The sequence below is a fragment of the Actinotignum urinale DSM 15805 genome, from assembly GCF_000420445.1.
GTDB classification, from domain to species: Bacteria; Actinomycetota; Actinomycetes; order Actinomycetales; family Actinomycetaceae; genus Actinotignum; species Actinotignum urinale.
Genome location: NZ_ATUY01000011.1, coordinates 1 through 51,362, shown reverse-complemented (window position 1 = coordinate 51,362; position 51,362 = coordinate 1). Strand labels below are relative to the sequence as shown.

At 52.1% G+C, this 51,362-nt stretch carries 57 protein-coding genes, 1 tRNA gene and 1 pseudogene; 3 read left to right on the top strand and 56 right to left on the bottom strand.

The window, feature by feature from the left end; all coding sequences use genetic code 11:
• From G445_RS0107800 to truA, 5 genes and pseudogenes are all read right to left on the bottom strand, one after another.
• A pseudogene (locus G445_RS0107800) lies at window positions 1-2,108 on the bottom strand (hypothetical protein); the annotation flags it as partial.
• A gap of 601 nt (window positions 2,109-2,709) precedes the next feature.
• Window positions 2,710-3,198: a 30S ribosomal protein S9 gene (gene rpsI, locus G445_RS0107795; protein WP_022866980.1), complete on the bottom strand. Its 489-nt coding sequence runs from the start codon at window positions 3,196-3,198 to the stop codon at window positions 2,710-2,712.
• A gap of 45 nt (window positions 3,199-3,243) precedes the next feature.
• Window positions 3,244-3,687 (bottom strand): 50S ribosomal protein L13, encoded by a 444-nt coding sequence (gene rplM / locus G445_RS0107790; protein ID WP_026421048.1) that lies wholly within the window; start codon window positions 3,685-3,687, stop codon window positions 3,244-3,246.
• Between the two features lie 383 nt (window positions 3,688-4,070).
• A complete protein-coding gene (locus tag G445_RS10350; RefSeq protein ID WP_022866978.1) occupies window positions 4,071-5,468 on the bottom strand; it encodes an LssY C-terminal domain-containing protein in 1,398 nt (465 codons plus the stop codon).
• 117 nt (window positions 5,469-5,585) lie between these two features.
• Window positions 5,586-6,461, bottom strand: coding sequence for a tRNA pseudouridine(38-40) synthase TruA (gene truA / locus G445_RS0107780; RefSeq protein ID WP_022866977.1), 876 nt, complete (start codon window positions 6,459-6,461; stop codon window positions 5,586-5,588).
• On the opposite strand from truA, the gene G445_RS0107775 reads away from it, so the two are divergent.
• Window positions 6,460-7,242, top strand: a complete 783-nt coding sequence (locus G445_RS0107775; protein WP_022866976.1) for an ROK family protein — start codon at window positions 6,460-6,462, stop codon at window positions 7,240-7,242. The two genes, truA and G445_RS0107775, sit on opposite strands and share 2 nt — an antisense overlap.
• 145 nt (window positions 7,243-7,387) lie before the next feature.
• Here the strand turns inward: G445_RS0107775 and rplQ are convergent, their stop codons facing one another.
• The 44 genes from rplQ to G445_RS0107555 all read right to left on the bottom strand — a co-directional run bounded on the left by rplQ (window position 7,388) and on the right by G445_RS0107555 (window position 42,026).
• Window positions 7,388-7,900 carry a 50S ribosomal protein L17 gene (gene rplQ / locus G445_RS0107770; RefSeq protein ID WP_022866975.1) on the bottom strand — a complete coding sequence of 171 codons (513 nt, stop codon included), beginning with the start codon at window positions 7,898-7,900 and terminating at the stop codon, window positions 7,388-7,390.
• Window positions 7,901-7,931: 31 nt separating this feature from the next.
• Entirely contained in the window at window positions 7,932-8,921 is a 990-nt protein-coding gene (locus G445_RS0107765; RefSeq protein ID WP_022866974.1) for a DNA-directed RNA polymerase subunit alpha, read from the bottom strand.
• A 190-nt stretch (window positions 8,922-9,111) separates the two neighbouring features.
• On the bottom strand, window positions 9,112-9,513 hold the full coding sequence (gene rpsK, locus G445_RS0107760) for a 30S ribosomal protein S11 (RefSeq protein WP_022866973.1): 402 nt from the start codon (window positions 9,511-9,513) through the stop codon (window positions 9,112-9,114).
• A 29-nt stretch (window positions 9,514-9,542) separates the two neighbouring features.
• Window positions 9,543-9,911, bottom strand: a complete 369-nt coding sequence (gene rpsM, locus G445_RS0107755; protein WP_022866972.1) for a 30S ribosomal protein S13 — start codon at window positions 9,909-9,911, stop codon at window positions 9,543-9,545.
• 137 nt (window positions 9,912-10,048) lie between these two features.
• On the bottom strand, window positions 10,049-10,162 hold the full coding sequence (gene rpmJ, locus G445_RS11260) for a 50S ribosomal protein L36 (protein ID WP_084676530.1): 114 nt from the start codon (window positions 10,160-10,162) through the stop codon (window positions 10,049-10,051).
• Between the two features lie 80 nt (window positions 10,163-10,242).
• The gene (infA, locus tag G445_RS0107750) at window positions 10,243-10,464 is read right to left on the bottom strand and encodes a translation initiation factor IF-1 (RefSeq protein WP_016443080.1); all 222 of its coding nucleotides are present in this window, start codon (window positions 10,462-10,464) and stop codon (window positions 10,243-10,245) included.
• A 284-nt stretch (window positions 10,465-10,748) separates the two neighbouring features.
• Window positions 10,749-11,576, bottom strand: coding sequence for a type I methionyl aminopeptidase (map, locus tag G445_RS0107745; protein WP_022866971.1), 828 nt, complete (start codon window positions 11,574-11,576; stop codon window positions 10,749-10,751).
• 147 nt (window positions 11,577-11,723) lie between these two features.
• The gene (locus G445_RS0107740) at window positions 11,724-12,299 is read right to left on the bottom strand and encodes an adenylate kinase (RefSeq protein ID WP_022866970.1); all 576 of its coding nucleotides are present in this window, start codon (window positions 12,297-12,299) and stop codon (window positions 11,724-11,726) included.
• Between the two features lie 390 nt (window positions 12,300-12,689).
• On the bottom strand, window positions 12,690-13,985 hold the full coding sequence (secY, locus tag G445_RS0107735; RefSeq protein WP_022866969.1) for a preprotein translocase subunit SecY: 1,296 nt from the start codon (window positions 13,983-13,985) through the stop codon (window positions 12,690-12,692).
• Between the two features lie 214 nt (window positions 13,986-14,199).
• The gene (gene rplO, locus G445_RS0107730) at window positions 14,200-14,664 is read right to left on the bottom strand and encodes a 50S ribosomal protein L15 (RefSeq protein ID WP_022866968.1); all 465 of its coding nucleotides are present in this window, start codon (window positions 14,662-14,664) and stop codon (window positions 14,200-14,202) included.
• On the bottom strand, window positions 14,664-14,846 hold the full coding sequence (rpmD, locus tag G445_RS0107725; RefSeq protein WP_022866967.1) for a 50S ribosomal protein L30: 183 nt from the start codon (window positions 14,844-14,846) through the stop codon (window positions 14,664-14,666). Before rpmD ends, rplO begins: the two co-directional genes overlap by 1 nt.
• A complete protein-coding gene (gene rpsE / locus G445_RS0107720) occupies window positions 14,846-15,526 on the bottom strand; it encodes a 30S ribosomal protein S5 (RefSeq protein ID WP_022866966.1) in 681 nt (226 codons plus the stop codon). The genes rpmD and rpsE overlap by 1 nt, the downstream gene beginning before the upstream one ends.
• Window positions 15,527-15,550: 24 nt before the next feature.
• Entirely contained in the window at window positions 15,551-15,922 is a 372-nt protein-coding gene (gene rplR / locus G445_RS0107715) for a 50S ribosomal protein L18 (protein WP_022866965.1), read from the bottom strand.
• Window positions 15,922-16,458, bottom strand: a complete 537-nt coding sequence (rplF, locus tag G445_RS0107710) for a 50S ribosomal protein L6 (RefSeq protein WP_022866964.1) — start codon at window positions 16,456-16,458, stop codon at window positions 15,922-15,924. Before rplF ends, rplR begins: the two co-directional genes overlap by 1 nt.
• Before the next feature lie 14 nt (window positions 16,459-16,472).
• Window positions 16,473-16,871 carry a 30S ribosomal protein S8 gene (gene rpsH / locus G445_RS0107705; RefSeq protein ID WP_022866963.1) on the bottom strand — a complete coding sequence of 133 codons (399 nt, stop codon included), beginning with the start codon at window positions 16,869-16,871 and terminating at the stop codon, window positions 16,473-16,475.
• Between the two features lie 54 nt (window positions 16,872-16,925).
• The gene (locus G445_RS0107700; RefSeq protein WP_022866962.1) at window positions 16,926-17,111 is read right to left on the bottom strand and encodes a type Z 30S ribosomal protein S14; all 186 of its coding nucleotides are present in this window, start codon (window positions 17,109-17,111) and stop codon (window positions 16,926-16,928) included.
• The gene (rplE, locus tag G445_RS0107695; RefSeq protein WP_022866961.1) at window positions 17,112-17,663 is read right to left on the bottom strand and encodes a 50S ribosomal protein L5; all 552 of its coding nucleotides are present in this window, start codon (window positions 17,661-17,663) and stop codon (window positions 17,112-17,114) included.
• Entirely contained in the window at window positions 17,660-17,995 is a 336-nt protein-coding gene (gene rplX / locus G445_RS0107690; protein ID WP_022866960.1) for a 50S ribosomal protein L24, read from the bottom strand. The genes rplE and rplX overlap by 4 nt, the downstream gene beginning before the upstream one ends.
• Window positions 17,996-18,364 (bottom strand): 50S ribosomal protein L14, encoded by a 369-nt coding sequence (rplN, locus tag G445_RS0107685; RefSeq protein ID WP_022866959.1) that lies wholly within the window; start codon window positions 18,362-18,364, stop codon window positions 17,996-17,998.
• A gap of 136 nt (window positions 18,365-18,500) precedes the next feature.
• The gene (rpsQ, locus tag G445_RS0107680; protein ID WP_022866958.1) at window positions 18,501-18,773 is read right to left on the bottom strand and encodes a 30S ribosomal protein S17; all 273 of its coding nucleotides are present in this window, start codon (window positions 18,771-18,773) and stop codon (window positions 18,501-18,503) included.
• A 7-nt stretch (window positions 18,774-18,780) separates the two neighbouring features.
• Window positions 18,781-19,011, bottom strand: a complete 231-nt coding sequence (rpmC, locus tag G445_RS0107675; RefSeq protein ID WP_022866957.1) for a 50S ribosomal protein L29 — start codon at window positions 19,009-19,011, stop codon at window positions 18,781-18,783.
• A gap of 1 nt (window position 19,012) precedes the next feature.
• The gene (rplP, locus tag G445_RS0107670; protein ID WP_022866956.1) at window positions 19,013-19,429 is read right to left on the bottom strand and encodes a 50S ribosomal protein L16; all 417 of its coding nucleotides are present in this window, start codon (window positions 19,427-19,429) and stop codon (window positions 19,013-19,015) included.
• A gap of 3 nt (window positions 19,430-19,432) precedes the next feature.
• Window positions 19,433-20,224 (bottom strand): 30S ribosomal protein S3, encoded by a 792-nt coding sequence (gene rpsC, locus G445_RS0107665; RefSeq protein ID WP_022866955.1) that lies wholly within the window; start codon window positions 20,222-20,224, stop codon window positions 19,433-19,435.
• Complete coding sequence (gene rplV / locus G445_RS0107660; protein WP_022866954.1) at window positions 20,224-20,610, bottom strand: 50S ribosomal protein L22; 387 nt, start codon at window positions 20,608-20,610, stop codon at window positions 20,224-20,226. The genes rpsC and rplV overlap by 1 nt, the downstream gene beginning before the upstream one ends.
• Window positions 20,611-20,643: 33 nt before the next feature.
• Window positions 20,644-20,925 carry a 30S ribosomal protein S19 gene (rpsS, locus tag G445_RS0107655; protein WP_022866953.1) on the bottom strand — a complete coding sequence of 94 codons (282 nt, stop codon included), beginning with the start codon at window positions 20,923-20,925 and terminating at the stop codon, window positions 20,644-20,646.
• A gap of 11 nt (window positions 20,926-20,936) precedes the next feature.
• Window positions 20,937-21,773 (bottom strand): 50S ribosomal protein L2, encoded by an 837-nt coding sequence (rplB, locus tag G445_RS0107650; RefSeq protein WP_022866952.1) that lies wholly within the window; start codon window positions 21,771-21,773, stop codon window positions 20,937-20,939.
• A gap of 29 nt (window positions 21,774-21,802) precedes the next feature.
• A complete protein-coding gene (gene rplW, locus G445_RS0107645) occupies window positions 21,803-22,117 on the bottom strand; it encodes a 50S ribosomal protein L23 (RefSeq protein ID WP_022866951.1) in 315 nt (104 codons plus the stop codon).
• Complete coding sequence (gene rplD, locus G445_RS0107640; protein ID WP_022866950.1) at window positions 22,117-22,764, bottom strand: 50S ribosomal protein L4; 648 nt, start codon at window positions 22,762-22,764, stop codon at window positions 22,117-22,119. Before rplD ends, rplW begins: the two co-directional genes overlap by 1 nt.
• A 4-nt stretch (window positions 22,765-22,768) precedes the next feature.
• Window positions 22,769-23,434, bottom strand: coding sequence for a 50S ribosomal protein L3 (rplC, locus tag G445_RS0107635; protein ID WP_022866949.1), 666 nt, complete (start codon window positions 23,432-23,434; stop codon window positions 22,769-22,771).
• Between the two features lie 11 nt (window positions 23,435-23,445).
• Window positions 23,446-23,754, bottom strand: coding sequence for a 30S ribosomal protein S10 (gene rpsJ, locus G445_RS0107630; RefSeq protein WP_022866948.1), 309 nt, complete (start codon window positions 23,752-23,754; stop codon window positions 23,446-23,448).
• A 513-nt stretch (window positions 23,755-24,267) separates the two neighbouring features.
• Window positions 24,268-24,921 (bottom strand): HAD family hydrolase, encoded by a 654-nt coding sequence (locus G445_RS0107625; RefSeq protein ID WP_022866947.1) that lies wholly within the window; start codon window positions 24,919-24,921, stop codon window positions 24,268-24,270.
• A 158-nt stretch (window positions 24,922-25,079) separates the two neighbouring features.
• Entirely contained in the window at window positions 25,080-26,270 is a 1,191-nt protein-coding gene (gene tuf / locus G445_RS0107620) for an elongation factor Tu (protein ID WP_022866946.1), read from the bottom strand.
• A 108-nt stretch (window positions 26,271-26,378) separates the two neighbouring features.
• Window positions 26,379-28,499 carry an elongation factor G gene (fusA, locus tag G445_RS0107615; protein ID WP_022866945.1) on the bottom strand — a complete coding sequence of 707 codons (2,121 nt, stop codon included), beginning with the start codon at window positions 28,497-28,499 and terminating at the stop codon, window positions 26,379-26,381.
• A 42-nt stretch (window positions 28,500-28,541) separates the two neighbouring features.
• Window positions 28,542-29,012, bottom strand: coding sequence for a 30S ribosomal protein S7 (gene rpsG / locus G445_RS0107610; protein ID WP_022866944.1), 471 nt, complete (start codon window positions 29,010-29,012; stop codon window positions 28,542-28,544).
• On the bottom strand, window positions 29,012-29,386 hold the full coding sequence (rpsL, locus tag G445_RS0107605) for a 30S ribosomal protein S12 (protein WP_022866943.1): 375 nt from the start codon (window positions 29,384-29,386) through the stop codon (window positions 29,012-29,014). Before rpsL ends, rpsG begins: the two co-directional genes overlap by 1 nt.
• A gap of 549 nt (window positions 29,387-29,935) precedes the next feature.
• Window positions 29,936-33,817: a DNA-directed RNA polymerase subunit beta' gene (locus tag G445_RS0107595; RefSeq protein ID WP_022866941.1), complete on the bottom strand. Its 3,882-nt coding sequence runs from the start codon at window positions 33,815-33,817 to the stop codon at window positions 29,936-29,938.
• Between the two features lie 94 nt (window positions 33,818-33,911).
• A complete protein-coding gene (gene rpoB / locus G445_RS10345; RefSeq protein WP_022866940.1) occupies window positions 33,912-37,409 on the bottom strand; it encodes a DNA-directed RNA polymerase subunit beta in 3,498 nt (1,165 codons plus the stop codon).
• 451 nt (window positions 37,410-37,860) lie between these two features.
• Window positions 37,861-38,244, bottom strand: a complete 384-nt coding sequence (rplL, locus tag G445_RS0107585) for a 50S ribosomal protein L7/L12 (protein ID WP_022866939.1) — start codon at window positions 38,242-38,244, stop codon at window positions 37,861-37,863.
• A gap of 220 nt (window positions 38,245-38,464) precedes the next feature.
• Window positions 38,465-38,986, bottom strand: coding sequence for a 50S ribosomal protein L10 (gene rplJ / locus G445_RS0107580; RefSeq protein ID WP_022866938.1), 522 nt, complete (start codon window positions 38,984-38,986; stop codon window positions 38,465-38,467).
• A 328-nt stretch (window positions 38,987-39,314) separates the two neighbouring features.
• Complete coding sequence (gene rplA / locus G445_RS0107575) at window positions 39,315-40,031, bottom strand: 50S ribosomal protein L1 (RefSeq protein ID WP_022866937.1); 717 nt, start codon at window positions 40,029-40,031, stop codon at window positions 39,315-39,317.
• A gap of 88 nt (window positions 40,032-40,119) precedes the next feature.
• Window positions 40,120-40,554 carry a 50S ribosomal protein L11 gene (gene rplK, locus G445_RS0107570; protein WP_022866936.1) on the bottom strand — a complete coding sequence of 145 codons (435 nt, stop codon included), beginning with the start codon at window positions 40,552-40,554 and terminating at the stop codon, window positions 40,120-40,122.
• A gap of 193 nt (window positions 40,555-40,747) precedes the next feature.
• A complete protein-coding gene (gene nusG / locus G445_RS0107565) occupies window positions 40,748-41,623 on the bottom strand; it encodes a transcription termination/antitermination protein NusG (RefSeq protein WP_022866935.1) in 876 nt (291 codons plus the stop codon).
• Window positions 41,624-41,655: 32 nt separating this feature from the next.
• Complete coding sequence (secE, locus tag G445_RS0107560) at window positions 41,656-41,898, bottom strand: preprotein translocase subunit SecE (RefSeq protein ID WP_022866934.1); 243 nt, start codon at window positions 41,896-41,898, stop codon at window positions 41,656-41,658.
• A 52-nt stretch (window positions 41,899-41,950) separates the two neighbouring features.
• A tRNA-Trp gene (locus G445_RS0107555) sits at window positions 41,951-42,026 on the bottom strand.
• Between the two features lie 370 nt (window positions 42,027-42,396).
• Between G445_RS0107555 and G445_RS0107550 the strand changes: the two genes are divergently transcribed.
• Entirely contained in the window at window positions 42,397-43,605 is a 1,209-nt protein-coding gene (locus G445_RS0107550; protein ID WP_022866933.1) for a pyridoxal phosphate-dependent aminotransferase, read from the top strand.
• 3 nt (window positions 43,606-43,608) lie between these two features.
• Here G445_RS0107550 and G445_RS0107545 read toward each other — a convergent pair whose 3' ends face one another.
• The 6 genes from G445_RS0107545 to G445_RS0107520 all read right to left on the bottom strand — a co-directional run bounded on the left by G445_RS0107545 (window position 43,609) and on the right by G445_RS0107520 (window position 50,571).
• Window positions 43,609-44,829 carry a phosphotransferase gene (locus G445_RS0107545; RefSeq protein WP_022866932.1) on the bottom strand — a complete coding sequence of 407 codons (1,221 nt, stop codon included), beginning with the start codon at window positions 44,827-44,829 and terminating at the stop codon, window positions 43,609-43,611.
• Window positions 44,829-45,989, bottom strand: coding sequence for a UDP-N-acetylmuramate dehydrogenase (locus tag G445_RS0107540; RefSeq protein ID WP_022866931.1), 1,161 nt, complete (start codon window positions 45,987-45,989; stop codon window positions 44,829-44,831). Before G445_RS0107540 ends, G445_RS0107545 begins: the two co-directional genes overlap by 1 nt.
• Before the next feature lie 271 nt (window positions 45,990-46,260).
• Window positions 46,261-47,007 carry a triose-phosphate isomerase gene (locus G445_RS0107535; protein ID WP_022866930.1) on the bottom strand — a complete coding sequence of 249 codons (747 nt, stop codon included), beginning with the start codon at window positions 47,005-47,007 and terminating at the stop codon, window positions 46,261-46,263.
• Between the two features lie 3 nt (window positions 47,008-47,010).
• Entirely contained in the window at window positions 47,011-47,478 is a 468-nt protein-coding gene (locus G445_RS0107530; RefSeq protein WP_022866929.1) for a ribose-5-phosphate isomerase, read from the bottom strand.
• 394 nt (window positions 47,479-47,872) lie between these two features.
• Window positions 47,873-49,591 (bottom strand): dihydroxyacetone kinase family protein, encoded by a 1,719-nt coding sequence (locus tag G445_RS0107525; protein ID WP_022866928.1) that lies wholly within the window; start codon window positions 49,589-49,591, stop codon window positions 47,873-47,875.
• Window positions 49,592-49,902: 311 nt separating this feature from the next.
• On the bottom strand, window positions 49,903-50,571 hold the full coding sequence (locus G445_RS0107520) for a GntR family transcriptional regulator (RefSeq protein WP_022866927.1): 669 nt from the start codon (window positions 50,569-50,571) through the stop codon (window positions 49,903-49,905).
• A gap of 20 nt (window positions 50,572-50,591) precedes the next feature.
• On the opposite strand from G445_RS0107520, the gene G445_RS0107515 reads away from it, so the two are divergent.
• Window positions 50,592-51,095, top strand: coding sequence for a hypothetical protein (locus tag G445_RS0107515; RefSeq protein WP_022866926.1), 504 nt, complete (start codon window positions 50,592-50,594; stop codon window positions 51,093-51,095).
• A 2-nt stretch (window positions 51,096-51,097) separates the two neighbouring features.
• Here G445_RS0107515 and G445_RS10340 read toward each other — a convergent pair.
• The coding region (locus tag G445_RS10340) for an IS3 family transposase (protein ID WP_022866925.1) at window positions 51,098-51,362 on the bottom strand (265 nt) is incomplete at its 5' end.

Genomic DNA, 51,362 nt, shown 5'->3' with positions numbered 1-51,362 from the left:
TTCAACGAACAACCGTTCTCATCAACCTTCTCACCCTCAGCAGTACCCGGACACTTATCCGTCACATCAGGAACACCATCACCATCAGCATCGGCTGCCTTCTCGATGGTGGCCTTACCAGCGGACTCGCTGAACAGTGGCTGTGCATCTGGCTTACCTTTAGGCTTGAATTCAAGCTTTACCTTGAAATCCTTTGCCACAACATTGCCGTTTTCGTCAAGAGTTGGATTCTTGGGCGTGCCAGAGATTTCGCAACCTTTTCCTTCAACGTAAGTAGTTACCAGGCCTTCGGGAACACCTTCAAGAGAGCACTTGAAATCTTGTCCCAGATCAGATTTTAGGACCGGTACGTAAATCGGAGTGATAGCTTCACCTGCTTTGCCTTTCACTTCCGGAACTTCACCCAGTTTAGGTAGATTCATAACAATGAAAGAATCCGAAGAAATCGGCTGTCCATTCGACAACAGTTGTACTTGATAGATGGAGCCTGGTTTTGCATCGTCAGGAACTGTAAAGTTCTTACATTCCTTCAGATTGGAGGTTAATTCAACGGTACAGCGCTTGAGTTCTTCCCCTGAAGGACCACGCCAAACAACTTCCTTCTTAACCGGAGTGAAGTCACCATTGATAACAGCCACAGCTTTATCACCTGGAGTAGCTGGTTTGTCCGTTGTATTGAAGTTAGTAATGTCAATCCGCGCTTCTCTATTAGGAGTTAGGGCAAAATTGACGTTATACCAAGTTTCGTAGGGCCTGTTAATCAAGCCAGCACCGTTAAACTCCGGTTTTGCCTGAGGTGCCCAGAATCCGCCTTGATCAGGTTTAACAAATACAGGCTGGTTGTAGGTGCTCATCATGGGAATACGATTGCCTTCGGGATCTTCAACCCACATGTACATGTTATTCCACCATTTTGCACCGCCGTAACCGTCTGTGATGTTGTTAGGAATACGAATGGTATACGCACCAGTATTATTCTGAACCACAGCAGACCATGTTCCGCGAATGTATTCCGGATGCTGCTGAAGCATTTCCTTGGTTTTTTTTGCCCACAGCGAGGCTGGTAGTTTTTGGATCTCTGCGTTAGCACGCGCGCCGTCCGGCGTCAAAACCGTTGCGAAGACCTTATAACCGCCTGCCGTCACATCACCAATGCTGTCTTCGATATTAGTAATGAGCTGGCGCAAATTACCGCGTTCGTGCCACACGACTCCTGAGATGGTCTTGAAGTAGTTCGGATCGTAATTAGCACCCGCCGCATATTTGGTCGGACCAAGTTTATCCTCGGTGACAGTCTGAGCTTTCAGCACATTATCCGAATCGAATTCGTGCATCCACACGCCAGTCTTCTGCATATTGCCGTTGGTTCCCACAGCCCCCGGGAATTCTCCCAGACCAGAACCCGAACCTGTATCAAATACATAAGGAACCTGCCCTGGGGCAGTGCGGAACGGAACAATTTTATTATTGTCCGTGGAGTTCACACCCGGTTCCGACCAAATTCTGTACTTTTGGGTGGCAAGGGTTAGGAACCGATGTTCTTTACCATTAGCATCAGTCCAAATAGGCAACTTAAATGCGTAAATACCCGGGCCATTAGTACCCTTAGCTCCCAATTTCATATCATGAGCTTCAGTCTTGTAAATTGGGGAAACTGCACCATCTGCATCGATCCACTGCAAGTAGATATGAACGGGCTGCTTAGATTCAAGCCCTGAGAAGCCATCATAGATAGCACTCAAGGAGGCATCTGGCACGGGTTCACGAATAGCAACGCGCCCAGAAATAACATCGTTAGCCTTAATTTGCGCATCAGAGAACCAGTCACCTGTTGTAATTAACCCCGAAGCGATAGCATCAGCATCGACGTTCCCATTTTCATCTACCGTCCACTTGGGATCGTTTTGATCTGGTTGTGCGCTACGCACACCAGCTGGTGCAGGTTTGACGGCAGGATTACCTCCGTACCTAGCGTGAGTAGTGGACATCGTAGCGAAGGCAGAACCAGTGCCAGTCATCAGCATAGCTAATGCAACACCCGAACTAACAATAGCTTTTTGCGCTCTACGCCACATACCCCCCCCCTTATTTTTCAGTTGGTTAGTCACTATACATACTCCTTAAATTGAATACTAAAATAAATCCAATCAATACCTGTAACACTACCCGAAATATTGGAAAGCATTTTTTATTATTAACTGGACTAATCTATAGCTTAGCACAGTCATGGCCTTAGTCCCATTTGTTGATCCAGGGATTGTGTGGCGCATGTCACCCCAGGTGATTTTGTCACCCCATTGGGGTAGGTCTTGGGTTTGCGGAGCATCTCGTGTTTGTTGGTAGACCTGTTCGATTAAGGCATCGGCGGGAATGACCTTCAGGATTTATGCTTCCGGTAATGGATCAGGACTGTGCATGTAGCAATACCAGAAAAACGCTTTGATACATCTTGTCAGGCTCATTCCTCGATGCTGGTAGAGCATCTGGCGAAGTGGACAGAAAGTCCCATAATAATATTTAACTAGATATTGCAAGACGGCAATCGAACGTACATGAGAAAATCGAATCCGCTTACGATTTTTGTTTCGCATCAGAATCTTCGTCGTTTTTTATTAAATAAAAATCTCCAGGGATGCGATGAATTTTTCTATTCATCACATCCCTGGAGAATAAGTAAAGTTGCAGGTAATCCTGCACTATTCGACGAGCTTAACGCTTGGAGAACTGCGAAGCCTTACGCGCCTTCTTCAAACCGGCCTTCTTGCGTTCCACCTTACGGGCATCGCGTGTAAGGAAACCAGACTTCTTCAATGCGGGACGGTTTGCGTCGCGGTCAATGTTGTTGAGGGCACGAGCAATACCCATACGCAAAGCACCGGCCTGGCCAGAGCTTCCGCCACCGTTGATGATGGCAACCACATCGAAACGACCTTCAAGATCAAGAAGGGCGAAAGGTGAGTTCACCAACTGCTGGTGAATCTTATTCGGGAAGTAATCGTCGAGTTCGCGACCATTAATCTTCCATTCCCCTGAACCGGGGATGAGACGGACGCGGGCAATGGCCTCCTTGCGGCGACCGAGCGCCTGGCCCGGAGCTGTAGCTGACACGCCCCGGCCGGTTTTCGGAGCTTCGGTTTCCGTCGTGTAGGAACCGTCGAACTCCTCGCCAACCTGGACGTCGAGAGTGTTTTCTGACATTAATTGAATCCTGTTCCGAAAAAAAGCAGTGATGTGAAGTTCTCGCTACTGAGCGATCTTCTTCAACGTGTAAGGTTCAGGTTTCTGAGCCACATGTGGATGCTCAGATCCCGCGAATACTCGCAATTTCTTAAGTTGCTGGCGACCAAGCTTATTGTGAGGAAGCATTCCCTTCACAGCTTTCATAATGGCCTTTTCGGGCTGCGTCGCCAACAATTCAGCATATGACGTTGCCTTCAAGCCACCCGGGTAACCGGAGTGATGGTAGGCCATCTTCTGCTGGGCTTTAGCGCCCGTAAGCGCTACCTTTGCTGCGTTCACAACGATAACGTAATCACCGGTATCGATGTGCGGAGCATAGGTGGGCTTATGCTTCCCACGGAGCAGGTTGGCAACCTGAGCTGCCATACGCCCTAAAACGAGGTCCGAGGCATCAACGATATACCACTTCGGCTCGATATCGGCGGGCTTAGGAGAATATGTGCGCACGTGCGTAACCTTCATATCTCGATTGGGTTTTGGTTGATCGACCCCTTCAAGGGCACCCAAAACCACATGGTTAAAGTACAAATTTGCTGAGCGCTGGCACGGCGAGTGGGAAGGGCGCCATGCAGACAGCATTCACAACATCTACCAATAATACTGATTACTTACGGTCACGTCAAAAATTTTCCGTTGTTGTGAGTGATAACACCGACGACGACGGAAACCGTTCTTCACCCCACAACAACACTAGCGAAACACACCGAACACGGTGAGGAAAAGGACGCCACATTCGTCGTCGACAAAAAATATCCACACCCAACTGCGTTGCCACCACAAAAGAGGTGGGAGACCTTGAACCGTGTTTAACACCGTGACGTCACGTTACACTACATGGGAAGTGGAGCCAACTTGACTCGCGGTTCGCCCTTCTTCTCCGTAATCCAATAACGAACTTTCGGTGCCGTCACAATAAGAACAATAAGCACAGAAATCCCCGCAGGAACAAGATTTTCCAAGCGGCTGGAACTCGCCACAATGAGATTAATACACGTTGACGTAGACTCCACAATCAAGAACACAACCCAACAGAAACGCGAACGCAAGGAAATACCGGTAAGAATCATCATAAAACAAAGCTGAAGCAGAACACCCACCCACATCTCCTGCGAATTTTCTGCGTCCACAATACCAATCACCAAACCGTAGCACATGAGGGCGAAAATGATAGAAAGCGAGATAGGAGGCGTGGCGTGGTGAGTCGCTTCTTTTACCGCATCTGTTGCGCTCAGTTTTCCTCGCACAGTATCACGGATTATTTGGCCACCAGATAGACGATTGGGGACACTTTTTTCCATATCGAATTCGAGTGCTTGGCACGCGCCACTGACGTCGAGAATAGGTAAATCGCCGTCGGTATGGAACTCATCGCCTCCTCCGTTACGCGAATGGTAGGCGTCAAAGTAATGTTTCAGAAGGAAAACCTGTGATTCTGGGTAGCCGTAACGCACGGTGCCGATAACAAAATCGCGTTCGGCATCCACGTAGGGATCGACTTTATGGGTAACCTGCCCCGTAAAAATGGAAAGGCCCACGCTCCGGTCAAAGGTTGCCGCAGCCAACCAGGTAACACGCGCCCCGCCAGGAAGGCGCCAATCCTCCGGGCATCGCCAAAAACGAATATGGTGGCGCCGGTTTGCGTTCCCGCCCACCTCGATTTGGTAGGCAAAATCCTGTTTGCGCCCAAAAAGATACAGATCCGACACGGGCGCATTCGGGTAGGAGCGACGAAACAGCGACGAAACCACGATTTTCCACGAGGAACTGAGAGACACCGGATCCGCAAGAGACCACCCCGCCTTGTGCATCACCGCATGAATATCCTCCGCGTCGCCTACCCAGGCAATATTCACCGGGTCACCAAGCACCCCATCAACCGTTTTCGTGCGCCCAATAAAGTAATTCGGCACGTAAAGGAGGCTAAAAATCTGGTGGAGACGCGGAAAGGCAACATAGGATCCGATTACCCAAAACGCAATAATGTGGAGCCACCACCACGGATCACCCGGAATCCCCCGTACAAGAAGTAGCCCCGCAAGCCACAGACTATACGCCATGGCAAGACCTATAAAAAGCGTAGAAAAAATTGCGTAGAGGGGGAAAAATCGGCGACGCTTCACGAGTGGCCGCTGCTCATACACGGGTTGTTTCGCCGGAACCGGCCAGCGATGATCCGCCCTCGTTGAGATACGCCCTGTTGTTCCGTGCATGTCTCGGCGTTTATCCATTGTTTCTTTACCCCAATTTCTTACCCCATGAGCTTCCACCCGTTTTTTATGTTCGACGACGAATTACGAACCGTGCGCTCTAGCGTGACGAACCTGATGCGTGCGCCACGAATCCGTCTACCCTTCACCCCTCATGTGACGCGCCTGGGCTGCGCGAGCACCCCACTCGCTTTCTGCCGGATAATTCACTTTCTCCAAAGTCAAAGGATGTGGGGGCGCAATCACCACTTCACCGGTGCGGCTCCGCTCCTCTAAACGCACGGCCGGCCACTGCCAGGACCGCTTCCCCGTTCCAACACGCAAAAGCGACCCGACCAACGTTCTTACCATGGAATGACAAAACGCGTCCGCCTTCGCATGAATACATGTTAGTCCCGTGGTGGATTCTTCCACCACTCGCAGATCTAATAGTTCGCGAATCGTCGTCGCACCTTCGCGAGGTTTGCAGAAGGACAAAAAATCATGTTCCCCAACAAGAAGCTGGGCGGCAGCGTTCATCAGTGGCACATTCAGCTCCGCATCCAACCATAAAACATCGTGGCGACGCAACGGATCAAAATCACGGGTCGCAATGCGGTACGTATATTCGCGAGAAAGCGCAGAAAAACGGGCATCAAAATCCGCGTCTACCACACTCACCTCATGGATAACCACGTCGCTGGAACGCACCGGCCCACCCGCCTCGCGCGAAAGCAGCTTATTCACGCGCGAACGTAGAGCCTCGGTGGGTGCGCCCGTAAAACGCCCTGCAACCCGCACCAACTCCTTCGACGCAACATCAATATGCGCAACCTGCCCGCGCGCATGCACCCCCGCGTCAGTGCGTCCAGCAACCGTGATAGGAACCGCGCGTTGCAACACCACCGCGAGCGCCTCGCCCAACGTCCCCTCCACGGTTCGCAGCCCCGGCTGGGCCGCCCAACCGTGAAAATTCGTACCGTCATAGGAAAGGTCTAGGCGAAGTCGAGTATTATGCGCTACCGTTTGTGTCATGACACAAGTTTCCCACGATACACCCGAATTATGCACATTGGCGGTTGATTGCGGAGGTGGCGGAATCAAAGTATGCATCCTCGATTCTTCAGGGCACGTTATCGGACACGCACGCCGAACCCCCGTCGCCTACCCGTTTTCCCCTGAAAACCTTGTGAAGATTATCCGCGATTACGTCAGCAAGGAGGACAACACAACATTCCACCGCATGACCGTGGGAATGCCGGGAATGATTAGGCACGGAATCTGCGTCTACACACCCCACTATATCCGTGAACATGGACCACACACGCGCCTTAACCCCGCCATGCAGGAGGGGTGGACGGGATTGAACGTACAACAACTTATGGAGGATTCCTTCGGCGTGCCCTCACTCGTCATGAACGATGCGGAAGTTGCCGCCGCTGGAACTGTGAGCGGCGAGGGCCTCGAACTTGTGCTCACTTTTGGAACCGGGCTTGGTAGCGCGGTGGTCGATAACGGGGTGTTCAGCCCTCACATGGAGTTTTCCCACGCACCGTTTAAGTGGGGTTTAACGTTCGACGACGTTATTGGCGAACTTGAGCGCGTTCGTTTAGGAGATGTGGCGTGGAGCAGGCGGGTGCTCAAGGCTGTGAACAGTCTTTTCCCCGTTATTCGTTGGGATAAGTTGTATATCGGTGGAGGAAACGCGGCGTATATTCCGGAATCTGTTCGCCCGCGATTTTTGGGTGATGTGGAGTTCATCCCCAATGCGGCAGGTTTGAGTGGTGGGGTACGTATTTGGGATATGGTTCGTTAAATCAGCCTGAAAAACAGGCCACATACATGATGGGTGGGAGCTGGATTTTCCAACTCCCACCCAAAATATTTGAGGTTCTACCTCATGGACTTTTTTCAGCCGATTCAGCTTACTGTGCTAACCCAGCTTATTCTGCTAATCCTGCTTACTTTGCCGATTCAGCAGACGGTGCTGATTCTGCGGAATCTACCGAATCTGCAGACTCGGGCGATTCAGGCGAATCAGGCGATTCGGGTGAATCAGCAGATTCTGCAGGTTCCACAACCTTGTCTTCCTTCTTCGCCTTCGGCTTCGGGTTAACCTTTTCCGTAACGAGGGAAATCACTGCCATCGGGGTGTTATCCCCACGGCGGTTGCCAACCTTTACGATGCGTGTGTATCCGCCTTCGCGCCCTTCAAAAAGAGGTGCAAGTTCTTCGAAAAGAATGTATGCGGTTTCGCGATCGCCCAGAACCTTGAGAGCCATGCGACGGTTGTGGGTATCCCCACGCTTTGCTTTCGTGATGAGCTTCTCGATATGAGGACGAACAGCTTTAGCTTTCGCTTCTGTTGTCTTAATGGACTTGTTGTGAATGAGATCCTTGCAGAGGTTTGCAAGAATCTTGCGCTGATGCGCCACGCTTCCACCGAGGCGCGCGCCCTTCTTGGGCTGAGGCATGTTTATCTCCTAGAAATTTTCTTCGTCAGGCTTAAAGATCGTAGCTGAACTGCATATAGTCGTCGTAACCACCCATGTAGCTGGTACCTGAATCCTTCAAGCTCAAGTCCATCTTGGCAAGTTCTTCCTTGACATCATCAATGGACTTTGCACCAAAGTTGCGGATATCAAGAAGATCAGCTTCAGAGCGAAGAATGAGTTCGCCAATGGTGTGGATGCCTTCGCGTTGGAGGCAGTTCTGAGAACGTGCAGGGAGGTTGAGAATGGTGATGGGGCGCTGCAAATCAGATGAACGCTGTTCGACGACGGGCGCCGGACCAATCTCAATGCCTTCTGCTTCCTCGTTCAAATCAACAGCGAGGCTGAAGAGTTCAACGAGTGTTTTACCTGCGGAAGCAATAGCATCTCGCGGAGTAATAGAAGGCTTCGTTTCAACATCGACCACGAGGCGATCGAAATCTGTACGCTGTTCAACACGGGTTGCTTCGACCTTGTAGGAAACTTTGAGCACCGGGGAGTAGATGGAATCAATCGGAATACGGCCGATTTCATCATTATCACCCTTGTTCAGAGCAGCGGAAACATAACCACGGCCACGTTCAACCGAAAGGTCGATTTCAAGTTTGCCCTTGTCATTCAAGGTTGCGATATGAAGTTCCGGGTTGAGAATCTCTACACCTGCGGGAGGCGTAATATCTGCAGCCGTCACTTCACCTGGACCCTGCTTGCGAAGGTACATAAGAACCGGTTCATCGTTTTCGGAAGTAACAACAAGTTCTTTCAGGTTGAGGATAATTTCCGAAACATCTTCTTTCACACCGGTAACTGTGGAGAACTCGTGGAGAACGCCATCAATGCGGATAGAGGTCACTGCCGCACCCGGGATGGATGAAAGCAATGTACGACGAAGGGAATTACCCAATGTGTAGCCAAAACCGGGTTCCAACGGTTCAAGAATGAAGCGTGAACGCAGGTCGGAAAGTTTTACCTCGTTGAGAACGGGACGCTGTGCGATAAGCACGATCTTTTCCTTTCAGCACACCACCGCTATATGAAGTGTGCAAAATATGAATCCTTGTGACTCTCTGTCTAGTCACGAGGGGTGCGGGAGGCCCGCATAATACGTACAACCGATAAAACTCGTTACACCTCTACGAGGGTTTCGCTATATAGGTTTGTATTATCTGTTGCGCTTGTGCGCGTTAGCGTCGTTATACGCGACGACGCTTGGGCGGACGGCACCCGTTATAAGCCTGGGGTGTAACGTCGGAGATGGATGTTACTTCAAGTCCTGAAGCGGTCAGGGAACGGATAGCGGTTTCACGGCCACTACCGGGTCCTTTAACGAAAACATCAACCTTCTTCATGCCCTGTTCCATTGCCTGGCGTGCAGCGTTTTCGGCGGCAAGCTGAGCGGCATAAGGAGTGGACTTACGTGAACCCTTGAAACCAACCTGACCGGAGGAAGCCTGTGCAATAACGGCACCTGTCGGATCGGTAATGGATACGATTGTGTTGTTGAAGGTGGACTTAATGTGTGCCTGACCTTGAGTAATATTGCGGCGCTGCGGGCGACGAGGGCGACGAGCACCAGACTGATTCTGACGAGCCATATCTTTTCCTTTTCCTAACTACCTAAGGTCTACTTCTTCTTACCGGCAACAGTGCGCTTCGGGCCCTTACGGGTACGTGCGTTCGTCTTTGTGCGCTGACCGTGAACCGGAAGACCGCGACGATGGCGCAGGCCTTGGTAGCAACCAATTTCAACCTTGCGTCGAATATCGGCCTGGATTTCACGGCGAAGATCACCTTCAACCTTGTAGTTTTCGTCGATATGGTGCTTCATCTTGACCAAATCTTCTTCGGTCAGATCCTTGACGCGGGTATCGGGGTTAACCCCGGTTGCTGCCAAGGTTTCATGGGCGCGTGTGCGACCAATTCCAAAAATGTATGTAAGCGCAATCTCAATCCGCTTTTCGCGGGGGAGATCAACGCCGGAGAGACGTGCCAATTTCTTAGCTCCCTTATGATCGGCCGGAGGTGTCGGGCACTGCTGTTCACACGCTCTCTATTCGTGTGCCCCGGCCTCCGGACCGGGGGTTGCCAGTTTTCACCGGCTAACAGTGCTGGTGCGCAAGGTTGGTTATATTAACCCTGACGCTGCTTGTGGCGCGGATTGCTGCAGATGACCATCACGCGACCGTGGCGGCGAATGACCTTGCAGTTATCGCAAATGCGCTTAACGCTAGGCTTGACCTTCATGTATTTTCTTTCCTCCGTGGCACACAGTTATGCCACTGATATGTGAACACTCCCCCAGACGGTTGAGCGTTTACTACTTATCACTTGTAGCGGTAGACAATTCGTCCGCGGTTCAAGTCGTAGGGCGTGAGCTCCACAACAACACGATCCTCGGGCAGAATACGAATATAATGCTGACGCATCTTGCCTGAAATATGAGCCAAAACTTCGTGCCCATTTTCCAGTTCGACCTTAAACATCGCATTGGGAAGCGCTTCGATAACGCTTCCTTCGACTTCGATGACGCCGTCTTTTTTCGCCATGATCCTCGCTTTAAAGTGGTGAACCACACCGGATTGTGTGGTACAGTAGGCAACTTTGAGGCGCACAAATCTATGCGCAAACAAAGCACCGACTCTCTATACTACACGAGACGCAATAAAGCTAAAAGATAAAAGCCGGTGGCATCTATCACGCAACCGCAGTAACATGCGGTTTTGAGCTTTTCCCAATTCCATTCTCGACGGTTCGTCACCACCACATGAGGATACCGGAAACATCCTGACAACAATACGGCACATCGTGACGAAATCACCGCGCGGTGTTGCTAACCCAGGGGCGCCACCTCAATACCGTAGGTCGCCAACTGCGCAGCTCCCCCATCGGGCTTATTCAACACCCAAATACCACCCTTATGTAACGCAACCTGCGATTCCCAATGCGCAGCGTCGCTTCCATCCTTGCTCAGAACGGTCCATTCATCATCAAGCGTGTAATTTTCCTGGTGTCCGTCCACAAGAATCGGTTCGATGCACAACACCATTCCGGGTTTCAACCTGGGGCCGCGCCCACGTGTTGCGTAGTTAAAAACGTTCGGATCTTCATGCATGGAACGCCCTATCCCATGCCCCGTAAAATCTTCCACGATTCCAGGCTCCGGGATTTGACGGCAAACGAAATCGTCAATTGCCTGCCCGATTCCGCCCACGTACTTTTTCGTCGCCATTGCGGCAATACCAACCCACATAGATTCTTCCGTGAGGTCGCAAAGCCTTTGGCGGCGCCTCGTTACCTCGGGGTCGCCACCCGGCAACACAACGGAAAACGCGGAATCTCCGTGCCATCCGTTTTTCACCGCGCCGCAATCCATCGACACAAGGTCACCTGGTTGGAGAATGGTCTCCTCGTTGGGAATCCCGTGGACCACAACATTATTCACGGAAATACAAGTATTAGCGGGATACCCGTAGTATCCCAAGAAATTAGAGACAACTCCGTGATCATCGAGCACGCGCTTTGCCACGCGGTCAAGGTAGGCGGTACTCACCCCTGGACGCACTTCCTCACGCAACGCAATGTGAATATCGTTCACAATCAGCGCCGACTCGCGCATGGCAAGAATTTGCTCATCAGTTTTGTAGGTAATACCGCTCACCTTAGCTCCTTTTTGGGTTGCGAGGATCCGTCACAGCGAAAAATGTGGATTCTCTCGATGCTATTCGACGCAACACTAGATCACGAAACAGACGCTAGTGGAAGACCAACCCGTTCGTCGTAACCTAACGTTGCGTCTCTAGAAATGTTATTGTGCGAGAAACTCCGCAACCGCTTTTTCGATTGCGTCACCAATTTCTTCGATGGTTCCCTCGCCCTCGATGCTGAGAACGACGCCACGCTTGGCATAGGCATCAATAATGGGTTTCGTTGTTTCGTGGTAAAGCTCAATACGACGACGGATAACGTCCTCGGTGTCGTCCGCACGGCCCTGTTCGAGTGCGCGTCCAAGGAGGCGCTGGACAACAACGTCGTCGTTCACCTTGAGTTCAATAACGGCGTCAATCTTTTCACCCTTGAGGATCTCGTCGAGAGCATCGACCTGGGAAAGATTGCGCGGATAGCCGTCGAGAAGGAATCCCTCGCGTGCATCGGCTTGCGCTAAACGTTCCTCAACCATTTTGTTGGTCACGGAATCGGGAACAAGTTCACCCTTTTCAGAGTAAGACGCGGCGAGCTTACCCAATTCATCCTGTGCTTTGGCGTGAGCGCGGAAAAGATCTCCCGTGGAAATTGCGGGAACACCGTTGGTGGTGGCGATGCGCATTGCCTGGGTTCCTTTACCGGCTCCTGGGGGGCCAACGATGATGAGACGTGCTGACATCATTTTTCCTTTCAGGTTGTGTTGTTAATACTCTGATTGTTATGTGAAGAATGTGTAAATGCTCTGATTATTGTGCGAAGTATGTGTTAAAACTACTTGTTTCGCGAACCGTTATTTATTCTCTACTCTACGTATAATTCGCTACTTACGTTCTACGTAACGTACAAGCCGTTGCTTAACGCGATATGTAAGCCGTTGCTTATTCTCGACGCGAGACGCAGAAACTGTAACTTATAGACTTCGTGAGGGGAACCGTCGTCTACCTTAACACGGAGTGCATTGAGAAATCGTGAGAACCGGAAACCCGTAGGCTAAGCACTCAGGGCAACTGGCATAGAAACGATGGAAACGAAAGAAAGCCGGGCGTGATGCCCGGCCCTTCCGGAAAATTTAGCGTACTCCCCCAAGGAAACTATCGTAGTGACGCTGCTGCAACTGTGCGTTAATGTCCTTAACTGTTTGCAAACCAACGCCCACAAGAATAATGATGGAGGTTCCGCCGAAACCTGACTGGATAATACCCAGTGCGTTAAAGAGGAGAAGCGGAATAAGGGCGACGATTGTCAAGTAGGTTGCGCCAACCCAGGTCAGGCGATTGGACACCCTGCGCAGATACTCTGCTGTTGCGCGCCCGGCACGAATTCCTGGAATGAAACCGCCGTACTTTGCCATGTTATCTGCGACTTCATCTGTGTCGAAGGAAATGGAGACATAGAAGAATGTGAAAGCAAAGGTGAGCAAACCGTAGGTTGCGAGATAAGGCCAGCCGTTGTGCTGGAAGTGTTGTTGAATCCAGATTGCCCACTTTGATTCAGGGTTGGCGAATGATGTGATCATCTGTGGCAACATGAGAATCGAGGAGGCGAAGATAACCGGGATAACATTTGCCATATTAATTTTGATGGGCAGGTATGTTGTGGAACCACCGTAGGTACGACGGCCAATCATACGCTTTGCATACTGTACCGGAATCTTACGTTGCGATTGTTCAACGAATGTAACAACGAGGGTAATGAAGGCGAATACTGCGATAACGAAGAGCAGAATAGCAATGCCTTGACCTTGCTGAATGCTTCCCAGCATTGAGGGGAAACCTGCACAAATGCCCGTGAAGATAAGGATGGACATACCGTTTCCGACACCACGTTCAGTAAGGAGTTCTGCCATCCACATGATCAGGCCCGTACCGGCTGTCATGGTGAGGATTGTCAATGTATAGCGCCACGGGGTTGCCTCAGGGATTGCCGGGTGAGGGCATCCATGGAAGAGAGTGAAGTTAGCGGTTGCTACAACAACTGAACTTTGAAGCAAGCCGAGTCCGATGGTGAGATAACGGGTGTATTCGGTGAGTTTTGCTGTTCCGCTTTGACCTTGCTTATGTAGCTCTTGGAAACGCGGAATGACGACGCGTAAGAGCTGAATAATAATGGAGGCGGTAATGTAAGGCATAATCCCGAGAGCGAAAACGGATAGATGCATCATCGCTCCACCAGAGAAGAGGTTGAGCATGGCAACTAGATCGCCTTGATCGGAACGAAGTGCTGTACATTCTCGAATATTAGGCAGGCTCACGAAAGGTGCGGGAATGTAACTACCCAAGCGGTATAAAACCATGATGAACATGGTGAAGAATAGCTTACGCCGCAAATCCGGTGTTCGGAACGCTGCTGCAAATGCCTTAATCAAGATTCCTCCTGAACGGAATACATCCGTTATTGGGTTTCTTTGGTCAGAAACAATGTGTTGGCATAATTATGTCGCTACGCATATGGTACACAAAGGTACGGATGCGTCAAAGACACAGCCCGCCCCGATTATATTATCGAGGGCGGGCTGTCTATGCATTAGAAGTTCATAAAATGTGCGTGAACGCTCATTTTAGATAACATTTTGGTAACTTCTAAATTACTTTTGTAATGGTACCGCCTGCTGCCTCAATCTTTGTTTGAGCAGATGCGGACCATGCGTTAGCTTCAACGTCGACCTTCACGGTGATGTCACCGGTGCCGAGAACCTTCACGAGTTCGTTCTTGCGAACCGCGCCCTTTGCGACAAGGTCAGCAACCGTGACCTGACCACCTTCAGGGAAAAGCTTTTCGATTGTAGCGACGTTAACAACCTGGTATTCGACGCGGAAGGGGTTCTTGAAGCCACGCAACTTCGGCAAACGCATGTGAAGTGGCATCTGGCCACCTTCGAACCATGCTGGTACCTTATTACGCTTCTTCGTTCCCTTGCGTCCACGTCCAGCAGATGTTCCCTTAGAACCGTTACCGCGTCCTACGCGAGTTTTTGCCTTGTTGGAACCCTGGGCCGGACGAAGATCATGAATCTTGAGAACTGAATCCTTTGTGCTATCAGCCATTAGTCAACCTCCTCAACATCCACGAGATGTGCAACCGTGCGAATCATTCCACGCACAACACTTGTATCTTCACGTACTGTGGACTGGCCAATCTTACGAAGACCGAGTGTACGCATTGTATCCTTCTGGTTCTGCTTTGCGCCAACCAGACCTTTAACCTGTGTAATCTTCAGCTGAGCCATTATGCACCAACTCCTGCTGCAGCGGCTTCATTTTCGGCCTTTTCTGCTTCAGCGGTTGCTTCTTCACGTGCCTTAGCTTCAGCTTCTGCACGATGGCGAAGCATCTGTTCAGGAGCAACCCGTTCAAGCGGGAGACCACGGCGTGCCGCAACGGATTCAGGCTGTTCGAGCTGCTTCAAAGCATCTACTGTTGCGTGAACAATATTGATTGCGTTGGATGAGCCGAGCGACTTGGACAAAACGTCCTGGACGCCTGCGCATTCCATAACTGCACGGACCGGGCCACCGGCGATAACACCGGTACCGGGAGCTGCCGGGCGAAGGAGTACAACGCCAGCCGCATCTTCACCTTGAACAACGTGAGGAATGGTGTTGCCAATACGGGGAACACGGAACATGCTCTTCTTGGCTTCTTCCGTTCCCTTAGCAATAGCGGCGGGAACTTCTTTTGCCTTACCGTATCCGACTCCAACCATGCCCTGGCCATCTCCTACCACGACGAGAGCCGTGAAGGCCATGTTGCGTCCACCCTTGGTGGTTTTGGCAACGCGGTTGATGGTAATAACACGTTCGATGTGAGTATTACGTTCTTCATTGTTGCGGTTGTCGCGACGTCCGCGACGACCTTCGTTCTTTTCAGACCGGCCGTTCCTGGCCGGATTCTGCTGCTCTGCAGCCATTTTCCTCTGCCTTTCCTCAGCCGATTAGAAATCGAGTCCAGCTTCGCGGGCGCCTTCGGCAACCGCAGCTACTCGACCATGGTACTTATTTCCACCGCGGTCAAACACCACGGCGTTGATTCCGGCATCCTTAGCGCGCTTACCGATGAGTTCGCCAACCTTGCGTGCAAGATCCTTCTTTGTTCCTTCTGCCTTGACCAATTCGGCTTCGAGTGTGGAGGCTGCAACGAGGGTGCGACCTGCCAAGTCGTCGATAACCTGAGCCTGGATGTGGCGGTTGGAACGGAATACAGCCAAACGGGGACGTTCGGGTGTACCGGAAAGACGCTTGCGCAAACGGAAGTGGCGACGTGTGCGAGCAACACTCTTGCCCTTGCCCTTGACGGTAACAGCCATCACTTACCAGCCTTTCCAGCCTTGCGACGAATAACTTCGCCTGCGTACTTGATACCCTTGCCCTTGTAAGGTTCGGGCTTACGGAACTTGCGGATACGTGCAGCGATTTCACCAACGAGCTGCTTATCAATACCGGAGACGGCGAACTTGGTTGGTGTTGCAACCGCGAAGGTAATTCCTTCAGGCGCATCGATAACAACCGGATGTGAATATCCGAGAGCGAATTCGAGGGATGTGCCTTTTGCCTGCACACGGTAACCTGTGCCCATGATTTCCATGTTCTTGGTGTAACCTTCGGTCACTCCAACAATCATGTTGTAAACGAGAGTGCGGGAAAGTCCGTGAAGGGAACGCGCTACTCGCTCGTCGTTCGGACGGGTAAGAACAACGTGGTTATCTTCAACTTTAACCGCAATAGGTTCTACAACCGTGTGTGAAAGTTGGCCCTTGGGGCCCTTAACGGTCACATCTTGACCGGAAACATTGACGTCCACGCCATTCGGGATAGCGATGGGAAGCTTGCCAATACGTGACATTTTTCTACCTCCCTTTACCAGACGTAAGCGAGGACTTCCCCGCCAACGCCCTTATCCTTAGCTTCGCGGTCCGTCATCAGGCCGGAGGATGTTGACAAAATAGCAACTCCGAGGCCGTCAAGAACACGAGGCAAATTAGTGGACTTTGCATAAACACGCAAACCTGGCTTGGATATACGGCGTACACCCACGATTGCACGTTCACGGTTTGAACCATACTTGAGGTTGAGCTTTAGGTTTTTGCCAACCTTGGCTTCCTCAACATCGAAAGAGGCGATGTAGCCTTCTTCTTTCAAGATCTTTGCAATATGTGATTTGATCTTTGAGTAAGGCATAGACACCGACTCATGGAACGCCGAGTTGGCGTTACGCAGACGCGTGAGCATGTCTGCGATAGGGTCAGTCATTGTCATTTTGGGCTTTTGCCCTTCCTCGTCGCGGTTTCCAAAGGACCTGCGACGTAGTGTTTACCAGCTGGACTTCTTTACTCCGGGAAGTTCGCCACGCAGGGCGAGTTCGCGAAGGCAAATACGGCATAGGCCGAACTTGCGGTAGACGGAATGCGGACGACCGCAACGGTTGCAACGTGTGTATGCACGCACGGCAAACTTCGGCTTGCGGGTCGCTTTGTGTTTAAGAGCGGTCTTCGCCATTTAGGCCTCCTTGAAGGGGAATCCGAGTTGCTTGAGAAGAGCGCGCCCTTCGTCGTCGCTCCCGGCGGAGGTTACAACGGTGATGTCCATACCGCGTACGCGGTCGATCTTGTCCTGATCGATCTCATGGAACACTGTTTGTTCGGTCAAGCCGAAGGTGTAGTTGCCGTTGCCGTCGAACTGCTTGGGGGAAAGACCGCGGAAATCGCGAATACGCGGAAGCGCTGTTGCAAGGAGGCGATCAAGGAATTCCCACATGCGGTTGCCACGAAGTGTGGCGAAGCAACCGATTGCCTGTCCTTCACGAAGTTTGAACTGCGCAATGGACTTACGTGCACGGGTAACCTGTGGCTTTTGACCGGTAATGACGGTCATATCGTTAATAGCACCGGTAAGAATTTTGGAATCACGAGCTGCGTCACCAACACCCATGTTCACGACGATTTTGGTGATGCCGGGAACCTGCATGGGGTTTGCATACTTGAACTCTTTGGTCAAAGCGGGAACGATGTCCTCTTTGTACTTTACCTTCAGACGTGGAGTTTCGCTCACAGTTCGATCTCCTTCCCACCGCGACGGCCAATACGTACGCGAACAATCTTCTTACGACCATCGCGTTCCACTTCTTCTTCACGGTAACCAACGCGAATCGGCTTGCCATCATGGACAAGTGCAACATTGGAAATGTGAATGGGGGCTTCAACGGTTTCAATACCACCGGATGCGGTGGAGGACTGTCCTGCACGGACGTGCTTCTTCACGCGCTGAACACCTTCAACGACGACGCGGTTACGACGGGTGTCGACGGAGAGCACACGGCCCTGCATACCCTTATCGCGACCTGCGATTACCTGAACGAGGTCATCTTTCTTGATCTTAGCCATTTAGATAACCTCCGGTGCCAATGAAACGATACGCATGAAGCGCTTTTCGCGCAGTTCGCGACCAACCGGACCAAAAATACGGGTGCCACGAGGTTCGCCGTCGTTCTTCAAAATGACAGCTGCGTTCTCATCAAATTTAATATACGAACCGTCAGCGCGACGTGTTTCCTTCTTGGCGCGAACGACGACAGCCTTGACGACGTCGCCTTTCTTTACTGCGCCGCCAGGAATTGCGTCCTTGACGGTGGCGACGAAGGTGTCGCCAATTCCGGCGTAGCGCCGGCCTGAGCCGCCAAGAACACGGATGCAGAGAAGTTCCTTTGCACCGGTGTTGTCAGCAACATTGAGCCGCGACTCTTGCTGGATCATGTGTTTCTATCTCCTATTGTCGTGCCGGTTCTCGAATAACGAGCCTTGCCGAACGAATGGGTCATACGGCTTTTGCCGCACGTAGCAGAAAACTTTACCACATCTTTCGATGTGGCAAAGTTATCTGTACTACTTTTTACTTAGCCTTCTCGATAATCTCGACGATTCGGAAGTGCTTCGTAGCGGAGAGCGGCCTTGTTTCCATAATGGAGACAAGATCGCCAACGCGTACTTCGTTGTTTTCATCATGCGCCTTGACCCTCTTGGTACGGGTAATAACCTTTCCGTAAAGGCCGTGCTTCACGCGGTCTTCGACCTCAACAACGACGGTTTTATCCATCTTGTCGGAGACGACGTAACCGCGAAGCGTTCTGCGATGATTACGTTCTGTTGTTGCGTTCTCGCTCATTTAAACCTCACTTCTGAGCGGTAGGAGCGGTGCGAATGTTCAAATCGCGCTCACGCTGGATGGTGTAAATGCGAGCAATCTCGCGACGGACTTCTTTTAGACGCGCGCTATCTTCCAAACGGTGTGTTACCGCGGAGAAGCGGAGGTTGAACTGTTCCTTCTTGGCTTCTTCAAGCTTTTCCGCCAGTTCACGGTTCGTCATAGCGTCCAGTTCTGCGGGTGTTAGGCCCTTAGCCATCTTATTCAGCCTCCTCACGTGTGATAAAACGGGTCTTAATCGGGAGCTTGTGCTGGGCACGGCTCATAGCTTCGCGTGCAAGCGATTCGTCAACACCAGACATTTCAAACATGACACGTCCGGGCTTAATGTTAGCAATCCAGGTTTCAACCGGGCCTTTACCGGAACCCATACGAACACCGAGTGCCTTCTTCGTCAAGGGGCGATCTGGAAAAATATTGATCCAGATCTTTCCACCACGCTTGACGTGACGAGTCATAGCAATACGAGCTGCTTCGATTTGGCGGTTGGTGATGTATGCAGGTTCGAGAGCCTGGATACCGTATTCACCGAAAGCCAATTCTGTTCCGCCCTTTGCCATGCCGTGACGGCCGGGACGATGTTGCTTACGCCATTTTGTACGACGAGGAATCAACATTGTTTATGCCTCCGTTCCAGCTGTAGCTTCGGCAGCTACATTCTTCTGGGCGTTATTTTGACCGCGACGGGCGCGTCCACCGTTTCCACGGCGGCCACGGCGTTCACCGCGTCCACGTCCGCGAGGTGCTTCCACCAAGCTACGGTAGTATTCCTGATCCGTCACATCTCCACGGTACACCCAAACCTTCACGCCAATACGGCCGAAGGTGGTACGTGCTTCATAGAAGCCGTAGTCGATGTTTGCGCGCAGGGTGTGGAGGGGAACGCGACCTTCACGGTAGAACTCAGAGCGGGACATTTCTGCTCCCCCGAGACGACCGGAGCACTGGACACGAATACCCTTGGCACCTGAACGCTGAGCGGATTGGATACCCTTACGCATGGCACGGCGGAAAGACACACGGGAGGCAAGCTGTTCAGCAATTCCCTGCGCGATAAGCTGTGCATCAGCTTCAGGATTCTTTACTTCGAGAATGTTGAGCTGCACGGCTTTACCCGTGAGCTTCTCGAGATCTGCACGGAGGCGATCTGCTTCCGTACCACGACGACCAATAACGATACCGGGACGTGCGGTGTGGATATCCACAACAACGCGTTCCGCGCGACGTTCGATGTTGACGCGAGAAATACCTGCGCGTTCAAGCATCTTTTCAATCATTTCGCGGATTTTAACGTCTTCAATTACGTAATCTGCGTAGCGGTTACCTTCCTTATTGGAATCAGCAAACCACTTGGAGCGGTAATTGGTCGTGATGCCGAGACGGAACCCAATAGGGTTGACTTTCTGTCCCACTAGCGGGCCCTCCTCAACTTCTTGGACTTATTCTTAGGCTTTTCGTCCGTAACGAAAACCGTAATGTGGCTCGTGCGCTTGTTAATGCGATCTGCGCGACCCTGTGCACGGGGACGAATACGCTTCATTGTCGGCCCTTCGTCGGCGTAGCATTCACCAACGAAAAGATCGGCTTCGTCGAAACGCTCACCGGCTGCATCAGCAGCGTAACGGGCATTAGCGATAGCGGATTCTAAAACCTTGCGAACCGGAACGGCTGCACCCTGAGGCGCGAATTCCAGTATATCGAGGGCATCTACCGCACGCTTACCGCGGATAACATCCACGACACGGCGAGCCTTCATGGGCGTCACACGCACGAAGCGCGCCTGCGCCTTTGCTTCCATAGTTCTGCCTTACTTTCTTGCTCGGAGCCTCGCCTAGCGGCGACGGCCCTTTCGGTCGTCCTTCACATGCCCGCGGAATGTGCGGGTCGGGGCGAACTCCCCGAGCTTGTGGCCAACCATGGATTCGGTTACGAAAACCGGAACATGCTTGCGGCCATCATGCACGGCAAAGGTGTGACCCAGGAAGTCGGGCGTAATAACGGACCGACGTGACCAGGTCTTGATGATATTCTTGGTGTTTTTTGCGTTCTGTTCGTCGACCTTCTTCATAAGGTGTTCGTCGACGAAAGGACCCTTTTTCAAACTGCGTGGCATCAGCTATCCTCCTAGCGCTTCTTGCCGGTCTTGCGACGGCGCACAATGAGCTTGTCGCTAGCCTTGTTCGGACGGCGAGTACGGCCTTCCTTCTTACCCCAGGGGCTGACAGGATGGCGACCACCGGAGGTCTTACCTTCACCACCACCGTGCGGGTGGTCAATCGGGTTCATAACAACACCGCGGACTGTTGGGCGAACGCCCTTCCAGCGCATACGGCCTGCTTTACCCCAGTTAATGTTGGACTGTTCGGCATTGCCGACTTCACCAACTGTTGCACGGCAACGAACATCCACGTTACGAATTTCGCCGGAGGGCATACGCAACTGAGCGTACTTTCCTTCGCGAGCAACGAGCTGAACTGAAACGCCTGCGCTTCGCGCAATCTTTGCGCCACCCAACGGGCGAAGTTCAACGTTGTGGATTGTTGTACCCAGCGGAATATTGCGCAAAGGCAAGTTGTTGCCCGGCTTAATATCCGCATTTGGACCAGTTTCAATACGATCGCCTTGCTTCACACCACGGGGAGCAACGATGTAACGCTTCTCGCCATCTGCAAAGTGAAGAAGAGCGATGCGTGCGGTACGGTTCGGATCATATTCGATATGAGCAACCTTTGCCGGCACGCCATCTTTATCCCAACGACGGAAGTCGATGAGACGATACTGACGCTTGTGGCCACCACCGATGTGACGTGTTGAAATACGTCCACGGTTATCGCGACCACCCGTCTTTTTAAGGGGGCGTAGGAGGGACTTCTCCGGAGTTGAACGAGTAATCTCGGCGAAGTCGGCTACGCTTGCACCGCGACGACCCGGAGTCGTCGGCTTGTACTTACGAATTCCCATGAGTTTCTATCCTCAATTTCTGCGCGTTATTAGCTAACGATATCGCCGTAGATGTCGATTGTGCCCTCACGCAGCGTCACGATGGCGCGCTTGGTGTTCTTGCGACGACCAATGCCGTTACGTGTGCGACGGGTCTTACCCTGACGATTCTGTGTGTTAACCGATGCAACCTTGACGCCGAAGATAGCTTCAACGGCCTGCTTGATTTCCGTCTTGTTGGAACGCGGATCGACGAAGAACGTGTACTTACCCTGTTCTTCAAGGATGGCGCTCTTTTCGGACATCACCGGAGCAAGGATGACATCGTGCGGATTCTTGTTGTAGAACTTCGCTGTATCAGTCATTACTTCTCATCCTTCTTCGTTTTCTTCTCAACGAAAGCATTGAGAGCTGCTTCAGTGAAGATAACGTCGTCTGCAACGAGAACGTCGTAGCAGTTGAGCTGATCGACGTAAATTGTGTGAACCTGGGGAAGGTTACGTACCGAAAGAATGGACGCATCCTCTCCACGTTCTACGACGACGAGGGCGCGACGACCTTCATTAATCTTCTCAATGAGTTGACGTGCGGCCTTGGTGGACGGGGTTGAATCGGCAACGAATGCGGTTACCGCATGGATGCGGCCACCACGTGCACGATCTGAAAGTGACTGAAGCAGAGCCGCTGCAATCATTTTCTTGGGGGTGCGCTGTGAATAATCGCGCGGCTTGGGACCATGTGCGATGCCACCGCCACTCCAAATTGGAGAACGTGTGGAACCGTGACGTGCGCGTCCCGTTCCCTTTTGGCGCCAAGGCTTCTTTCCACCACCGCGGACTTCGCCACGTGTTTTGGTGGAGTGGGTACCCTGACGAGCAGCTGCGAGCTGAGCCGTCACCACCTGATGAAGGAGGGACGTGTTGACTTCACGATCAAACAGCGCTTCGGGAAGTGTAACAGTTGAAGTAACCTTGCCCGATGCGTCGAGAACGTCAATGTTGAAGTCTGCCATGATATTAGGCTCCCTTCACGGACGTACGAACCACTACGGAACCACCCTTTGCACCGGGGATAGCTCCGACGACGAGGAGAAGTCCGTTCTCAACATCGACTGAGTGGATGGACAGGTTCTGAACCGTAACGCGTTCGTTACCCATACGGCCTGCCATGCGCAGACCACGGAATACGCGAGCGGGTGTGGCGCAAGCACCAATCGAACCCGGCTTACGGTGATTACGGTGAGCACCGTGGGAAGCGGAAACACCGGCGAAGCCGTGACGCTTCATAACACCAGCGAATCCCTTACCACGAGATGTGCCCATAACGTCTACTTTTTGACCAGCTTCGAACAGATCGGCGGTGAGTTCCTGACCAACAGAGTATTCGGATGTGTCCGCGAGGCGAACTTCAAACATCTTGGTACGGGGTGTCACACCAGCCTTGGCGTAATGGCCTTCGATCGGCTTGGTCACATTCTTTATCTTTTCATCGCCTGAAGCAATTTGAACGGCAGAATAGCCATCAACTTCAGGTGTGCGAACCTGGGTCACCACATTGGTGCCCACACGCACTACGGTAATGGGGAGAAGATGTCCTTCTTCATCCCACAGCTGGGTCATTCCCAGCTTCGTGCCGAGCAGAGCCTTCACGGGCTTGCTGGCAACAGCCTGCTTGGAGTTCATTGCGTTTTACCTCAGAGCTTGATTTCCACGTTGACATCTGCCGGAAGATCGAGACGGCGAAGGCTGTCAATCGTCTTCAGGGTTGGTTCCACGATGTCGATGAGGCGCTTATGCGTGCGCATCTCGAAGTGTTCGCGGGAATCCTTGTACTTGTGGGGCGAGCGGATAACGCAGTAAACGTTCTTTTCCGTCGGTAGCGGTACGGGGCCCACTACAGTTGCGCCGGTACGGGCAACTTCGTCGACGAGCTTCTTGGCTGCGCTATCAATGACCTCGTGGTCATATGACTTCAGCCTAATGCGGATCTTCTGTCCCGCCATGGCGCGTCTACCTCTCTTTAGCTTCGGTGCCCGGCTCCATCACAAGGCGCATCGAAGCGACGGTAAAACTACCACAACATCAAAGCCCTATATGAGGTTCCGGAAAACCCTTTATCATTCATCGACGTTTGCGCCGACAAGTCTTTCTGCTCATTTGAGCAACTTTTATAGTTTGCCACAACTATTCGCGTGATATCAAGGATATGCATCACATAGTGCAACAGTTCTCACGTTTGTGCGCACATTCGCGCCAAACACAAGAAAATATTTTACGGGGAAAATGGGGCCGATTCAAGGGTTAACCTGGAGATACCCATCACGTATTAGCATGATTCACGCGAGTCCGTCGTAAATTTCTTCGTAAGGAAACCAGTTGACGTGGTGAAGGAACCCGCTACGTTCCACAGGGCGATTTCTTTCGCGAACCCGCAAGGAGTGAGTGCGATTATGTTGGGTGCGCTTCAACGATACATGTCCGCTTATATTGCGCACGCTTCAACGATACATGTCCGCTCATATTGCACACGCTGCAACGATGCCCGCCAACGGATACTCGTGAACATCGACGACGAAAGCGCCGGCTCGTCGTGCAGAGGTCGTACCAGGGATAGAATCCTCGAACGCAACACAGAACTCAATCGGCACCCCAATTCTTTCGGCGCCCAACGCATAGGGTGCCGGATCAGGTTTGCCCGGAACGGGATCGTCGCCGGTAACAGCCGTTTTTAGTCGCGAACCCACACCACTAAGGAAGAGACGAACGGGCTCGCCGGGTGTTGCGGTAACAAGCGCCTGCGGAATGGAATGCGCGTCGAAGAAATCGATAAGCTCCGCTCCCCCGTCAATCAGGGTTACGCTACCCATATGGGTTTCCATTCCGCGTAACACTTTGGCGAAAAGCTTCCACGGATCTTCTTTGGCGCCAGCCTCGTGGACGCGACGGGCCATGGCGTAAGCGTGGGTTTGAGAACCGGCACCGGTAATGGCTAGAGCATCTTTTTCAGTCCATTGCCCACCGTAACTACGGACTGTTTCCTCCGTAACCCTCCCCCATTCGGCTTCGCTATCAACAAGCGTCCCGTCCATGTCCCATAAAATTCCTTGCGGCATAAAGGGAAGCTGGAGGTAATCAACAAGTTTTTCCATTGAAAGCTGTGGTTGTGCCATGAACACTAGCCTATCAAGAAGCCTCACGGTTCTGTTAGGTGCTAGAAAGACAAGATGTGCCCCGCAGCGAACTACAAGAACACCGCACCATACAACATGTGCCCCGCACTAAAAAGTGCGGGGCACATGGGAAGTAAGCTAGCTGAGCTAGAAATTACTTACTTGATGATCTTGATGACTCGCCCGGATCCAACGGTGTGGCCACCTTCACGGATAGCGAAGCCGAGGCCTTCTTCCATGGCGATTGGCTGGATGAGTTCAACAGTCATTTCGGTGTTATCGCCAGGCATAACCATTTCGGTGCCTTCAGGAAGGGTGATAACGCCGGTAACGTCTGTGGTACGGAAGTAGAACTGCGGGCGGTAGTTGGAGAAGAACGGATTGTGACGTCCACCTTCTTCCTTCTTCAGCACGTAGACCTGAGCTTCGAACTTGGTGTGCGGGGTGATGGAACCCGGCTTGGCAACAACCTGGCCACGTTCAACATCTTCACGCTTGGTACCACGGAGAAGAAGACCGCAGTTTTCGCCGGCTTCAGCGTAATCCATCTGCTTGTGGAACATTTCGATACCGGTAACCGTTGTCTTCTGAGCCTTGCGGATACCGAGGATTTCAACTTCTTCGTTCAGGTTGAGGATACCGCGTTCCACACGACCGGTAACAACGGTTCCACGACCAGTAATCGTGAAGACGTCTTCGATCGGCATAAGGAACGGTTTATCGGTGTCACGAACCGGATCTTCGAAGTAGGTGTCAACCTGCTCCATGAGTTCTTCAATGGAAGCAACCCATTCAGCATCGCCTTCAAGAGCCTTGAGAGCGGAAATGCGGACGACGGGGAGGTCGTCTCCGGGGTATTCCTGAGAATCGAGAAGTTCACGAACTTCCATTTCAACGAGTTCGAGAAGTTCTTCATCATCAACCATGTCGGACTTGTTGAGTGCGACGATGATCTGGGGCACGCCAACCTGGCGGGCAAGAAGAACGTGTTCACGAGTCTGAGCCATCGGACCATCAGTTGCGGCAACAACGAGGATTGCGCCGTCCATCTGAGCAGCACCGGTAATCATGTTCTTGATGTAATCGGCGTGTCCAGGGGCGTCAACGTGAGCATAGTGACGCTTTTCTGTCTGGTATTCAACGTGGGAAACGTTAATCGTAATACCACGCTGGCGTTCTTCAGGAGCGTTATCAACCTGATCGAACGGGGTGAATTCATTAAGATCGGGGTACTTATCCGCAAGAACCTTGGTGATAGCAGCGGTCGTTGTCGTCTTTCCGTGATCGACGTGACCGATGGTGCCGATGTTCATATGCGGCTTGGACTTATCGTACTTGGCCTTTGCCACTACGTCCTCCTGGGACTCTAGAAATTACTTATAGATTCTGGATAAATGCTGGCGCACGTATCCATATTCGTATCGAACAGTTACCTATTGTAAACGAAACTGGATACGTTATTCACCGCGTGCAGCGGCAACGACTTCATCCGCGACGTTCTTGGGAACCTCAGCGTAGGAATCCATCTGCATGCTGTAGACCGCACGGCCCTGCGTCTTGGAACGCAGGTCACCAACGTAACCGAACATTTCACTGAGCGGAACGTTAGCACGAACGATCTTGACGCCAGTAGCGTCTTCCATGGACTTAATCATACCGCGACGGGAGTTCAGGTCGCCAATAACGTCGCCCATATACTCCTCGGGGGTACGAACTTCAACGTCCATAATCGGTTCCAGAAGAACAGGGTTGGCACGCTTTGCGCCTTCCTTGAACACCTGGTTACCGGCGATCTTGAAGGCAAGTTCGGACGAATCGACGTCGTGGTAGGCGCCGTCTTCCAGCGTTGCCTTCACACCCACAAGCGGGTAGCCGGCAAGAACACCATTAGACATGGCTTCTTGGATACCCTGGTCGACGGACGGAATGTATTCGCGCGGAACGCGACCACCGGTAACAGCGTTGACGAATTCGTATGCTTCGCCTTCTTCTGTCGCATCGAGCGGTTCGAACGTACAAATAACACGCGCGAACTGACCGGATCCACCCGTCTGCTTCTTGTGGGTGTATTCAACATGTTCCACCTTGCGGCGGATAGTTTCACGGTAGGCAACCATCGGAGCGCCGACGTTTGCATCAACCCTGAATTCGCGCTTCATGCGGTCAACGAGAATATCGAGGTGGAGTTCGCCCATACCGCCAATAACGGTCTGGCCGGTTTCCTCATCCTGATGAACCGTGAAGGTCGGATCTTCCTCCGCCAGCTTCTGAATGGCGATGGAAAGCTTTTCTTGGTCGCCCTTGGACTTAGGTTCAATGGCAACGTGGATCACTGGATCCGGGAATGTCATTGATTCAAGGACGACGGGAGCATCCTGGGCGCAGAGGGTATCACCAGTTGTGGTGTCCTTCAGGCCGATGAATGCGTAAATATGCCCAGCGTGTGCAACCTCAACAGGGATTTCCTTGTTGGAGTGCATTTGGAACATCTTGCCGATACGTTCGCGCTTACCCTTAACGGAATTCATCACCTGGGTACCGGATTCGACCTTACCGGAGTAGACACGAATGTAGGTGAGTTTACCGTAGAAGGGGTGAACGGCAATCTTGAAGGCAAGAGCAGCGAAAGGCTCAGATTCGGATGGATGGCGAAGAATAACTTCGTCTTCATTTCCGGGCTTGAAACCTTCAATAGCAGGAATATCAAGCGGGGAAGGAAGGAAGTTGACAACACCATCAAGAACGGGCTGAACACCCTTGTTCTTGTAGGCAGAACCTGCATAGACAGGATAGATTTCGCTGTTCAGGGTACGAATACGCAAACCCTTAATCATTTCCTCAGTGGAAAGTTCACCTTCTTCAAGGTACTTTTCCATGAGTTCTTCGTTAGCTTCAGCGGCATCTTCCATGGCGACCATACGAAGTTCTTCAGCCTTCTCAAGAAGATCAGCCGGGATGTCTTCGTGTTCAACAACGGCACCCATGGTGCTATTACCCTTATCGTCCTGTTCGGGGAAACGAACGGCTGTCATGCTCAACACATCGACAACACCATTGAATTCGTTTTCCGCCCCAATCGGGAAGGTAATAACCGTGGGATGAGCCTTCAAACGATCGCGAATCGTCTGAACGGAAAAATCAAAGTTTGCACCGAGTTTGTCCATCTTGTTGATGAAACAAATGCGGGGAACGTTGTACTTATCAGCCTGACGCCACACGGTTTCAGACTGAGGTTCAACACCTTCCTTGCCGTCGAACACGGCAATGGCACCGTCGAGAACGCGCAGTGAACGCTCCACCTCAACGGTGAAGTCCACGTGGCCCGGGGTGTCAATAATGTTGAACTGTGCACCCTTCCAGAATGCCGTTACAGCAGCGGAAGTAATGGTAATACCACGTTCCTTTTCCTGCTCCATCCAGTCGGTGGTTGATGCACCGTCGTGGGTTTCACCAAGCTTATGGTTAATGCCGGTGTACAGCAGGATGCGCTCAGTGGTTGTTGTTTTACCGGCATCGATGTGCGCCATGATACCGATATTGCGGACCTTTGTAAGGTCGGTAAGCACGTCTTGTGCCACAATACGCTCTTCTCTATAACTCGGGGTTGAAAACCCTGGCGATTACCAGCGGTAGTGAGCAAAGGCCTTGTTAGCCTCTGCCATACGATGGGTATCTTCACGACGCTTCACAGCACCGCCAAGACCATTGGATGCATCCAAGATTTCGTTCATGAGACGCAGTTCCATCGTGTTTTCACGACGGGTGCGAGCGAAGGAAACGAGCCAACGCAACGCAAGAGCGGTAGCGCGTGCGGATTTAACTTCCACCGGAACCTGATAGGTTGCGCCACCAACGCGACGTGAACGAACTTCGAGTTGCGGACGAATATTATCCACTGCACGCTTGAAAACTGCGAGCGGATCTTGTCCAGACTTTTCTGCAACGCCTTCAAATGCGCCGTAAACGATGGACTGAGCCAAAGACTTCTTACCATCGACGAGAACACGGTTCACAAGCTGAGTAACAATCTGGGAATTGTAAACCGGATCTGCGATCAAAGGACGCTTCTTAATTGGACCCTTACGTGGCATTACTTCTTCTCCTTCTTCGCACCATAACGGGAACGAGCCTGGTTACGGTTCTTCACACCCTGGGTATCCAGAGCGCCACGAACGATCTTGTAACGCACACCGGGAAGATCCTTCACGCCACCACCGCGCACAAGAACGATGGAGTGTTCCTGAAGGTTATGACCTTCACCGGGAATGTAAGCGGTAACTTCGATGCCGGAAGAAAGGCGAACACGGGCAACCTTACGGAGCGCGGAGTTCGGCTTCTTCGGGGTGGTGGTGAACACACGTGTGCACACCCCGCGACGCTGGGGGCTTCCCTTGAGCGCCGGGCGCTTGGGAGCGCGCTTCTTCTGTGCGCGTCCCTGGCGTACCAACTGCTGTATTGTAGGCACTAAATTTCTCCTGTTGTACAGATGAATAATGAATATAATTCGCCAAATCTAGAGAACACACACCGCTCATTCATGTGGCAAGCCACAACTAGACCCGCGAATAGGCAACCTTTACAAGAATAGCCACTTAGGCGCGTCCACGTCAAAGGTTTAACGGTTCGTGTTATCAGATACACACATGAGTAAAGGTGTGTGTTGACGAAAAGTTTTCGTTTTTCTTACCCAAAGTTCTACGCTTGGCACACATGCATGAATCCGGGTGGCTTAATCTTCTTTGCACAGTTTTACACTACGCGCCGGTACACGAACGCGAAAGCCAAAAGATGAGCGTACGAACAATGTCACATTTTTTATAGATGTACGACGAGAATGTGGCGTGTGGGAAGAATTCCCACACGCCACATTCGTGAACGCTTGGTGCGTAAACCTTTATATGTCAGGTGAACGCCCGAAAAATCCGGAAGCGAACGTTATGGATGCGCCCGAAAAATGTCAGTAAGACACTTTCCTTGATACGCCACCTATCCCCTGCGTCCGGATTCCTGCGTGTTACATGCCGTATCCAGCGTCAAAATCGAAATCTTGCATGCCGGAATACGGGAACACGTCATCGAAGGAATCGTATTCGCGTGAGGCGAAGCCGAAGTTCTTTTCGAAGTCCACACGTGCCTCAACCGTCGGCTCAACCTTGACGTTACGCAGTGTCTCAAGGCCGGTACCGGCCGGAATGAGCTTACCGAGAATAACGTTTTCTTTCAGACCTTCAAGCGGATCGGACTTGGAGTTCAAGGCAGCTTCCGTCAACACACGAGTTGTTTCCTGGAAGGATGCGGCGGAAAGCCACGAATCTGTTGCCAAAGAAGCCTTCGTGATACCCATGAGTTCGGGGCGTCCTGAAGCAGGTTTCCCACCTTCAGCCATTGCCGCACGATTCTCGCTTTCAAAACGAGCAACATCCACGAGTTCACCGGGAAGCAGATGCGTACTTCCAGCTTCAAGAACCGTAATACGACGAAGCATTTGGTGAACAATCACTTCAATATGCTTATCGTGGATGTCTACGTTCTGGTTCCGGTAAACATCCTGAACCTGATCCACAATATATTCCTGAACCGCGCGACGGCCAGAAATACGCAGAATCTTCTTGGGGTCAACGTTACCTTCAACGAGTTGCTCGCCAACCTTCACATGCCCGCCTTCTTCAATTAAAAGCTTGGCACGCTTGGAGGCAAGATAAACCATGTCCTCTTCGGCGTCGTCGCGAACAATAATCAAACGACGCAGACGTTCACCGTCTTCGACTTCCAAACGTCCGGCAACTTCAGCGATAGGAGCTTCACCCTTAGGCGTACGTGCTTCAAACAATTCCTGAACACGCGGAAGACCCTGAGTAATATCTTCAGCCGACGCAGAACCACCGGTGTGGAAGGTACGCATTGTTAGCTGTGTACCAGGTTCACCAATGGATTGTGCCGCCACAATACCAACAGCTTCACCAATATCGACGAGCTTGCCGGTTGCCATGGAACGGCCGTAGCACATTGCACATGTACCGGTACGAGACTGGCAGGTAAGCACGGAACGGACCGAAACCTTGGTAATACCCTTTTCGATAAGGTTTTCGATAATATCGTCGCCAAGATCTGTTCCGGCTACAACCAAAACATTACCTTCACTATCCACGACATCTTTCGCAAGAGTACGTGCATAAACTGTTCTGTCAAGGTTCTTATCGGGAACAAGCTGTCCAGCGCTATCGGGTGAGGCAATCGTCTTGGATAAACCACGAGACGTACCGCAATCGCCTTCGCGAACAATAACGTCCTGGGAAACGTCCACAAGACGGCGCGTCAAGTACCCTGAATCCGCTGTACGCAACGCGGTATCCGCCAAACCCTTACGGGCGCCGTGCGTATTGGCGAAGTATTCGAGAACCGACAAACCTTCACGGTAGTTCGAAATAATCGGACGAGGAATCGTCACACCCTTGGTGTCGGAAACCAGGCCACGAATACCAGCAATCTGACGGACCTGTTCCCAGTTACCACGGGCACCGGAGGAAACCATACGGTTCACGGTGTTATCGTCGGAGAAATTCTTACGCATTTCTTCAGCAATATTCAACGTAACTGCGGACCATAGGTTCACCAAATCACGACGGCGATCCTCGTCCTCGATAAGACCATCAAGGTACTGATTTTCGATAACGTTGGCTTTCTTTTCAGCCTCAGCGATAATCCCGCGTTTACTTCCAGGAACAACCACATCCGAGACGGCAATAGACACACCGCTTCGTGACGCCCAATAGAAACCTGTTGCCTTCAACGCATCGAGGGATGCGCCAACGTAAACCTTTTCGTAGCGTTCAGCCAAGCTGTTGACGATCTTGCCGAGAACCTTCTTATCAACAACTGTATTGACATACGGGAAATCAACAGGAAGTGCCTCGTTGAAGATTGCGCGCCCGAGAGTTGTTTCCAAAATAATCGGATCGTCTTCTCCGTGATTTTCAGGGGCAACCCAGCCACGCGGAGGAACAACATCGGACTCGAAACGAATCTTCACCCTGGAGTTCAAGTCAAGCTCGCCAAGATCGTAAGCCATGCGGGCTTCGTCTACCGTCGTGAAGAAACGTCCCTCACCTGACTTACCTTCGCGTTCGCTCGTCAAGTAGAACAAACCAATCACCATGTCCTGGGAAGGCATGGTCACAGGGCGTCCGTCAGAAGGCTTCAAAATATTGTTCGACGAAAGCATGAGCACGCGAGCTTCGGCCTGCGCTTCAACGGACAACGGAAGGTGAACAGCCATCTGATCGCCGTCGAAATCGGCGTTGAAGGCCGCACACACGAGGGGGTGCAAGCGAATAGCTTTACCTTCGATAATGACGGGTTCGAATGCCTGAATACCGAGGCGGTGAAGTGTTGGTGCGCGGTTCAAAAGAACCGGGTGTTCACGAATAACTTCGTCCAAAACATCCCACACTTCGGGGCGTTGGCGGTCAATCATGCGCTTGGATGCCTTAATATTCTTGGCAATCTCAAGATCGACGAGGCGCTTTTGCACGAATGGTTTGAACAGTTCGAGAGCCATCACCTTCGGCAAACCGCACTGGTGAAGTTTCAGGGATGGGCCAACAACAATAACGGAACGGCCGGAATAATCCACGCGCTTACCGAGCAAGTTCTGGCGGAAACGACCCTGCTTACCCTTCAACATATCCGAAAGGGACTTCAGGGGACGGTTACCGGCACCCTGAACCGGGCGGCCACGCCTACCGTTGTCGAAGAGCGCATCCACAGATTCTTGCAACATACGCTTTTCGTTGTTCACCATGATTTCTGGTGCATTCAAATCAAGCATGCGCTTTAAGCGGTTGTTGCGGTTGATGACGCGACGATACAGATCGTTCAAATCTGAGGTTGCGAAACGGCCACCGTCGAGCTGAACCATGGGGCGAAGATCCGGCGGAATAACCGGAAGAGCATCCAAAACCATAGATTCGGGCTTCGTACCGGAATGCAGGAAAGCATTAACCACACGGATACGCTTAAGTGCGCGTGCCTTACGCTGAGCTGTTCCCGTTTCAATAACTTCTACGAGAGCATCATGTTCAGCTTGAAGATCGAAATCACGCAGGCGCGCCTGGATAGCTTCTGCCCCGCGTGCCGCCTTGAAGTATTCTCCGTAGCGAGCTTCCATTTCGCGGTAAAGATCTTCATCACCTTCAAGATCTCCCACTTTAAGCTTTGTGAAACGATCCCAGACTTCCGTCAAACGTTCGAGCTCACGATCGGCATTTTCACGAATCTTTGCAAGGTCTTTTTCGGCCTCGCGCTTTATCTTCGTTTTTGTAGCCGTTGTGGCATCCTCACCTTCAGCTGCCGCAAGTTCTGCTTCAAGTTCCTTGTGGCGTGCTTCCAGTGCCGCATCACGTTCCTTCATGAGAGCACGGGATTCAAGTTCAAATTCAGATTGAAGAGTTGCGTGATCTTCGCGTCGTCCTTCTTCATCTACTTCGGTCACCATATAGGCGGCAAAGTAGATTACTTTTTCCAAATCTTTGGGGGCAACGTCAAGGAGATATCCGAGACGTGAAGGAACACCCTTGAAATACCAAATGTGGGTAACGGGAGCAGCAAGTTCAATATGTCCCATGCGTTCACGGCGCACCTTGGAGCGTGTAACTTCCACACCGCAGTGTTCGCACACAATACCCTTGAAACGGGGACGCTTATACTTTCCGCAAGCGCATTCCCAATCGCGGGTAGGACCGAAGATTTGTTCACCGAACAGGCCGTCGCGTTCCGGCTTAAGGGTACGATAATTAATGGTTTCCGGCTTCTTTACTTCACCGTGGGACCATGAACGAATATCGTCTGAGGTCGCCAGGCCAATATGAAGCTGATCAAAACGATTGACGTCGAGCAAGATTCCTACTTCCGATGGAAAACTTTTGCACCACTACTACTGACTGTGCTGTGCGGGCCTGGCGCGATTTTGGCCCGCACAACTGTGAGAGAGATTAGAAATCTGCTCCGGTAGAAAGATCTTCGAGACCCGTGGGCATTGCAGGCACTTCTTTATTGGTGTTTCCGCGGAAACGTTCTTCTTCAGTTTCCTGCAATTCAATAACTGCACCTCCCGCATCCAGAGCTTCCAGGTTCAAGCACAGGGAACGCATTTCCTGCATGAGAACCTTGAAGGATTCCGGAATTCCGGGTTCGGGGATGTTATCGCCCTTCACGATCGCTTCATATACTTTCACGCGCCCAACAGTATCGTCGGACTTCACGGTCAACATTTCCTGGAGGGTATGCGCGGCACCGTATGCTTCCAGTGCCCACACTTCCATTTCTCCGAAGCGCTGGCCACCGAACTGTGCCTTACCACCCAGAGGTTGCTGGGTAACCATGGAGTACGGACCGGTGGAACGTGCGTGAATCTTATCGTCGACGAGATGGTGGAGTTTCAACATGTACATGTAACCCACGGAGATAGGCTCCGGGAATGGCTCACCGCTACGTCCGTCGAAGAGACGTGCCTTACCGAATTCGTTGAGAACGTGGTCTCCGTCCTCGTTAGGCAAGACACTCTTAATGAGTCCTTCAAGTTCATCGGATGTCAAACCGTCGAATACGGGAGTTGCCACACGCTGACCGGGCTTACCCTTGACAGCATTTTCTGGCAGACTCATCGCCCATTTTTCGCCTGCTTCGCGGGCTGCCGAAGCATCCCAACCGTGCTTGGCGATCCAACCCAAGTGGAGTTCATAAATCTGTCCGAGATTCATTCGGCCAGGAACACCGAGGGGGTTGAGAATAATATCAACCGGGGTTCCATCTTCGAGGAACGGCATATCTTCGATGGGAAGAATACGCGAAATAACACCCTTATTACCGTGGCGACCCGCCATCTTATCACCGACGGTGATCTTGCGACGCTGGGCAATATAGACGCGGACGGTTTCGTTCACGTCGGAGGGAAGTTCGTCGTTATTTTCCTTGTTGAACTGGCGAATTCCAATGACGATACCGGATTCACCGTGCGGAACACGCATGGACGTATCGCGAACTTCCTTCGCTTTTTCACCAAAAATGGCGCGAAGGAGGCGTTCTTCGGAGGTCAGTTCGGTTTCACCCTTAGGGGTAATTTTTCCGACGAGAATATCGCCGGCACGAACTTCTGCACCGATACGGATAATGCCGTGTTCGTCCAGGTGGGAAATCATTTCTTCGGAAACATTGGGGATGTCTCTCGTGATTTCTTCCGGTCCGAGCTTGGTATCGCGTGCATCGACTTCATGTTCCTCAATGTGAATGGAGGTTAGAAGATCGTCGCGCACGCAACGTTCGGAAAGAATAATGGCATCTTCATAGTTGTAGCCGTTCCAGGACATGAAGGCGACGAGGAGGTTCTGGCCGAGAGCCAGTTCTCCACCTTCTGTTGCCGCGCCGTCGGCAAGGAGTGATCCTGCTTCGATGCGGTTCCCTACGTCAACGAGAACGCGCTGGTTGATGGCATTACCGGGGTTGGAACGTTCAAATTTGCTCATCTTGTAGATGACGTGACGTCCGTCGTCCTGTTCGACGTGAATTGCGTCGGAATCGACTTCTGTAACGACACCGGGAGCCGCCGCGGTGGTAACGTCGCCGGAATCGACGGCGCAACGCATTTCCCAACCGGTTCCCACATATGGGGAAACTGGGCGAATCAAGGGAACAGCCTGACGCTGCATGTTGGCACCCATGAGTGCTCGGTTGGCGTCGTCGTGCTCCAGGAACGGAATCATACCTGTACCGATGGAAACCATCTGACGTGCAGAGACATCCATGTAGTCAACTTCTTCGACGGGCACAAGGGCGGGTTCGCCACCGGGAACACGCACGAGAGCTTCTTCTTCGAGGAAGCTACCGTTCTCATCAATGGGAGCTTCGGCCTGAGCAATATTGTAGTTATCTTCGTCTCCTGCCTGGAGGTAGTCAATAACATCTGTAACACGTCCATCGACGACGCGACGGTAGGGTGTCTCCAGGAAGCCGAAAGTATTAACTCGCGCAAAGGACGCCAAGGATCCAATCAAACCAATGTTTGGACCTTCAGGGGTTTCAATCGGGCACATGCGGCCATAGTGGGACGGGTGAACGTCTCGCACTTCCATGCCTGCACGGTCACGGCTCAAACCGCCCGGACCGAGCGCGGAGAGGCGTCGCTTGTGTGTGAGCCCAGCCAGCGGATTGTTTTGATCCATGAACTGGGAAAGCTGGGAGGTTCCGAAGAATTCCTTGATGGACGCGACGATGGGGCGAATGTTGATCAACGAAGAAGGCGTAATTGCTTCGACTTCCTGGGTTGTCATGCGTTCGCGAACCATACGATCAAGGCGAGCAAGTCCTGTACGTACCTGGTTTTGGATAAGTTCACCGACTGCGCGCACGCGACGGTTGGAGAAGTTATCAATATCGTCGGTTGTTACGCGAACCGGGGTGCCACCTTCTGTGCACACAAGTTCAGCGTATTCACCCATTTCGTTGACGCGATCCATGCCCTGATGGAGGGCGAGCAGATAACGCAGGGTTGCAGTGATATCTACCAGGGTAAGCTGGCGTGATTCGTTTTCCGCATCAAGTCCGAGCTTCTTATTTATCTTGTAGCGTCCAACTTTAGCGGTATCGTAACGCTTGGTGTTGAAGTAGAAGTTGTTGAGGAGTGTTCGTCCTGCATCTGCTGTCGGCGGTTCGCCTGGACGCAACTTGCGGTACAGATCGCGCAAGGCTTCTTCTTGGGTGTGGACGGTGTCCTTTTCCAAGGTTTTAAGAAGAACAGGGAAATCAGCGAATACTTCACGAATTTCGGATTCTTCCATGCCCAGGGCCTTAAGGAATACGGTGACGGATTGCTTACGCTTACGATCCACACGTACGCCGACGCTATCGCGCTTATCGATTTCAAATTCCAGCCATGCACCGCGGGAAGGAATGATTTTTGCGTTGTAAATATCCTTATCGGAGGTTTTATCAGCGGTGCGTTCGAAGTACACTCCCGGTGAACGCACGAGCTGAGAAACAACAACACGCTCGGTACCGTTAACAATGAAGGTACCGCGGTCTGTCATAAGGGGGAAATCTCCAATAAAGGTTGTTTGAGATTTAATTTCCCCTGTTTCATAATTTTGGAATTCCGCTGTAACATACAGCGGTGCTGCGTAGGTAATATCTCGTTCACGGCATTCAAGTATGGAATATTTTGGTTCCTCAAAATGCGGTGCCGAAAGAACGAGCCCCATTGTTTGAGCAGTATTTTCAATGGGTGAAATTTCATCGAAGATTTCTTCGAGACCTGATGCGGTTCCCGGGTTTTCAGCAACCCATTTTTCGGAACCGATAAGCCAGCCGAAGCTGTCTGTCTGCAAACCTAAAAGGTTGGGAACCTGGAGCGGTTCATTGATTTTTGCAAACGAGACGCGGTCAACAATCGGCTTGCCGTGGTTAACGGCGAGCGAGTATGTGCGCGAAGCAGCCAAAGTGGATCCTTCCCTGACGAATCTGGCAGAGGAGACAAACCAATGCCCACACTTCACGCCGTGGGACGCAAAATGACTGATTTTTTAGCACAATACCGCTAAAAAAGGTAAAAGGGCATGGTAATGTCAACGCAAATATCTAGAATACACCTGTTGAACCACAATATCCAGATTTTTAGGGTTGTGGAAAGCATCACGGCGAACTTCTTCGTTCGGAAATTACTTTCCCATAGACGACGAAAATATGCAAGTCCCGACACGCGTGAGAAATCGGAAGAAAGGCGTGGGTATGCGAAAAGCAGTGCCGGTAAAAAGTTACCCAGGCAAGCCCTCAAGCCAGGGCAATTTTCTTCACATCTATCGTGCTGGTAAAAACACGTTACCCCCGGGACTTGCCCGGGGGTAACGAAAGCTATGTAGCTCAGCGCGTTACGCTGTTAAGCAGTATGAACTACTTGAGGGTAACGGTTGCGCCTGCGCCTTCGAGAGCTTCCTTTGCCTTGTCGGCAGCAGCCTTGTCAACGCCTTCGAGAACAGCCTTAGGAGCGGAATCAACGAGATCCTTAGCTTCCTTGAGGCCGAGGGAGGTGAGGGCGCGAACTTCCTTAATAACGGCAACCTTCTTGTCGCCAGCTGCTTCGAGAACGACGTCGAAGTCAGTCTTTTCTTCTTCAGCAGCAGCTTCTGCCGCAGCAGGAGCGGCAGCAACAGCTGCAACGGGGGCAGTGGCTTCAACATCGAATTCTTCTTCGAAAGCCTTAACGAAATCGTTGAGCTCAACGAGGGTGAGCTCCTTGAAAGCTGCAATGAGCTCTTCGGTTGTGAGCTTAGCCATGATGGCCTTCCTTTCCGCTCTATCGAGCAGATAAACATGTGAAAACAAAGTTCTTATGTGGTGTTACACCACGGTTGCGACTCAGCCACGTAGTTGGGCTTTGTGCCTATGTGGCCTACCGCGTGAACGGTTTGCCGCTGGTGGTTTCCCACCGATGTGGCTATCCGTTTTCCCGGTTTCTTAACCGGCAAATACGGCATATTGCCACGTTGAAGAGCGCTTAAGCAGCAGCTTCTTCCTTGGCGCGCAATGCGTCGATGGTGCGAACAGCCTTGACGGCTGGCGCTGTGAGTACGTATGCGGTCTGGTACAGGAGCGCCTTGAGGACACCTGCGGACTTGGCAAGGAGAACTTCGCGAGATTCGAGATCCGCAAGCTTCTTCACATCATCAGAGGACATCTGGACACCGTCCATGATGCCACCCTTGATAATGAGCTTGTCATTTTCCTTGGCAAAATTCTTGATTGCTTTAGCAGCATCGGGAGCTTCACCGCTAACGAATGCAACGGCTGTTGGCCCAACGAATGTGCCTTCCTCGAGTTCGAGGCCGGCCTGCTTGGCAGCAATCTCAAGAAGAGTGTTCTTGGCGACCTTGTAGACAGCTCCACCCTGGAACGAACGGCGAAGATCTTTCATCTCGCCGACCGTCAGGCCACGGTACTCAGTGAACAGCGCTGCGGCGGAGTTCTCGAAAAGCTCCTTGAGTTCCGCAATTGCTGCAGACTTATCGGTCCGTGCCATGGGGCCTCCTTCCGGTCTAGCCGCAGAACCCAACGAAAAAGCCCCGCGCAAGTAAGCACGGGACTTAAACACACACATATACATGCTTATGTAAGCTCTGTTCTCACCTGCGCTGGCCCGCTTCGCGAGTTTGATCCTGATTGGAACCTGCGGTCTTTGGCACGTAATAGCTTACTGCACTCCCGCGCGGTTTCCAAGGCCTCCCCCGGTGTACTCCATCACGTTCGGACGTAGCCACAGTTTTTCGTCGTACTACATAAAAATGGTGCTCCCCTGGAAAGGAGAGCACCACAAAAGACGCTATAACTCGTCTCGGGAGACGCTGTACTTAGGAAGCGTCTTCGGACAGGAGGTTACGGGTTTTGGTTCCGTCGAGGGGAATACCTGGACCCATAGTTGTTGAAACTGTTGCCTTGCGGACGTAACGACCCTTAGCTGCTGAAGGCTTCAAACGAATGATTTCTTCCTGTGCGGCAGCGTAGTTTTCAACGAGCTGTTCCACCGAGAAGCCGGTGTTACCAATAATGAACGGAAGGTTTCCGTGCCTATCAACACGGAATTCGATACGTCCACCCTTGATGTCGTTAACAGCCTTCGTCACATCCATGGTGACGGTGCCCGTCTTGGGGTTCGGCATAAGTCCACGTGGGCCGAGGATACGGCCGAGGCGACCAACTTTACCCATCATGTCAGGTGTTGCAACGGCTGCGTCGAAATCTGTCCAACCGCCTGCAACCTTGGCGATGAGTTCATCTGATCCAACTTCATCAGCGCCAGCATCGAGTGCCTGCTGGGCGCGTTCTCCCTGGGCAAAGACGATGACCCGAGCCGTCTTGCCGGTGCCGTGAGGGAGGTTAACGGTACCGCGAACCATCTGGTCCGCTTTACGAGGATCAACACCAAGGCGGAAGACAACTTCCACCGTGGAATCGAACTTCGTGACTGTTGTTTCCTTCGCAAGCTTCATAGCTTCGAGGGGTGTGTAGAGCACACCGTCCGCAATCTTTTCAGCGGCTGCGCGGTATGCTTTAGAGCGCTTTGCCATTTCTGCTTCTCCTTTTTACAGTTGTGGTCAACAGGCCTGCGCGGCCCTTCCACCAGCTGGCGTGTGCCGAGCTGATTTTCTCTTTCGCTTAGATTGCGTCCGAGGTGATGCCCATGGAGCGGGCCGTACCGGCGATAATACGCGCGGCGTTGTCAATGTCGTTAGCGTTCAGATCCGGCTCTTTTGTTTTTGCAATTTCGCGGAGCTGATCGGCTGTAAGATGTCCAACCTTCACGGAGTGAGGTGTGGGAGAGCCTTTAGCAATACCTGCAGCTTTCAAAATGAGCTGTGCTGCGGGCGGGGTTTTGGTGACGAAGGTAAATGTGCGATCTTCGTACACGGTAATTTCAACAGGAACAATGTTCCCGCGCTGGGATTCGGTCGCGGCATTGTATGCCTTCGTGAACTCAACGATGTTCACGCCGTGCTGACCGAGAGCCGGACCAACCGGCGGGGCCGGGGTGGCCTGACCAGCAGGAATCTGTAGCTTAATAAAGCCGACAACCTTCTTCTTCGGTGCCATATCGGGTCCTTTTCTGATTATCTAGATAGCCATCGCAAATGGTGAACGATGGCACGCCTATCAACTTTACGCTATGCTCACGCACAAATAAAGCCGAAAGGCTTGTGAAACACGTCAAGCCCGGCATCGCGGGCTTGACGAAAACTACTTCATGCTTGGGAAGGAATCATTCTTCCTTATAATCTGGAAGGAATTAATCTTCCTTAATAACCTGATGGAAATCGAGCTCAACGGGTGTTTCCTGCCCGACGAGCGTCATCATCACGGTGAGCTTCTGGTTCACGGCATCAATTGCGGAAACCGTTGCCGGCATACCAGCCCACGGCTCAGCAGCCAACGTAACCGGATCGCCAATCTCGAAGGGAACTTCAACCTTGGGTCCTTTACCTGCGGGTAGACCTGCTTCGCGTGCTTCTTCGGCTGCCTGCTGTTCGACAACAGGGGTCAACATAGAAACAACTTCGTTGAAATTCAACGCAACGGGTGTTCGCCCATTGCCCACAAAACCTGTCACACCGTTTGTGGACTGAACCACACGCCATGAATCGTCGTTCAAATCCATACGAATCAGCACATAACCGGGCATACGGACACGGGAAACGAGTTTACGCTGGCCACGTCGAATCTCGAAAACTTCCTCCATTGGCACTTCCATTTGGAAAATGTAATCTTCCATGTTCATGGACGCCATACGGATTTCAAGATCCTGCTTCACGCGCTTTTCATAACCGGAATACGTGTGGAGAACATACCATTTTCCGGGGAGATTCTTGAGCTTTGCGCGGACTTCCGCCTCGGTAATGATTTCCTGCTGAGCCTTTTTACGTTTTTTCGACGACGAACCCTGTTCTTTGGTTGGCTCGGTAGCCTCAACAGCTTCGGTTACGGCTTCCTCGGAGGTTTCTGCATTATCTGCATGTGTGCCGTCGGCTCCGGTTTCTTCCTGGATTTCGTCAACAACGGACAATGTTTCTTCAGGGCGTGTTTGCGCATCCTGGGTAAGTTCTTTGAAGTTGTCCGCGTTTGGCTCCATGAAGAGCTCATCAGCTACATTGTTTTCCTCAGCCACGTTCTACCTTTTCCTCTCTGGCTTGACCCGGCTTAACCGAAAACCCAGAGCGTAAGACGCCCGAAACCAAGGTCGAAAACCCCAATAAATACCATGATGCAAACAATAAAGAGAACAACTGTTCCGAAGAGCTGCCAGAGTTCCTTACGGCTGGGGCGCTGCACTCTTTTTAATTCACCGAAAATTTGGCGGAAAAACAGTGCGAGACGGGCAAAAATGCCCTGCTTTTGCGCTTCTTCCTTAGAGGACTGTGACGCCGGTGTTTGTTTATTCACGGTGAGTCCTTACGTTGTCTACATGTATCAACATTTAAGTTCCTCTTGGAACTGGCAGGGTAGGAGGGACTCGAACCCCCAACCGCCGGTTTTGGAGACCGATGCGCTACCAATTGCGCCACTACCCTAAGTTGGAAACCACTCCATATTATGCACGAAAAGGACGCGATGCGCTAACCGCCATATAAAAGTGGGCGCTGTACGGAAAGTCCGAACAGCACCTAACAATAATAAAACAGGTCACCCGTATTGTCGAGCCACGATAGCAACATCACACTTCCGCCTACCATCACATTTTCCGGCAACACCCGCACTACACGGTAGGCACACACTCTATAACGTCGGCACCCGCAACCGTCGGCAACCTAAATCCAGAATGAACGCCTAACGGGTTTCCCCAGCAATCTACGCAATACACGGTCGGCGCCCTAAAGTCCACCCTCCATGCTCTTTGTGAATCGGGATGAAACAGCTCAAGACCCGCGATATAATTATGAAATGAGCACATCACACGAACCTGGTTCTTTATCGACACGAATCCTAGACATTGAAGTCTCCGCAACGCTCGCTGTTGATGCGCGTCAACGCGAATTGCGTGCCCAGGGGCTCCCGATTATTTCATTGGGTGCCGGAGAACCGGATTTCCCCACACCCGCTCATATAGTTGAAGCGGCAGCGCAGGCAACCCGCGATATTCACAACCATAAATACTCCAATTCCACAGGGCTTGGCGAACTGCACGAAGCAATTGCTGCGAAAGTCGAAGCAGACGCTGGCATAAGCATCGATCCCTCAACGATTATCGTAACGAATGGCGCAAAACAGGCAGTGTTCGAAGCCTGGGCAACCCTCATTAATCCCGGGGACAACGTCCTCCTCCCCTCCCCCTACTGGGTCACCTACCCCGCAGATATTCAGTTCTTTGGCGGTAATGTCACGCGCGTTTTTGCCGGCCCCGAACAGTCCTTCAAGGTCACGGCAGAACAACTCGAAGCTGCGCGCACCGAAAAAACGAAGGCTCTGCTCCTCTGCTCCCCCACGAATCCAACAGGCGCCGTCTACAATCGCGAGGAAATTCGCGCAATTGGCGCATGGGCAAAGGATCACGGCATCTGGCTGGTTGTGGACGAAATTTATGAACATCTCACCTATGACGGCGCAAAAACCGCCTACCCACTTGCCGAAATGCCAGAACTTCTCAATCACACCCTGGTGATTGGCGGGGTCTCGAAGTCCTTCGCCATGACGGGCTGGCGTGTTGGCTGGATTTACGGCGCACCGAAGGCGATCGCGCGAATGAAAGCTCTGCACTCACACCTGACAGGTAACGTCAATAATGTTGCCCAGCGTGCCGTTATTGCGGCGCTCACGGGCGGGCGCGAATGTGTGGAATACATGCGTGAAGGTTTTGCTCGCAGGCGTCGCATTATTGTTGATGGTTTACGCGAGGTTCGCGGTTTTAACGTCCAGGATCCCGAGGGCGCCTTCTACGTTTTCGCCGACGTACGTGATCTTCTCGGCTCCACTATTTCCGGAAAAGTTATTGGTACGACGACGGATCTCGCAACCCTTCTTTTGGAGGAAGCAAACGTTGCCTGCGTTCCCGGAGAGGCTTTCGGCACGCCCGGCTTCCTGCGTTTCTCCTACGCTTTGAGCGATGAGGATCTCAAAGAGGCACTTCGTCGTATTAAAGCTCTTCTTGGCTAAAAACTACATATAGGTTTGAAGGGAGCGCTGTGCTCGGTGAAGCCAATTTTCGGCTTCGCTTATGCGCCCCATAGCGTCCGTTTGCCACGCCGTCGTCCCATCTTGGCGAGCAGCCCCGGCAACAAGTGATAACACCACTCCCGCACACCGTGCAAAGAGCGGCGCGGGCGGCAACCTACGCTCCAAAATACTCACCCACGTTGCTAAATCTTCCCGAAGATCCGGGTAGGCGGAGGGCGCAAGATGCGGCAACACGCTCATGTGCCCCAATAAACACGCCCAATCATCTATACGATAGCCAGGGCCGAGACTATCAACATCGATAACACCCGCATATGTTGTTCCAGACATTCCGTTACGCACAAAAATGTTTGCCTCGTAAAAATCTCCATGAACGGGAACGATAGGGCCGGGGTTCGTCGTCCTCATAATCGCTTCAACACCTTGCGCAACATTCCTCGCCCGCATTTCAATGCGCGGAAGAGCAACCGCGGCTGCATGGGCGTAGTGCCCCACCCTATCCGACCACGCCGGCCGGTGCGTCAAATTCAACGCAGAAATAGGTAAACGTTCCAACAGCGCCCACAACGACTCCAAAACGTCGGGCGCACGCCTACCCAAACCCCGCGACAAAAAATTAGCGAGCGGCTCACCGGACATCTGAGAAATCAACACCAACCCGCGCGGATCTTCACGCAATACGCGCGGGGCAGACACCCCGGCCTGAGTAAGCATACGATGCCGTTTCGCCAAGGATTGAGCCACGGGCGGCCGCAACACCTTAGCAAAAGCCCCACCTCGCGAACCGTCCCCAGGTGTCACCTTCACCACTGCTCGCCGGGTGGGCCGGTATCCCTTCAGCTCTAAATTCACGGGCATCCCCATGAGCTCCCGCATTTTTTTCGTGGACACCGCGACGGGCAAAGCCGGCAACTCCGGATCATTCGGATGCTGCCAAACGTGAATCGTTAATCCTGCGAAGTCCACACGTTGCAACGTGGGAGTGTTGAGCCCATAGATTTTTGCCGTCGTCGCACACATATAGTATTCACGCGCGCTTGTCCCCACACGGTAGCTGACTGTCACCCCCGCCCCAGGGCGATGGTTCACGGCGTTCACCTCCCAGTAGGTGATTCCAAGATTTGGGTATGCGCAGGCAAGAATATACGAGGCGTCATTCCCCGTCAGAACATCCTGAGCATACTTTTCTTGATTGAAACCCATTAAAGGCCACCTATAATAACGGGTTCGGAGTGAAGGTCGATTCCGTAAACCGTGCGGACCCCCTCCTGGATTTCCCTCGCAAGTGCGCGAATATCGGCTCCTGTTGCGTGGCCCCGATTCGTAATACTCAAGGTGTGTTTCGACGATAATCGCGCTTCTCCATGCCCGTATCCGCGCTCAAAACCCGCGTTTTGGATGAGCCATGCCGCGCTTGTTTTCACAATTCCTTCAATGGTTGGCGCTCCCCTATTTAAGGTGTATTTCGTGGTGTCGTGAACAGCGTAGCGCGGGGCTTTTTCGGGAAGAGTTTTAGCTTGTTCAACACTAATAATGGGGTTGGTGAAGAACGAACCGCAGGAGAAAGAATCGCGGTCGTCGTCGTTAATAACCATTCCTTTGGAAGTTCGAAGTTCGAGAACCGCTTCGCGAACCCTGCGGTTATCTATGCGGTCCCCTATGTTGACGCCGAGGGTATCGGCAAGTTGGCCGTAGGCGATCGGGTTGGAGCGGTTGGAGAGGAAAGTTTGAAATTCGACGCTGAGGACGATATAGCGCGGGCTTGGACCAAAACTGGCGATGCTGTCTTTAATAATTGAGGTGCGGTAGCCGAGTTTGAGGGCGCTGAGGCTGAGGCTGCGGGTTTTCTTTTCTGCGCGGTCGTAGACGCGGACGCTGGCAATTGAGGATGCGACTTCCTGCCCGTAGGCGCCAATGTTTTGGACGGGGGCTGCGCCAACAGTTCCGGGGATTCCTGAGAGGGCTTCCAAGCCCGCCCAATCTTCAGTTACGGCGCGGGCAACCAGCGTATCCCACGAAGTTCCAGCTGTTGCCGTGAAAGTTGCGCCTCCGCAGCCACTCACTTCAATAACGTTGATATCCTCGCGTGTGTCTCGGACGACGATTCCGGGGAAATCTGCATCCTGTGGCAAAATATTGGATCCGCCACCGATCATAAGGAAGGGGATGTGTGCATCATCAGCTTGGCGAATATGGGAAATAATCTCCTCTTCGGATTCTGCCTGAATGTAGTTTCCCATTTTTCCGCCAACACCAATGGTTGTTAGATCTGCCAGGGTTGAAGGATTTGTTTTCTGGCGATGAGATAATACCGGTTCGCAAGGATTCTCTGATTGCGTGGGGAAATAAATGTCACAACTCACATCTGTTATTTTACCCCAGAACTATGAAAGTACCCTAGATTATTTTGGGCAGAGTTAGGGGCAGGCGCGGTGGCGCCTGCCCCTCGTCGTCGTAACTTATGAAACGATAAAACCCTGGAAAGTAACCCAAGCATCTACGTTGCGACGTTCGCGAAACAGTCAAAAGTAGCTAAAAATCGGGACTACCCAAACAGTTTACGCACCTCGGCTACGAAGATATTCGCGAGTCTCGACATTAACGAAACTAACCAAACAAGTGAGGGCTTAGAAACTATCCAATAACTTCTTTAGCTAAACGGATATTTTCCAGATACCCTTCCGGCGTCCATGCCGAACGGCCAATAAACAGGCCGTCAATCCCGGGAATCCTTAGCAACCACTGGTTGTTATCGTGATTCACGGAACCGCCATAGAGAATGCCTTCCACGCGGTCGGCGTAGCGGGCGGAGAGTTCAGCGAAAGCGGTTTCCAGATCCTCCGGGTTGGGTTCGCGTCCCTTTTCGCCAATCGCCCAAATGGGTTCGTAGGCCAAGAGAATCGAGGAGGTATCCTCCACGCCGTCCAGTGCTGCATCGACCTGGGCGGTAATGAAGGGAATGGACTCCCCTGCCTCGAAAACTTCCAGCGGTTCACCGAAACACACCAGCGGACGCAAATTGTTCCGAAGCGCTGCCTTCACTTTGAGGTTCACAGTTTCATCTGTTTCCCCAAAGTATTCGCGACGCTCGGAGTGGCCGAGCTCGACTACCTGCGCACCGGCATCTTTCGCCTGAAGCATGGAAATTTCACCTGTCCATGCACCTGAATCTTCCCAGTGGGCGTTTTGGACGCCGAGCGCAACCCCCGAAAACCTGCCGAGTGCCTTGGCTACAGTGGTTGTGAGGGTGAACGGAGGGATGATGAAGGGTTGGATGCCTTCAACTTGCCCGACTTTGGCTTCGCGCAATTTCTTCGCGTAGTTTTCCCCAAAATCTTGGGTGCCATTCATTTTCCAGCTTGTGCCTATCCAATGCACCATGTGTTATTCCTCCAGCGAGCCATCGTAGGCGCAAATGGCGTCAACATTCGCCTTGGAATGTGAGGCGGGATCGAATTCGTAGTTGAAGAATTCTTTGGCGAGGCGACGGGCAAGTTCCACACCAACAACGCGCTGGCCGAGACACAAAACCTGGGCATTATTGGAGAGCACAAGGCGTTCAACGGAGAAGGAATCGTGCGCTGTCGATGCGCGAATTCCCTTGACCTTGTTTGCTGCCATTGCGACGCCCATGCCGGTTCCGCAAATAAATACGCCGCGGTCGGCTTCGCCACGTGCAATCATTTCCGCGCCCTTTGTGGCGAGATTCGGGTAAAGAACGGGATCGGCACCTTCGCCAAGCCCAATATCAATTACCTCGTCGATACGATCATCGGCTTCGAGATCTGCCTTAATAATGTCCTTGTACGGCCATCCTGCAGAATCTCCAAGGACGACAACACGATATCCCATATTTTTACCTTTCTTTGTGTGTTTGTGGTGAAATATGAAGTTGTTTTATACCTTTATTAATGTTCTCATTGTACTACGTTGATATGCCACTAAATTTCTGTCAATGAGCAATATCTTCATAGTTGCCGGCGAAGGGCGATGTGAGGGCACTTTGCGGGCACTTTGCGGGCACTTTTCAACCCGCCACGCTACGCGACTTCTCAAACGCGCGCTACCTTGAGAATCTGCAACGAACCGAATAGCCCGCTACGCAAGTTCTTAAGCTCGCGTTACGCTAAAGTGCCCGCGCTACGCTACAGAGCCCGCGTTACGCTAAAGTGCCCTTGTTACGTTACAGAGCCCGCGTTACGTTAAAGTGCCCGCGCTACGTTAAAGTGCCCGCACCCGCACAACATTAAAACCCGCGGATCATGTCAGCAGCTGCCACCATGAGCATACTGAAGGAAATCGCGCCCGGATCAGGAGTGCCCATGGAGGCATCCCCGTGGGTGCGCGCCCTGCCCTTGCGTGCCACAATATTCGCTGTTGCATCTGCAGCTTCGCGTGCTTTCGCCGCCGCATCCGCCCAAATATCGGCGAGAGGCTCGGAGCTATCCCGCTTCGCCTCAAGTGCTTCAGCGAAAGGAATCACGGCATCAACCATGGTCTTATCGCCAACCTGAGCGCCACCCATTTCTTGAATGGACCTGGCACCCTTAGCGACGGCATCAATAATCTCGACCTTCGTGGGAACTGCATGATCAGAGAAGGCATTGGCAACCTTACTGAGCGCACCTCCCCATAGTGCGCCGGATGTGCCTCCGGCACCCTCGGACCAGGCGGCTCCGGCGCGCGCTAGGAGGGTGCGGGCACCGGCGCGCGCGGCGGCCGCTTCACGTGACGCTGAAGCGGCCGCAGTTGAGCCAAGCGTCATTCCCTGTCCGTGATCGCCGTCGCCAGCAATGGCATCCATGCGGCCAAGTTCCGGCTCGGCCTCACGTGCGGTTTTCTCAAAGACGTCAAGCACCGAGGCTATCTTGAGCGCAAAAGCTGCGGATTCTTCCGACCCGGCAACAATTTGGGCTTCCGTTTCTTCCTTAACAATACGTTTGCCCGTTGACTGCTCCACAACGCCCGTGTGGAAAGCTGGCGCATCAGCCGGAGCTGTCCAGAAGGCTTCCAACTCCTCATCAAGGAACATGAGTGACAGTGAGACACCAGCCATATCCAGGCTTGTCACCTGCTCATCAACAAGCGGAGCAACAATGGTGAAACCGCGTTCTTTCAACAACTCGCTAACTTTCGCATAGACGACGAAAAGTTCTTCGTAGCTGCACGACCCTAGCCCGTTCACAAGCACGGCTACTCGCCCGTTATACCCGTCTTTACCGCGTTCCGGTTCTTCCTCAAGAATCTTCTCCACAAGCATTGTGGAAATTTCGTCAGCTGTAGTAATGGTGTGCGTCGACAATCCTTGCTCACCGTGAATTCCTAAACCGAGACCGTATTTTCCGTGTTCCACCTCAAAAAGCGGTTCACCAGCTCCGGGAAGCGTACAACCCGTGAAAGCCACACCCAGGGAACGTGTGCAATCATTGGCTTTGCGTGTAGTAGCTTCTACCTCGTCGAGATTCAAACCGGCAGCTGCCGCAGCGCCAGCAACCTTCACAACGAAAGTATCACCCGCAATTCCACGCCGATCGAGGTGATTTTCCGGGGTGTTGGACGCAATATCGTCGGAAATACATACGATGCGAATATCGTGTCCTTCGTTACGTAGCTGTTCGGCGCCGTTACCGAAATGCAGGACGTCTCCGGCGTAGTTGCCGAACAGGATGAGTGTGCCGCCACCGTTATCCGCAGCTTTCACCACGGATTTCACCTGGGAGGCAGAAGGTGAGGCGAAAATGTTTCCACACACCGAGCCGTGCGCCATTCCGCTACCAACCCAGCCCGCGAATGCGGGATAATGCCCGGAACCGCCACCGACAACGATGGACACCTGCCCTTGAGGACTTGAGGTTGATCGGACGACCCCACCGTGAACGGGTTGGACGTATTGTGAGAATGCCGCACAGAAACCTTTGAGGCTATCTGCAGCGAACTTCTCTGGATTATTTACCAAGTAAGTCATTCAAGCTCCATTGCTGGTCGTTTGTGATGTTTTTTCATCACCCATTGGCTACTTTTGGCGAACTATCAACGTTCGTTAAAGAATGAACCCCTTAAATCATATAGGATTTTTCTTTCACATGCCATGCATAGACAAATGTAAAGGGGTCGTTCATCGGATGTTTCCACCCGGAAAACTAGAGAGCCCCCTACGCTAAGGTCCGCTCCGCTAGGGTAGATGTCAGTTAACCGCTAACGTCGACGAGAGAACGACGGCATCCTTCTACAACAGGCTCCGATCGCTTGCGCAAATAATGAGCCGAACCCCGCCTATTAAGAGTCCGCAACCGAACGCTTGAGCACCTTATTGAGGTGGCTTTTCATAGCAAGCTTGCTCGCTTTTTCGTTTCTTTCCTGCAGGGCGTGCAAAATTTTGGAGTGTTCACACGTGGCGTCAGCACCATCGGATTTCCCGTGCCCCACTGTTTGCCTCAAACGATGCATTTGGAAAGCCAAACCCTCCAACACCTTCAAAAGATACCCATTGCCCGCATTCTCAAAAATAATCGTGTGGAAACGCCAATCAGCTTCAAAATAGTGGCGGATTGCAGAGTATTCCTGAGATTTTTCAGCTCGCGGAAGATATTCGAAAGCCTTGACGTGCTCATCGTGCGCCAACGTCAACTCGTCAATCCACGAATCGACCGTAGGATATGCACGTTTCAAGGCTTGAAGCTCAAGAATTGTTCGAACCTCCATTAGATCCTTGATTTGTTTACCGGAAAGAGGAGAGGCAACCCTATATCCACGACGAGCCGTGCGTTCAACAAGCGAGGTATGTTCCAACTCCACCAGGGCTTCCCTAATAGGGGTTGGGGAAACGTCAAGAGTTCGAGAAAGGGCGTCAATATTCACCACTTCGCCAGGCTGATATGCTCCACCGAGGAGCAAATCAAGAATATCCTGGTAGATTTCATCTCGTAATGAAGCTCGCGCCCGCATCTATCACCTAACATCTCGGTTTGACCTGCATCTATTTTATACGTTTAGTTCAACAAGATAAGATAATCGGCGAAAATGTTGTTTTTACTACTTTTACAGCCTCGAAATACACGAACATTTCTCACCACATCCTGGGCAATCACAACCAGTTCGCAGCCAAAAATTTCGACGCATCTCGCTACTATGACGGCACACATAACACGCGCCGTTTCGTCGTACCTTCATCTTTTCACTATTCAACAGACACCTGGGAATCTGTGATGCGGGACGGCGAGAACCGCCCCACACCACATCTATTTTACGCAACAAGCTGCAGTAGTTTTACCCCGGCACTTGCACAAATCCGCGAAGCATTAGCTGCTCTGGAACTACTGGGTATCGTCGAAACACGCGGAGGATCGGGAACATATCTTCGCGCAACAACCTCGGAACTCCTCCCTCAAACATTTACGTGGAATTTGCTATTAAGCAGGAAAGAGACACGGGATTTGGCTGTACTGAACCCCAATTCTTGGACAGTGTGATTCTATCCGATGGTGGTTAGTGCGTGTTGCCGGTATTCGTTTGGGGTCATCCCTCCGAGCCGTTCTTGCATACGCTCAGTGTTGTACCACTGTATGTACTCGTCAATCGCTGCGCGCAGCTCGCTGATGGAAACGAATGAGTCATTGTTGAACATTTCTTCTTTCAAGTGAGAAAAGAAGTTCTCCATCACGGAGTTATCGTAACAGTTGCCCTTACGGCTCATGGATTGAACGCACTGATGCTCAACTAGCTGACTGATCCATGAC

Bases quoted from the DNA above. Each gene is read 5' to 3' on its own strand.
- rpsI (WP_022866980.1), bottom strand. From the start codon at position 3,198: ATGTCAGAAAACACTCTCGACGTCCAGGTTGGCGAGGAGTTCGACGGT.
- G445_RS10350 (WP_022866978.1), bottom strand. From the start codon at position 5,468: ATGGATAAACGCCGAGACATGCACGGAACAACAGGGCGTATCTCAACG.
- G445_RS0107775 (WP_022866976.1), top strand. From the start codon at position 6,460: ATGACACAAGTTTCCCACGATACACCCGAATTATGCACATTGGCGGTT.
- truA (WP_022866977.1), bottom strand. From the start codon at position 6,461: ATGACACAAACGGTAGCGCATAATACTCGACTTCGCCTAGACCTTTCC.
- rplQ (WP_022866975.1), bottom strand. From the start codon at position 7,900: ATGCCTCAGCCCAAGAAGGGCGCGCGCCTCGGTGGAAGCGTGGCGCAT.
- rpsK (WP_022866973.1), bottom strand. From the start codon at position 9,513: ATGGCTCGTCAGAATCAGTCTGGTGCTCGTCGCCCTCGTCGCCCGCAG.
- rpmJ (WP_084676530.1), bottom strand. From the start codon at position 10,162: ATGAAGGTCAAGCCTAGCGTTAAGCGCATTTGCGATAACTGCAAGGTC.
- infA (WP_016443080.1), bottom strand. From the start codon at position 10,464: ATGGCGAAAAAAGACGGCGTCATCGAAGTCGAAGGAAGCGTTATCGAA.
- G445_RS0107740 (WP_022866970.1), bottom strand. From the start codon at position 12,299: ATGTCAGCACGTCTCATCATCGTTGGCCCCCCAGGAGCCGGTAAAGGA.
- rplO (WP_022866968.1), bottom strand. From the start codon at position 14,664: ATGGCTGATAGCACAAAGGATTCAGTTCTCAAGATTCATGATCTTCGT.
- rpmD (WP_022866967.1), bottom strand. From the start codon at position 14,846: ATGGCTCAGCTGAAGATTACACAGGTTAAAGGTCTGGTTGGCGCAAAG.
- rpsE (WP_022866966.1), bottom strand. From the start codon at position 15,526: ATGGCTGCAGAGCAGCAGAATCCGGCCAGGAACGGCCGGTCTGAAAAG.
- rplR (WP_022866965.1), bottom strand. From the start codon at position 15,922: ATGGCTGTTACCGTCAAGGGCAAGGGCAAGAGTGTTGCTCGCACACGT.
- rplF (WP_022866964.1), bottom strand. From the start codon at position 16,458: ATGTCACGTATTGGCAAGCTTCCCATCGCTATCCCGAATGGCGTGGAC.
- rpsH (WP_022866963.1), bottom strand. From the start codon at position 16,871: ATGACAATGACTGACCCTATCGCAGACATGCTCACGCGTCTGCGTAAC.
- G445_RS0107700 (WP_022866962.1), bottom strand. From the start codon at position 17,111: ATGGCGAAGACCGCTCTTAAACACAAAGCGACCCGCAAGCCGAAGTTT.
- rplX (WP_022866960.1), bottom strand. From the start codon at position 17,995: ATGGCTAAGATCAAGAAAGATGACCTCGTTCAGGTAATCGCAGGTCGC.
- rplN (WP_022866959.1), bottom strand. From the start codon at position 18,364: ATGATCCAGCAAGAGTCGCGGCTCAATGTTGCTGACAACACCGGTGCA.
- rpsQ (WP_022866958.1), bottom strand. From the start codon at position 18,773: ATGAGCGAGAACGCAACAACAGAACGTAATCATCGCAGAACGCTTCGC.
- rpmC (WP_022866957.1), bottom strand. From the start codon at position 19,011: ATGGCTAAGGGCCTAACACCCGCAGAACTGGACGCTATGACGAACCGT.
- rplP (WP_022866956.1), bottom strand. From the start codon at position 19,429: ATGTTGATTCCTCGTCGTACAAAATGGCGTAAGCAACATCGTCCCGGC.
- rplV (WP_022866954.1), bottom strand. From the start codon at position 20,610: ATGGAAGCAAAGGCGCAGGCGCGCTTCGTGCGTGTGACGCCCATGAAG.
- rpsS (WP_022866953.1), bottom strand. From the start codon at position 20,925: ATGCCACGCAGTTTGAAAAAGGGTCCTTTCGTCGACGAACACCTTATG.
- rplB (WP_022866952.1), bottom strand. From the start codon at position 21,773: ATGGGAATTCGTAAGTACAAGCCGACGACTCCGGGTCGTCGCGGTGCA.
- rplW (WP_022866951.1), bottom strand. From the start codon at position 22,117: ATGACTGATACAGCGAAGTTCTACAACAAGAATCCGCACGATGTCATC.
- rplD (WP_022866950.1), bottom strand. From the start codon at position 22,764: ATGGCAGACTTCAACATTGACGTTCTCGACGCATCGGGCAAGGTTACT.
- rplC (WP_022866949.1), bottom strand. From the start codon at position 23,434: ATGAACTCCAAGCAGGCTGTTGCCAGCAAGCCCGTGAAGGCTCTGCTC.
- rpsJ (WP_022866948.1), bottom strand. From the start codon at position 23,754: ATGGCGGGACAGAAGATCCGCATTAGGCTGAAGTCATATGACCACGAG.
- G445_RS0107625 (WP_022866947.1), bottom strand. From the start codon at position 24,921: ATGGCACAACCACAGCTTTCAATGGAAAAACTTGTTGATTACCTCCAG.
- rpsG (WP_022866944.1), bottom strand. From the start codon at position 29,012: ATGCCACGTAAGGGTCCAATTAAGAAGCGTCCTTTGATCGCAGATCCG.
- rplL (WP_022866939.1), bottom strand. From the start codon at position 38,244: ATGGCTAAGCTCACAACCGAAGAGCTCATTGCAGCTTTCAAGGAGCTC.
- rplJ (WP_022866938.1), bottom strand. From the start codon at position 38,986: ATGGCACGGACCGATAAGTCTGCAGCAATTGCGGAACTCAAGGAGCTT.
- rplA (WP_022866937.1), bottom strand. From the start codon at position 40,031: ATGGCAAAGCGCTCTAAAGCATACCGCGCAGCCGCTGAAAAGATTGCG.
- rplK (WP_022866936.1), bottom strand. From the start codon at position 40,554: ATGGCACCGAAGAAGAAGGTTGTCGGCTTTATTAAGCTACAGATTCCT.
- G445_RS0107550 (WP_022866933.1), top strand. From the start codon at position 42,397: ATGAGCACATCACACGAACCTGGTTCTTTATCGACACGAATCCTAGAC.
- G445_RS0107545 (WP_022866932.1), bottom strand. From the start codon at position 44,829: ATGGGTTTCAATCAAGAAAAGTATGCTCAGGATGTTCTGACGGGGAAT.
- G445_RS0107535 (WP_022866930.1), bottom strand. From the start codon at position 47,007: ATGGTGCATTGGATAGGCACAAGCTGGAAAATGAATGGCACCCAAGAT.
- G445_RS0107530 (WP_022866929.1), bottom strand. From the start codon at position 47,478: ATGGGATATCGTGTTGTCGTCCTTGGAGATTCTGCAGGATGGCCGTAC.
- G445_RS0107525 (WP_022866928.1), bottom strand. From the start codon at position 49,591: ATGACTTACTTGGTAAATAATCCAGAGAAGTTCGCTGCAGATAGCCTC.
- G445_RS0107520 (WP_022866927.1), bottom strand. From the start codon at position 50,571: ATGCGGGCGCGAGCTTCATTACGAGATGAAATCTACCAGGATATTCTT.